Here is a 51,994-nt window from a genome sequence, read left to right on the forward strand (position 1 = left end):
GGCTGATGGACCAGCCAGTTCGCCCCCCGGACCTGTCCACGCGGCCACACGAGCTCACGGTCGAGCGCGTGATGAAAGCCCAGCCCAGCCTGCTCTACGCGGCCTGGACCCAAGGCTTGGATTTATGGCTGGCCGTTCCCGGATCGGTGCTGATGCGCCCCGCCGTCAACGAGCCCCTCTACTTCGACACCGGCTCGCCCGAAAAGCGCAACCCCCATTACGGCCGCATTCTGCTGCTCGAGCCGAATCGGCGGATCGAATTCACCTGGGTCACCGCCGCCACCGACGGCGTGGAAACAGTGGTCGCCGCCGAGTTCCTCAAACAACCACGCGGTATCCGCCTGCGTCTGCGCCACTCCGGTTTCCCCACCGCGGCGATCCGGGACCTACACCAGCAGGTCTGGCCGGACAAACTCGAGCGTCTCGACGAAATCACCAGCGCCACCGTCTGAGTACCCGAGTAGGTTCGTCATCGCCACGCAACACAACTCGAACCGAAAGGATTGCGATGCCGACTCGCAGCGCACGCACACTCTGGTCAGGCGGACTGCAGGACGGGTCCGGGCAGGTCGAACTGGCCAGCTCGGGTGTGGGCAAGTTCGATGTGAGCTTTCCCCGCCGGGCGGCCGACACGGCCGAGGGCACCAGCCCGGAGGAGCTGATCGCGGCGGCGCATTCGTCGTGCTATTCGATGGCGCTCTCGGCGGAGATCGCCAATGCCGGCGGGACGCCGGAAAGCCTCGACGTCGATGCCGATGTCACCCTCGCGCCCGACCCGGCCGGTGGCTTCCGGATCAGCAAGATCAAACTCACGGTGCGCGGGCGTGCCGCGGGGCTGGATGCCGACGGGTTCGCCGCGGCTGCCCTCGCGGCCAAGAACGGTTGCCCGGTCAGCAAGGCCCTCACCGGGGTGGCCGAGATCGAGCTGGACGCGGCACTGGCCTGAGCGGCGCTCGCCGTCACCGCTGGGTGAACCAGCGGTGCGCGGCGGGGGTGTACATGGCCGGGATCGCGATGACGACGGCCAGGATGTGCACGGTCCGGCAGCCTGCCAGCACGGTCGAGCTGGGGGACATGCCGTCGAACAGGGTCGCGTAGTCGTCGGTCGACAACACCACGGCCAGCGGCTCGATGATCAGCGAGACCAGGCCCACCACGCCGATGCCGACGGTCAGCAGCGCACGGGCCACCCGGCTGCCGTTCAGCATGTACAGGGCCACCCCGGCGACGGCCAGGTAGACGGCGAGCCGGGGTAGCAGACCCGTTGCGGTGGCGCCGAATTCATCGCCACCACGCACGGCGCGCAACAGGCCCTCGGCGGCCCCGGCGGCGAGCGCGGTGACGAGCCCGCCGAAGGCGACATTCACGGCGCGAGGGCGAGTGCTGGAAACAAGAAAGGCAGTGCCGGTCATGACACCGACACTGCCGTTCTCAGCTGCTCGCGAGGATCACCCTGCGGTAGGAACCTTGTCCACTACCGGAGTGCTACGCCGCGAGGCGAATTCCGTGAGTGCGGCGAACGCCAGCCCCAAACTCACCCACAGCGTGGTGGTTTCGGCCAGCGAAGCCACCCGGAAGTTCCACAGGAGGGTGGCGGGGAAGTCGTCGGCCACCTCGTTCACGCCGGGCAGCAGCACGTAACCGACCGTGGTGACCACGACGAACGCGCCCACCCCGGCGATGAGTCGCAGCGTGTCCGACGCGGCGAGCGCACGGTAGGCCGCGACAGCGGCCGCGACGGCCAGCAGGCCGAGCACGACGGCCGCGACCCACAGCCAGGTGCGCTCGTTGATGGTGTCCGGATCGCCCACCGCGGGCGGGTTGGCCGGATACTTGAAGAACGGCACCGCGACGATCGCCGCCCACGCGAGAACCGCCGAGGTCAGCGACAATTGGGGCCCCGACAGGTTCGTGAACCGGCGAGCCACGTTCACCGCCGACGCGAACAACGCGCCGAACGCCATGCCGGCCAAGCCCAGCGCGAGGAACTGTCCCGCCTTCTGACCCGGCCGGCTGACCAGCGGTTCTTCCTCGTCGCCGTGGGAGTGGCCCTGCGGCTCCGCGGCTTCGTGGCCGTGCTCGGCCGGAGCGGCCGCGGCCTCTTCGATAGCGATCGCGGCGTCCACCTGGGGCTCGCCGACGAAGTAGCCCACTGTCGAGGCCAGCAGGCCGGCGATCAAGCCGGCCAGCAGGCCACGCAACAGCAGGGTCTTGAGTGATCCGATCAGTGGCACGGAACACCCAGCAGGTGACGTCCGTCGTGCATCAGCTCGTGCAGGAACATCCCGCTACGCGAGACGGCCCCCTGGTCGAAACCGACCAGGTACAGGGCGAGCAGTGCAAGCAGGACGACACCGACCGTGACGAGCACGGTTGCGAGGGTGTCGAGACCGGTAGACCGGCTGGGTGAATGCGCGATAGCCATTCGGGTCCTCCTCTAGGGATACGCGTCCCACGGTTGAAGTGTGGTGCGAAGGTGCCGGTGTCTGGCTCTCCGGCACCGGGGACCCGGTACTTGGATACAGTGGCGCGACCGCTCCGGATTCACACCGGAATTACCGCGCACCCTCGCGGATGTTCCCTCGAACTGTGACAGCCGCGAGCCACCCACGTCAATACACGCAACCGCATGTCCAGCGGAAACGCCGCTGTCAGCCCTTCGCCGGCACGTCGAGGACGACCTCGAACTCGAGCAGCGAGGCGCCCGTCGACACCGGCTTGGGACGCTCGCCGTCGCCACCGTTTCCGGCGTGCGCGGCACGGGCCGGACCGTCACGCCACGCGGCGAACGAATCCTCCGAATCCCATTGCGTCACTACGAAATACCGGTTGTCACCGGCCACGGGACGCAGCAACTGGAACCCGAGGAAACCGGGGGAGTTCTCCACCGCTCCCGCACGCGCGGCGAACCGCTTCTCCAGCTCGGGGCCCGCGCCCTCGGGAACTTCGATCGCATTGATCTTCACAACAGCCATGCGGACAGTATCGCTGCCGACCGGCGCCGGGTGTTCGCGGCCCTGGCGGGCCTCGCCTCGGCGCGAGGACGGAGCTGGGGCAGTATCGGCGGTGTGTTGTACGACGAAGGCGGGTCCGGGGTTCCGATTCTGCTGTTGCACGGGTTGATGGGGAGCGCGCGGACGTGGGCCGATCAGGTGCCGTGGTTGCGGGAGTTCGGGCATGTCTACGCGGTGGACGCCGCCGGGCACGGCCGGCCGACGCCCGCCGAGCTCACGACGGAGGCGTTCGTGGCCGATCTGGCCGAGCGCACCGCCGCGATCACCGAGCCGATGGTGATCGTCGGGCACTCGATGGGCGCGATCCACGGGTGGGTCTTCGCGGCAACCTGGCCCGAACGGGTGCGCGCGATCGTCGTCGAGGACATCGCTCCCGATTTCACCGGCCGCACCGCCGCCCACTGGGCCGAGCTGATCCACTCCTGGCCGCAACCGTTCGCCGACGAGCAGGCGGTGCTCGACTATTTCGGCCCGGTCGCGGGCACGTATTTCCTGCGCGCATTCACCGCCGCGTCCGACGGCTACCGGCTACACGGCGAGGTGGACACCTTCCGCGCGATTTCCGAGGAGTGGGGCACGCGCGACTTCTGGACCGAATGGAAGTCGCTGCGGGTGCCCACACTGCTCATCGAAGGTGAGCACACCATCACCCCGCCGGGGCAGATGCGGACGATGGCGCAGGTGCATCCCGATGCGGAGTATGTGCGCATCGCCGAGGCGGGCCACCTCGTGCACGACGAACAACCCGAGGCATACCGCGAACACGTCGGCCGGTTCCTGGAGCGCGTCACGAGGTGAGTCGGCAGGTGGTGGTCCCGATCCGCCGGCAGGTGCCGAGATCCGGCATCACCCGGTGGGGCTTCCTTCGCCCGCGAGTGCGAACAGCCCATCGTCGGTCTGCTCGATCAGCCCGTCTACCAGCAGCGAGTCCAACGCTCGCGCACGCTGACCCGGATCGCGGGTCCATGCCAGGTCGAGGCGAATCCGCTCGACCGGACCTGACGCGTCGCGCAGCACGTCGAGCAGCCGCCCACGGGCCTGACGGTCGGTGCCCTCGTACTTCTGCACCTTCCGCACCACGTCGGCGGCCGGTTTGCCCGCCGTGACCCAGGCGCAGCTCGGCAGCGGGCAGCGGGCGCAGTCCGGATTGCGGGCCGTGCACACCAGCGCGCCCAGTTCCATCAGGGCGGCCGAGAACCTCGCGGCCCGCGGCACCGGAACCGGGAGCAGCGCCTCGGTTTCGGCGAGATCGCGCGAGGACGGGTTGCCGGGCTCCCTGCCGTGGACCGCCCGAGCCACCACGCGTCGAACGTTCGTGTCCACCACGGGAACTCGCTGCCCGTAGGCGAAACAGGCCACCGCGCGAGCGGTGTACGCGCCGATGCCGGGCAGGCTCAGCAGCACGTCGACGTCGGTGGGGACCACGTCACCGTGTTCGGTCGCCAGCACCCGCGCGCACTCGTGCAGCCGCAACGCCCGCCGCGGATATCCCAACTTGCCCCACGCCCGCAGCACCTCCGCTTGCGAGGACGCCGCCATCGCCGACGGCACCGGCCAGCGTGCCACCCATTCGCGCCAGATCGGCTCCACCCGCACCACCGGCGTCTGCTGGAGCATGATCTCGCTCATCAGGATGTGCCATGCGGTCGCGTCCGGTTCGCGCCACGGCAGCGGGCGCGCCGTGTCGTCGAACCAGTCGAGCAGGGCCTGCGCGTCGATGCTCACTGTTCCCGTTTCCTCTGAGCCAGTCTCTCTTTGCCGACGCGTAACGTGGCGGACTCGCTGGTAACCAAGGGTCTGTGCACAATGGTCGGTATGCCTGGTTCCAATCCGATAAGCGCCTGGAAGTCGTTGCGCGAAGGCAATGAGCGCTTCGTCAACGACACCCTGCAGCATCCTAGCCAGGGTGCCGCGGACCGAGCCAAACTCGTCAAGGGCCAAAACCCCCACGCGATCCTGTTCGGCTGCGGTGATTCCCGCGTCGCCGCCGAGCTGATCTTCGACCAGGGGCTCGGCGACATGTTCGTGGTGCGCACAGCGGGCCACGTCGTGGACAGTTCGGTGCTCGGCTCGATCGAATACGGCGTCGAGGTGCTCAACGTGCCACTGATCGTCGTCCTCGGGCACGACAGCTGCGGCGCCGTGAAGGCCACCATCGACGCGCTCGACGGCGGCGAGGTGCCCGGTGGGTTCATTCGCAGCGTGGTCGAGCGGGTGACCCCGTCGATCCTGGTCGGGCGACGCGAAGGGCTCACCTCGCTCGACGATCTCGAAGCGCGTCACGTGGTGGAGACCAGCAAGCTGCTCATGCAGCGCTCGATGATCATCTCCCAGCGTGTTGCCACTGGTCAGTGCGCTATCGCGAGCGTCACCTACAAGCTCGAAGACGGTCGCGTGCACCTGCGGCGCACTGTCGGCAATATCGGCGAGGTGGTCTGAACCGCCGGCTTCTCCCCGGTTCGGCCCCCGACACGCCGAGGTCATCGAGCGCGCCCCTGCGCGCTGCGCTTACCGTTGAGGCGTGCTGGAACCGAATGGACCGCTGTCACCGGAGATCTACTGGCGCCGCCGTGCACTCGCGATCGGCGTCATCGTCGTCGCGCTCGCGATCGTGATCTGGCTCGTCACCATGGTCGCGCGCGGTGGGGACTCGTCCGGCGCCGACAACGCGGCCGCGAGCACGACCACGTCGGCGGAGTCGAGCGCGTCCGAGACGAGCTCGGCGTCGAGTAGTGCGTCGTCGAGTAGTGCGTCGGCCACGCCCATCAGTGGGTCGGTCACGCCCAGCGCGACGACGACCGCCGCCGATCAGCCCGCGGCACAGCCGTGCCCGGATCAGTCGCTGGCGCTGAAGGTGACGGTCGGCCAGCCGACCTATCGGGTCGGCGACCAGCCCGCGTTCGGCACAGTGATCACCAACATCTCGTCCGCGGCCTGCTCGCGTGACCTCGGCGCGGGCCCACAGTTCCTCGTCTACACCCTCGACGGCCAGCGCAGGCTCTGGGCGAGCAACGACTGCAACCAGGACGATCCGGCGGAGATGAAGACGCTCAAGGCCGGTGAACAACTCTCGTACAAGGGCACCTGGTTCGGCACCACCTCGCAGCCGCAGTGCGCGGGTGACCGCCTCCAGGTGCCCGCGGGTGCGTACATGGTCGTAGCCCAGCTCGGTGCCGTTCGCAGCGCCGCGGAGCCGTTCAACCTCGCCTCTTGACGCCGCGCTCCCGCATGCCGGGGGCATTGTGCGGGTGCGCCATAGGTCACATGTTCAAGATGGGTTGATTTGCAGCGTTCGCAAGATCGGCGGTGCCGTCAATGGATATTGGCGCGGCATTGGCGAACCGGCGTTGAATCAGGTGATTGCCGCAGTTATTCCACCGCCACCACTTCGCGGGGTGCGCGGGATTTGCGGAGTTCGGCCAATCGCAGTGCCGATCGGAGATCCCCGACCTCGTGGATACGCATCGTGCCGGTCTTGGTTTTCTCCGAACCGGGCGGAACGAGCGCGGTGGTGAACCCCAGCCGTTCGGCTTCGGCCAGGCGTCTGCCGAGCCCGGTGACCTTGCGAACCTCACCCGCCAGCCCGACCTCGCCGAGGATCACCCACCCCGCGGGCAGGGCGATGTCGGCCTCGGCGGAGGCGATGGCCAAGGCGATGGCCAGGTCGGCGGTCGGCTCGAGCAGGCGCATCCCGCCGACGGTCGCCGCGTACACATCGTGCTTGCCGAGAAATACCCGGCCTCGGCTCTGCAATACCGCCAGCACCATGGCGACGCGGTTGTAGTCCAGCCCGCTCACCGCCCGGCGTGGCTGCGGGATCTCGGTCTTGACGGTCAGCCCCTGCACCTCGGCCACCAGCGGCCGTTTGCCGTCCATCGCGACGGTCACCGCCGTACCGGGGACGGTGTCGGTGCGATGGTGCAGGAACAACCCGGACGGATCGTCGACGCAGGCGATGCCGTCGTCGTGCAGTTCGAAGCAGCCCACCTCGTCGGCGCTGCCGAACCGGTTCTTGATGCCGCGAACCATGCGCAGCGACGAATTCTTGTCGCCCTCGAACTGCAGCACCACGTCCACCAGGTGTTCGAGCGTGCGCGGGCCGGCCACGTTGCCGTCCTTGGTGACGTGGCCGACCAGCAGCACCGCGATTCCGGTCGCCTTGGCCAGCGAGGTCAGCGCCGCGGTGACCGCGCGCACCTGGGTGACACCGCCGATCACCCCGTCCACCTCCGGTGCCAGCATGGTCTGCACGGAGTCGACGACCAGCAGCGACGGCCGCACCTGCTCCACATGCCCGAGCACGATCGACAGATCCGATTCGGCCGCCAGGTACACCCGGTCGTGCACCGCGCCCGTGCGATCGGCCCGCAGCCGCACCTGCCCGGCGGACTCCTCGGCGGTCACGTACAGCGCGGTCTCTTCGCGCGCCGCCGCCCACCGGAACGCGACCTCGAGCAGCAGCGTCGACTTGCCGACTCCCGGCTCGCCGGACAGCAGCACCACCGACCCCGGCACCACCCCGCCCCCGAGGACCCGATCGAGCTCGCTCACCCCCGTCGACCGCGCCTGCGTGACCTTGGCGTCGATCTGCGACAGCGGCGCCGCCGCGGTACTCGGCAGCATCGCTCGCCGCCCTGGAGCAGCGGTGGACGCCGAAACGGCCACCTCGTTCACCGTTCCCCAGGCACCGCAATCAGGGCACTTACCCACCCACTTGGACACCTCGTGCGTGCACGCGGAGCACCGGAAGACTGCTTTGGTCTTGGCCACACGCGCACCCTACGGACCCCGACCGACACAAAAAGGAAGAGCCGCCGCGAAGTTCGCGACGGCTCTTCCTCACGGCTGGTGTCAGTGACCGCCCGCGCCCTCGGGCGCCGGGCCGGACTTCTCGTTCTCGATGCGCGGGACGGCCGCGGCATCGACCGGGACCGACACCTGCACGGTGCCCGCGTCCTTGAAGTTGAAGGTGACGTTGTAGGTCAGGCCGGGGACGATGTCCTTGGACAGGCCCGTGATCTCGATCGTGGCCGGGGTCTTCACCGGGTCGTTCGAGGGGATGTCGATACCCGCGGCGCCGGTCGGCGCGGCCCCGGTGGTGGTCGGCGCCGCCGAGGTGGTGCCGTGGTGATCGTCGGCCGCGGCGGGCTTGGTCTCACCCGGTCCCACGACCACGGTCTGCTGCGGCTTCAGCACGAACTTGGGGTCGCCCGCGGCTCCGGTGATCTTGACCTGGCCCAGGTCGGTGCTCACGCTGGTCAGCTCGTCGGTGACGGTCTCGCTGTTGTTGATGATCGACAGCGCGATCACCGCCTTGCCGCCCTTGTCGTGCTCGGCGGCGGCCTCCGGATACACGATGTGCACGTTGCGCAGGGCGATGGCGCCGACGTTGGCGTGGTTGCCGTTGATCGCGGCGGCCTGCGTCGAGGTCTGGGTGTGCTGGCCGGCACTGCAGCCGGTCAGGGCGATGCCCGCGGCAGCGGCGAGCGCGGCAACCGTCACCATGCGACGTCGCGCCGAGTGGGCGGTCACAGCTTTCAGGGCAGTCACGGTTTGTCCTCCATGTCGACCGGGCTCACTCCGTCCACACGGGGATCGGAGGGTAGTAACTAGGCAGCGTAGTAGTTCACTTCGCGCGGGTGACGTTCGGGCTCGCGACGCGCGGGTGCGGAAGTAACAGTTCGGTGTCTCGAGGGGGTTTGCCGGATCGATGCCGGGATCGCGCTGTGCGATAACCTGTCGCTGTGCTGGTGGTTAACCCGTTCTGCCACAACACAATGCACAACAATTCTGTATTGTCAACCCCTGCGATGGCCTCGTTGTGGCCCTGACCTGCACAGTTGATCGCGCCGTTATCGAGTCGCATGTTAAACTGTGAACATCGAAAGGGGCACGGGACACATGATTTTTAAGGTCGGAGACACCGTCGTTTACCCCCACCACGGAGCGGCGCTGATCGAAGCAATCGAGACCCGCACCATCAAGGGTGTGCAGAAAGAGTATCTGGTCCTGAAGGTTGCGCAAGGCGACCTGACCGTTCGGGTTCCCGCAGAGAACGCTGAATACGTCGGCGTCCGTGACGTCGTCGGCCAAGAAGGTCTCGACCGCGTCTTCCAGGTGCTGCGCGCGCCACACACGGAGGAGCCGACCAACTGGTCCCGCCGTTACAAGGCCAACCTCGAGAAACTCGCCTCCGGCGATGTGAACAAGGTGGCCGAAGTGGTGCGTGACCTGTGGCGTCGTGAGCAGGACCGCGGCCTGTCCGCCGGTGAGAAGCGGATGCTCGCCAAGGCCCGTCAGATCCTCGTCGGTGAGCTCGCGCTCGCCGAGGGCACCGACGACGGCAAGGCCGAATCGCTGCTCGACGAGGTTCTCGCCGCGGCTTCCTAGAAACAAACAAACAAGTGCGACCTGTCGTAGCACTGGTCCCTGCCGCCGGTCGTGGCGTGCGCCTGGGTGAACCCACCCCGAAGGCGTTCGTCGCGGTCGGCGGCACACCTATGGTCCGGTTGGCCGTCGACGGTCTGATCGCGTCCGGTGCGGTGCACCGGGTTGTCGTGGTCGTGCCCGCCGAGCTGGTCGAGGCCGCATCCGCGCTGCTGTCCACCACCACCTCGCTGACCGGCGGTTCGATGCCCCCTGTGCCGGTGCAGGTGGTGGTGGGCGGCGCCGAGCGCACCGATTCGGTGCGCGCGGGCATCGCCGCCGCGCCCGACGCCGCGTGCTATCTCGTGCACGATGCCGCACGAGCGCTCACACCACCGGAACTGATCGCACGGGTGGCCGCCGAGCTCCAGGCGGGCAGCCAGGCCGTGGTACCCGCGTTGCCCGTCGTGGACACCGTGAAGTCGGTCGACGACGCGGGCATCGTCACCGGGACCCCCGATCGCGCCCACCTGCGCGCCATCCAAACCCCCCAGGGCTTCGCCGCCGACCTGCTCCGCCGCGCCTACGCCACCGACGATGGCGCCACCGACGACGCCGGCCTGGTCGAACGCCTCGGTGTCGCCGTGCACACGGTCCCCGGTGACCCATTGGCATTCAAGATCACCACCCCCCTCGACCTACGCCTGGCCGAGGCGCTGCTGGCTGACGGCGGTCGTTCGCCTGCCGTCGGGCGTCCCGGCGTCGAGCAGGCGGTTGCCCGATGAGAGTCGGTATCGGCAGCGACGTGCACCCCATCGAGCCGGGACGGCCCTGCTGGATGGCCGGTCTGCTGTTCCCGGATGCCGACGGCTGCGCGGGCCACTCCGACGGTGACGTCGCCGCCCACGCGCTCTGCGATGCCCTGCTCTCCGCCGCCGGCCTCGGCGACGTGGGCGCTGTCTTCGGCGTAGGCCGCCCCGAATGGGCCGGTGTCACCGGGGCCGCCATGCTCACCGAGGTCCGCAGGCTGCTGGCCGACGAAGGCTTCGAGATCGTGAACGCCGCGGTGCAGGTCATCGGTAATCGCCCGAAGATCGGCCCCCGCCGCGCCGAAGCGCAGAAAGTGCTCGGCGAACTCCTCGACGCCCCCGTGTCGGTGTCGGGCACCACGACGGACGGTCTCGGTCTGACCGGTCGCGGCGAGGGTATCGCCGCTATCGCCACCTGTCTGATCGCGGCGTGTTCGTAGCCCCTACGGGCCACTGAACCTTTCTTTCCGCGCATTGCTTTTCGCCGATTCGATCAGCCGTTCCGTTCACTACGGCGCCACGAACCGGCCGGTCAACCCCACCCCAATCCCACCGACTAGGATCGAATGCCGTGACCTTGCGCCTTTTTGACACCGACACGCGGACCATGCGGGAATTCACCCCGCTGGTCCCCGGCCGTGCCTCGGTGTATCTGTGTGGGGCCACTGTGCAGGGGCAACCCCATATCGGTCATGTGCGCAGTGGCGTCGCCTTCGACGTGCTGCGCCGCTGGTTGCTCGCGCACGACTACGACGTGCAGTTCATCCGCAATGTCACCGATATCGACGACAAGATCCTGAACAAGGCCGCCGAAGCGGGCAGGCCGTGGTGGGAATGGGCGGCGACCCACGAGCGCGCGTTCGACAAGGCCTACGAGACCCTCGGCGTGCTGCCGCCGTCGGCCGAACCGCGCGCCACCGGTCACATCACCCAGATGATCGATCTGATGCAGCGCCTGATCGAGCGCGGCCACGCCTATGCCGCCGACGGCGATGTCTATTTCGATGTGGTGAGTTGGCCGAATTACGGTGAGCTGTCGGGCCACAAACTCGACGACGTGCACCAGGGCGAGACCCCGACCCGCGGCAAGCGCGACCCCCGCGACTTCACGCTGTGGAAGGCCGCCAAGCCCGGCGAGCCGAGCTGGCCGTCGCCGTGGGGTCCCGGTCGCCCCGGCTGGCACCTGGAATGCTCCGCGATGGCCGAGTTCTATCTCGGCGCGGAATTCGATATCCACTGCGGTGGAATGGATTTGATTTTCCCGCACCACGAGAACGAGATCGCCCAGTCCAAAGCCGCGGGCGACGGTTTCGCGCGTTACTGGCTGCACAACGGCTGGGTGACGATGGGCGGGGAGAAAATGTCGAAGTCACTCGGCAACGTGCTCTCGGTGCCGAATGTCCTCACCCGGGTGCGCCCGGTAGAATTACGTTTCTACTTGGGCAGCGCGCATTACCGCTCGATGCTCGAATACTCCGACAAGGCACTCGACGACGCGGTCGCCTCCTATCAGCGCATCGAAGCCTTCGTGCAGCGAGTGCTGGACCGAGCGGGCGAAGTGCCCGTCGGTAAATGGACCGACGGATTCGCCGCCGCGATCGACGACGATCTGGCAGTCCCGAAGGCGCTGGCCGAAATTCACCACGTGGTGCACGAAGGCAATCGCGCGCTGGAAGCGGGTGCGGTGGAGACCGCGGTCGAACTGGCCGGTCAGGTGCGGGCGATGCTGGGAATTCTCGGCGTCGACCCGCTCGACGAACAGTGGTACACCCCCGCCGACAATTCGGCGGCGATCGACGCGCTCGACGTGCTCGTCCGCACGGAGCTGGATCGCCGCGCGAACGCGCGGGCCGACAAGAACTGGGCAGAAGCCGATGCCGCACGGGATCGGCTCATCGCCGCGGGTATCGAGGTAACCGATACCCCGCAGGGGCCGGAATGGTCGCTGGGCGCATCGAGCGGAAAGGCGAACTGATGGCAGGCAATTCACAGCGACGCGGAGCAGTCAGGAAGAGCGGCACCAAGAAGGGCGCCGTCGCCGGTTCCGGCGGGAAGCATCGCCGCGGTCTCGAGGGGAGGGGCGCGACCCCGCCCGCGTCCGAGCGCACCAAGCACCCCGCCGCCAAGCGGGCCAGAGCGGCGGCCAAAGCCAATGCGGCACAGGCTCGTCCGACCGGAAAGTCCGGCGTCCCGCGCGCGGGACGCAAGTCCGACGAGGGTCCCGAGTTGGTGCTCGGCCGCAACCCCGTGCTCGAGTGTCTGCGCGCCGACGTGCCGGCGACCGCCCTGTACGTGGCGGTCGGCACCGAGAACGACGACCGGCTCTCGGAGAGCGTGCAGCGCGCCGCCGACATGGGCATCTCCATTCTCGAGGTGCCCCGCACCGATCTGGACCGGCTGAGCGCCAACGGAATGCACCAGGGCGTGGCTCTGCAGGTGCCGCCCTACCGCTACGCCCATCCCGACGATCTGATGGACCGGGTGAAGTCCACCGCCGAGCCCGCCCTGCTGGTCGCGCTCGACAACATCACCGACCCGCGCAACCTCGGTGCCGTCATTCGCTCGGTGGCCGCGTTCGGCGGTCAGGGCGTGGTGATCCCGCAGCGTCGCAGTGCCAGCGTCACCGCCGTGGCGTGGCGTACCAGTGCGGGTGCGGCTGCCCGCCTTCCCGTCGCCAGGGCCACCAATCTGACTCGCACACTGAAGGATTGGGCCTCGCAGGGCATCCAGGTCATCGGCCTCGACGCCGACGGCGACACCACCCTCGACAACTTCGACGGCAGTGTCCCTACGGTCGTGGTCGTGGGTTCGGAGGGCAAGGGCCTGTCGCGTCTGGTGCGCGAGAACTGCGACTCGATCCTGAGCATCCCGATGGCGGGCCCGGTCGAGTCGCTCAACGCCTCGGTTGCCGCGGGCGTCGTCCTCGCCGACATCGCCAGGCAGCGCCGTCTGGGCTGAGTCCGCGCGGTTGACGGGCAAAACTGCTCTGTCACCGTACAATTCGTGCTGTGGCGATCCCTAATCAGCCGATCGGCGAAACGGTCGAGCACCCGCAGGCCAACCTGATCCTTGTGCTCGGGCTGCTCAGCCCGTTCTGCTGTGGGATCTTCGGGCCGATCGCGTGGGTGCTCGGCAAGCGGGCACTCAACGACATCGACGCGTCCTACGGTGCGCTCAGCGGCCGGTCTCAGGTGTTGATCGGCTATATCGCGGGTATCTTCGGCACCATCTGCATGCTGCTGTTCGCGATGCTGTACCTGGCCGGGTCCTGCAACGGGAACTTCTGAGGCTCAGTCCAGGCTCGGGCGCACGCCGGGCGCGTCCCAGGCGGGCCATTCGCCGCTGACGCTGCCGGTCCAGTTCGGCGGGCGGCGCTCCTTGAACGCCACCATCGCCTCGCCACCGTCGACACTCTTGGCAACCTGCGCGTTGAGCTCGGATTCGAGCTGCCCGACCACCGCGGGCGTCATGCCGAGGCTTTCCCAGATGAGCCGCTTGGTGAGCGCGACCGGCAGGGGAGCGGTCCCGGTGGCGATGTCGTGGGCCACCGCCATCGCGGTCATCAGCACCTCGTCGGCGGGCAGTGCGGCATTGGCCAGTCCGAGTGACTTGGCTTCGTCACCGTCGAAGGTGCGCCCGGTGAGCATGATGTCGGCGGCGTTGGCCAGGCCGGCCAGGCGCGGCACCGTCCAGTGCGCGAACCCGTCGGCGAGCACCCCGCGACGCACCTGGTTCAGCCCGTACACCGCGTCGCGAGCGAAATAGCGCAGGTCGCACTGCAGCGCCAGCGCCAGCCCGATACCGACCGCATGCCCGTTCACCGCGGCGATCACCGGTTTACGGACCTGCCAGGGGGGCGGATCGAGCGTGGCGCTCACGTCTCCTCCGCGTGCGGCCAGGTCGGCGCCGGCGCAGAACGCCGGCGGGGTGCCGGTGATCACGACGGCGCGGATCGCGTCCTCGGTATCGCACCGGCGAAGGGCGGCGCTCAGCTCGGCCGCCATCGTCGGGGTGACGGCGTTCTGCTTGGCTGGCCGGTTGAGCGTCAGTAGCGCGACGCCGCCTTCGACATCGACGAGCAATTCCGAACTCATGGGATGGAATCGTACTAGCGACCGGCCAGCAAGTGTCTGCCGATCGCGTACTTGTGCACTTCCGTCGGGCCATCGTAAAGACGGAACGCGCGCATGTCCCGGAACAACATCTCCACCACCGTCTCGTCGCTGATCCCGATCCCGCCGAGCACCTGCACACAGCGATCGGTGACCTTGAACAGCTCCTCGGACACATACGACTTGGCCATCGACGATTCGTGTCTGGCCTGCTGTCCCTGATCCATCAGCCAGCAGGCGTGCCAAATCGTCAGCCTGCACTGGTGCAGCGCCACCTCGTTGTCGGCGAGCATGAACGACACGCCCTCGTGTTCGCCGATCGGCTTGCCGAACGCGGTGCGCGTACGCGCGTAGTCCAGCGCGATGGACTGGGCGCGGGCCGCCGCGCCGAGCCAGCGCATGCAGTGTGTGAGCCGAGCGGGGGCGAGCCGTAATTGCGCGTACCGCAGGGCTTGTCCGGTGCGACCGAGCACGGCCGTCGGCGGCAGCGTGAGATTGTCGAACCGGACGACCGCGTGCCCGCCGACGTAGTTGCGGTCCATCGTGTTCATGATCCGCTCGATCACGATGCCCGGCGCGTCACCGTCGGCGAGGAACAGGGTCGGCCCGGCGGGCAGGTGGGGGTTCTCGGCGAGCAGGGCCATGATGATCCAGGTCTTGGCGCCGTCGGCGCCGGTGATCAGCCACTTGAGGCCGTTGATCACGAAATTCTCGCCGTCGAACACCGCCTCCGTGCTGAGCTGCCCGGGATCCGACCCGGCCCCGCCGGGCTCGGTCATCGCGAACACCGAGCGCTGTTCACCACGAATCACCGGCATCAGATACTGGTCGACCTGCTCCGGGTCGGCGACTTTGCCGAGCAGGAACATGTTCCCCTCGTCGGGCGCGGCGCAGTTCATGGCGACCGGTCCGAGCGTGGACCACCCCGCCGCCTCGTACACCAGCGCCTGCTCGACGTGGCTGAGTCCGAGCCCGCCGTGTTCCACCGGCGCCTGCACGGTCAGCAGCTTCTCGGCGCGGGCCAGTTCGACGAGTTCGGCCCGCAGGTCGTCGTTGGGGCCGTGCGCGGTGAGCCGGGGATCGCGCTCGAACGGCACGATCTGCTCGACGACGAAGGCGCGAACCCGATCTCGCAGTGCGGCCAGATCATCCGGAACGGTGAAGTCGATCATGCTGGCCATTCTGCGCGCCGACCTCCGTGGTTCGCGGCCGTTCGGGCATCGGAGCGGGATCCGGCGCGGGTTCAGCGCGCGTGCGCGAGTTGCCGATTGCGATGTCCGACGACCCGGCACACCAGGTAGATGCCGAACGAGATCGCGGTGACGAAGGTCGACACCGGAACACCGGGGGCGAGCGACAGCAGCAGCCCGCCGACCGCGGCGACCTCGGCGAAGATCACCGACAGCACGGTCGCCCGCATCGGGCTCGAGGTCACCTGCGCGGCCGCGGCGGCCGGGGTGATCAGCAAGGCGAGCACCAGCAGCGCGCCGACGATCTGCACGCCGAACGCGGCGGTGATGCCGAGCAGTACCGCGAACACCACCGACAGCGCCCGCACCGGCACCCCGCGCGCGATCGCGACCTCGGGATCGGAGCTGGCGAACAACAGCGGCCGATACACCACGGCCAGCACGGCGAGCACGCCCGCGGTGCAGGTGACCAGCAGTGCGAGCCCGTCGTAGCCGACCCCGGCGACCTGCCCGGTGAGCAGGGAGAACTTCGACCCGGCCCGCTCCGGCGCGAGCCACAGGAACAGCACCGACAACCCGAGCCCGAACGACAGCACCACCGCGATCACCGAATCACGTTCGCGCGCACGAGAACCCAGCCACCCGAACAGCACGGCCGCGACCACCGAACCGGCGATCGCCCCGAATCCGACCCCGACCCCGACGAGCAGCGCCGCCGACGCGCCGGTGAGCGAGAGCTCGCTGGTGCCGTGCACGGCGAACGACATCTGCCGGGCGACGATCAGCGGTCCGATCAACCCGGCCAGCAACCCGAGCAGGGCACTCGCCAACAGCGCCTGCTGCACGAAGTCGTAACCCAGCAGGTTCGCGGTGGTGGTGAAGTCGAACATCTGCTGGAACACCTTGGTGAGCTTTTCCATCAGGCGGTACCGCCGAGGGCGTCCATATCGTCGCCGGTTCCGACGACCACCAGGCGGCCGCGTACCCGCAGCACCTCGACCTCGGTGCGGTAGAGCTCCGACAGCGTCTGCGAGGTCATCACCTCATCGGGCGTACCGATCCGGAAGCCACCGTCCACCAGGTACAGCACCCGGTCCACCAGCGGCAGGATCGGGTTGATCTCGTGGGTCACGAACAGCACCGCGGTGTCGTGTTCGCGGCGGCGCCGGTCGACCAGCTCGGCGACCAGGCGCTGGTTCGCCATATCCAGGCTCAGCAGCGGTTCGTCGCACAGCAGTACCGACGGGTCGCCGACCAGGGCCTGCGCGACCCGCAACCGCTGCTGCTCCCCACCGGACATCGTCTCCAGCGACGCGTGCGCGAACGACCCGGCGCCCACCGCGGCGATGGCCCGCTCGACCTTCGCTGCCCGGCTGCGACGACCGCGCCACCCGAGCCCCCACCGATGCCCGTCCACGCCGAGGCCGACCAGGTCGACGCCGCGCAGTTGCACACCGGCGTCGATGGTCTTCTGCTGCGGGATGTAGCCGATGCCCGGATTGCCCACCCCGGCTCGCCTGCCGGCGATCTCCGCGCTGCCCGAGCTCAGGTCGAGGGTGCCGAGCAGGGCGCGCAGCAGCGAGGTCTTGCCCGAGCCGTTGGGTCCGAGGACGGCGATGAACTCACCCGGCCGCACGTCGAGGTCGAGGTCGCGCCAGAGGGTGCGGTCGCCGAAGGCCATGGTGGCCCCGCGCAGCCGGATCGCCGCGTCGGCGGTCTCGATGTCCGGTGCGGCGGTGGTGTCCGACAGTGCGGTTGCCTCGGTCATGGGGCTCCTCAGCGCAGGGCCGCGGCGAGCGCCTTGGCGTTGGCGGTCTGCCACTGGATGTAATCCATTCCGGCAGGCAGGGTTTCGGTGACCTCGACCACGGCGATGCCCGCGGACTGCGCGGTGGCCCGCAGGTCCTGGGTGATCTTGTCCTCGGTCTGAGTGTTGTAGATCAGTGCCTTGACCTGCTTGCCGGTGATCAGGTCGCGGGTGGCGGCGACGGCGGCCGGGGCCGGGTCGGTCTCCTGCTCGATCGCTTCCTGGAACTCGTGCGGGGTCTTGTCCTGCGCGGTCGCGGCCGTGAGCAGGTAGTGCGCGAGCGGCTCGGACTGGGCGACCGGCGCGTTCGGTGTCTGGGTGGCGATGGTGCCGGTGATGGTGCTGACGCCGATCAGCTGATTCTTGAAGGCGACCGCGCGCTCGGTGTAGGCGTCGGCGTGCGCGGCGTCGACCTGGCCGAGCTCGGCCGCGATCCGATCGGCGACGGCGGCGACGGTGCTCACGTCGTACCAGACGTGCTCGTTGTCGTCGTTCTTGTCCGCGCGCTGCTCGAACGCCTCGACGGTCCGCTTGTCCTTGCCCGAGATGGCCTTCTCGATGAACTCGTCGTAGTGCCCACCGTTGAACACGACGAGATCCGCGTCACTGATCTTGGCGGTGTCGGTGGCCGAGGTCTCGAACGAATGCGGATCGGCGGCGGGGTCGCTGATGATCGAGGTCACCTGGGCATCCGGCCCGGCAACGGCAGACGCCACCGAACCCCACACATTGGTGGAGGCGACGATCTGGGGGGTATCGGAATCGCTGGAGCTGGTACCGCAGGCGCTGAGGACGACCACGGCCGCCACCCCCGCCGTGAGACCGGCGAACAAGCGGGCGAATCGAGGGTTCACGCGGCACTCCTGGCGAGCAAGCTCTAGATCGTAATGGAAATCGTTACCGTTTTAGATTAGCAGCTACGAATACCCAGTACGAACCGCATCGAAAAGCCGGGCTCGAAATTCGAACCCGGCTTTGTCGAGCGTTGTCAGACCAGGGCGTTGACCGGCTGGCTGAGCAGTTGGGCGCAGCGCAGTAGCCCCAGGTGGCTGTACGCCTGGGGGTGGTTACCGAGGGAACGCTCGGCGACCGGGTCGTATTCCTCGCTGAGCAGGCCGGTGGGTCCCGCGGCGGCGACCAGCTGGGCGAACAGTGCCTCGGCGTCGGAGCGCCTGCCGATCAGCAGGTACGCCTCTACCAGCCAGGCGGCACACAGGTGGAAGCCACCCTCGCCGCCGGGCAGCCCGTCGTCGTGGTGGTACCGGTACACCGTGGCGCCGCTGCGCAGTTCGGCCTCGGTGGCCACCACCGTCGCGGCGAAGCGCGGGTCGGCGGGATCGATCAGGCCGCTCAGGCCGATGTGCAGGGTGGCCGCGTCCAGGTCGGTGCCGTCGTAGGCGGCGGTGTAGGACTGGACCTCGTCGTTCCAGCCCTTCGCCTTCACCTCGTCGGCGATCGTGTCGCGCAAGCTCACCCAGTCGGGATCGGCGGGGCGGTCGAAGCGGTCCGCCAGGGTCAGGGCGCGGTCGATGGTGAGCCAGCCCATCACCTTCGAGTACACGTGGTGGCGCGGGTTGCCGCGGATCTCCCAGATGCCGTGGTCGGGTTCGGTCCAGCGGCGCTGCACCGCCGACACCATCGCGTGCACCAGTTCCCAGTCGGCATCCGGCAGGGCCTTGGCCGGTGCGGTGATGCCCTGGCGCTCGCGTTCGTGTGACATCGAGGTGATCAGGTCGACGATCGGCCCGAACACGTCGAGCTGCACCTGCATGTTGGCCGCGTTGCCCACTCGCACCGGCCGCGATCCGGCATAACCGGGCAGCGCGTCGATCACGGCCTCGGGCGGCAGGGTCTCGCCGTAGATCGTGTACAGCGGGTGCAGGCGCTCCGGTCCCGGCAGGGTGTCGAGCACCTTGTGTACCCAGCCGAGGAACTCCTCGGCCTCGGTCAGCGAGCCCAGGGTCACCAGTGCCTGCGCGGTCAGCGACGCGTCACGCAGCCAGCAGTAGCGGTAGTCCCAGTTGCGCACGCCGCCGATGTCCTCGGGCAGCGAGGTGGTGGCCGCGGCCAGGATCGAGCCCGACGGGCGATGGACCAGCCCGCGCAGGGTGAGCGCCGAACGCTTCATCAGATCCGGCTTGAGCGGCGGCAGCAGCAATTCCGAGGCCCACTGCGACCAGTACTGCTCGGCGAGCTGGCGGCGCTGCGGCTCGGGCGTCATCGAAGGCGCGAGATCCGCGGTTCCGCACCGCAATTCGAGCACGACCGGCCCGAGCGACGGGTCGACCACCGCGCGCGCCTGCTCGTTTGTGCCGTCGGACAGGATCTCCCACTCCACACCGGGGGAGCGAAGCACCATCGGATCATTGGTGCCGCTGACCTGGATTCCGCTGCGTACGACCTGCATTCGCACCGGCACCTGGCCGAACTCCGGTTGTGGCGCGAAGGTGACCACGGCCTTCGCGGCGCCGGTGATCACCCTGGTCAGATCGGTGCGATCGGGAGCCACGTCGTGCGGCAGGTAGTCGGCCACTTGCAAACTGGCCCACCGGGTTTCGACCGTCATCGTGCCGTCCACATACCGCTGCGACAGCGGCAGGCTCGGCCGCTCCGGCGCCACCGTGAAGTGTCCGGCCGCCGCGCCGCCGAGCAGATGCGCGAACACCGCCGCCGAATCCGGTTCGGGGTGGCAGAGCCAGGTGACCGTCGCGTCGGGGGTGAGCAGCGCGACCGAGCGCGGGCTGGCCAGCATGCTCAGCCGCTCGATCCGGGGGGCGCTCGCCCCGGCCAGCCAGGTGCGCCGCTCCTCGACGAGGAACGCCAGCGCGCGCGCCACCTCCTCGGTGGAGTTCACATGCAACTTGGCGATGCTCTCGCCCTCGCCGACCTTGATCCCGACATCCGGTCCCGAGAGCACCCGGAACGCCTTCTCGTCGGTCACGTCGTCGCCGAAGAACACTGCGGCGGAAGCGCTTTCCTGATGGCGGATGGTGTCGAGCGCGGTGCCCTTGTCGGTGGGGATCACCGCGAGCTCGATCACCGCCTTGCCTTCGGTCACCTGCACGCCCACCCAGCAGGCCGGGCCTTGGCGAACGGAAGTCAGTGCGCGCCTGCCGATTTCGGGGCTGGCGTTGCGCACGTGCAGCGCGGCGCTGGCCGGCTTCATCTCGACGGTCACGCCCGGGTTCTCGGCGGAGATCTTCGAGAACGCGGAATTGATCTCTGTCAGTAGCTGTTTGGCGTCGTTGTCGATCGCGTGCACGAAGCCGACGTCGAACTCCGAGCCGTGACTACCGATCAGCTGCACCTCGACCGGCAGGCGCGACAGTGCCGCCAGGTCTCGGAGCGCTCTACCGGAAATCACTGCCGCAGTAGTGTTCGACAACCCCGCCAGCGCGCGTAGCGCGCTCACCGATTCCCGCTGGGGAAACGCTTTCGACGGGTCGGACACGATCGGGGCGATGGTCCCGTCGTAGTCCGAGGCAACCAAGAGCCGTGGCACGCGCGCAACCGACGCCAGTGCACGGCGGACATCCAAGGGCAGTTCCTGTGCGCTCACGCATCCAACCTAGTGATGGGAGGAGTTGATCAGGGGGCGCGAAAAACAATACTGCGTCAATTTTGCCGCGCGAGCGGCGCGGCGGGTTGTGCGCACGACCCCCGGTCGTTTGCTCGCGACCTTACGGCAAATTTCGTACCGGCGGCCCACCACCGTCTGCCGGATTCGTCGAGCTCACCGGGCACATGAGGGCGCGGCGAGGCACGCGCTCCCGGTAGATGCGCTGTTTCGCATATGCGGTGTCGGCTATGCATCTTCCTACTGGAAGGCGCACAGCCGACGGGTGTCAACAGCGATGGGCGATTTGTGATGTTGCGGTAGTGAGCTTTGCCGGGTTGCTGGGTTATCCGCGATCGCCCAGCAACAGGTCGACCGTGAGCTCGAGCCGTTCCGTGACATCGGTCGCGGACGCGCGCCGGGTGAGCCAGGCCACCAGGTTCGACAGCCACACATCGGAGATGACGCGGGCGATGGCGAGCTGACGGTCATCGGGTTCGCCGTCGCTCATCGCGCGGGCGAAGACCCGGTCCATCACCTTGCCCACCCGATCCACTTCCGCGGCGGCCGAGGCGTCGGCGAACATGAACGCGCGCGTCATCGCCTCGGTGAGTAGCGGGTCGCGCTGCATCATCCGGGTGATCTGGGTGAGCAGGGTGTGCATGCGCTCGGACGGGCCGTCGCCGTCGGGTAGTGGTTTGCGCTTGCCTTCGAACATCTCGAATTCCCTGGCCAGCGCCGAAACGAGCAGGTGAACCTTGGACGGGAAGTAGCGGTACAGCGTGCCGACGGCCACGTCGGCGCGCTCGGCGACCGCGCGCATCTGCACGGCGTCGTAGCCGCCCTTGGAGGCGAGCGCGAGGGTCGCGTCGAGGATGCGCTTGCGCCGGTCGCGCTGTGCGCTGGAGCTGAGCTCGTCCTCGGACAGCGTCGTCACGGTGGGCGTTGGTGCGGGACTGTCCATCGTGGAAACCCTTTCGCTTCAGTGGCAATTCATCGGCCGAGCCGTGCCCGGAGCTTAGTGCGAGTGTAGGTCTCTTGACTTATACCCGGCTTAGATATTAGAACATGTTCTAGAAGTGTGAACCACGCCGGAAGGGCGGATCTTCTTGTGACCATCGCCACCACTGACGAGCACAAAGCCGTCGCGGCGTCGCTGCGGGGCTGGGCGAGCACGGTCGCGCCGATTGAAACAATGCGGACCGGCGGCTCGGCCGCCTGGCGCGGGTACTGGACCGGGCTGAGCGAGTTCGGGCTGTTCGAGGTCGCGCTGCCCGAGGACAATGGCGGTCTCGGCGGCACGGTCGCCGACCTGGCGGTCATGCTCGAGCAGACCGGCGACGACCTGGTCGGCGGTCCGGTGCTGGCCACCGCGCTGGCCGGGCTGATCACCGAGGGAGCGTTCGCCGACGGCACACCGTGCGCGGTCGCGGTGCCCGGCGACGAGCAGTCCGCGAAGGCGGTCGCCACCGATACCGGCTGGAGTGTCTCCGGCACTTGGGATTTCGTCTACGGCGCCGATGAGCTGACCCGAGTTCTCGTGCCCGCCAACACCATCGACGGCACCCTATGGCTGCTGCTGCCCGCTGAAGCGGTGACGGTGACGTCGCTGGCACACGGCGACCACACCGTGCCGCTGGCGCGGGTCAGCGCCGCCGAGGTGGCCGTACCGGCCGATCACGGCTTCGCGCCGACGGCTGATGTCACCGACCTCTTCGTAGCGCTCGTGGTAGCGGAACTGGCGGGCATCGCCGGTTGGACCCTGCGTACCGCGGTCGAATATGCCCGTGTGCGTGAACAATTCGGTAAACCGATCGGCAGCTTCCAGGCGATCAAGCACCTGTGCGCCTGGATGCTGTGCCGCACCGAGCTGATCCGCGCGGTCGCCGCCGACGCCGCCGCCGCGATCGACGAGGGCGGCGACGAGCTTCCGATCGCCGCGGCCGTGGCCGCCTCGGTGGCCCTCGATGCCGCCGTCGACAACGCCAAGGACGCCATCCAGGTGCTCGGCGGTATCGGCTTCACCTGGGAACACGACGCGCACTTCTACCTGCGCCGGGCGAGCTCGCTGCGCCAGCTCCTCGGTGGTTCGGCGCGCTGGCGCGCCCGGGTCGCCGAGCTCACCAGGGCCGGTCGGCGCCGCACCACCGGCGCCGAGCGGGTGCTCGGTGACGCCGCCGTCGACACCGCGCTGGCGGACGAGGTCGCCGCGATCGCCGCGCTCGAGCCCGCCGACCAGACGCGCGCGCTGGTGGAAGCGGGCATGGTGATGCCGCATTGGCCGCGGCCCTACGGCCGTGCCGCCGACCCGATGACCTGCCTGCAGATCGCCGAACAGCTCCGTCGCGCCGAGCTGACGACCCCCGACCTCGCCGTCGCGGGTTGGGCCGTGCCGACGCTGTTGCGCTTCGGCACCGAGGAGCAGATCGAACGCTACGTCTGGCCGACCCTGCACGGCGAGGTCATCTGGTGCCAGCTGTTCAGCGAGCCGGGTGCGGGTTCCGATCTGGCCGCCCTGCGCACCACCGCCGAGAAGGTCGACGGCGGCTGGGTGCTGCGCGGCCAGAAGGTGTGGACCTCGCTCGGCTCCACCGCGAACTGGGGCATCTGCCTGGCCCGCACCGATCCGGCCGCGGCCAAGCATCGCGGCATCAGCTACTTCCTCGTCGATATGCGCGCCGCGGGCGTGCAGGTGCGGCCGCTGGTGCAGATCACCGGCGAGGAGAAGTTCAGCGAGGTCTTCCTCGACGACGTGTTCGTGCCCGACGACTGCCTGGTCGGCGCGCTGAACAACGGCTGGAAGATCGCGCGCACCACGCTGTCGGCCGAACGGGTCGCCATGGGCGGCGGCGGTATCGGTGGCGCGCTCGAAGCCCTGCTCGACCGTTTCCCGGTCGGTGGATGGGGAACGGAACTGCGTGAGGACCGCTTCGGCGCGCTGATCACGTCTTCGGTTGCTGGATCATTGCTGGAACAGCGGATCGCGGTAGCGACAATGGCGGGCGTCGACGCGGGCGCCCAAGCCGGTGTTCGCAAACTGGTCGGTGTCCGGCATCGGCAGGAGCTGGCGGAATACGCGCTGGAACTTGTCGGCCAAGAAGGTTCCCTGGACAGTGATGCTCTGAAAGAATTCCTGCTTACGCGGTGTCTCTCGATTGCGGGCGGTACCGAGCAGATCCTGTTGACCGTGGCCGCCGAACGGATTCTCGGCCTGCCGCGCGATGCGGACAGTTAGCTCGATGAGGGAGGACGCCGTGGATTTCACCCGCGACGAAAGCGCCGACGCCGTAGCCGAGGTAGTGGTAAGCCTGCTCGAACGTGAGCCGGCCAGGGATATGGCCCTGTGGCCGAGCCTGGTCGACTCCGGTCTGCTGGCCGTGCCGGTGCCGGAACGGTTCGGCGGCGACGGTATGGGACTGCTCGAGGTATCGGCCCTGCTCATGGAGCTGGCCACCGACGCCGCGGCGGTCCCGGCGCTGCCGACCTTCGGGTTCGGTGTGCTGCCGCTGCTCGGTGTGCTGTCGGACGAACTGGCCGAACGGGTACTCGCAGAGGTCGGCAAGGGCACCGTGCTCACCGCCGCGCTCAACGAACCGGGCGCGCCGTTCACCACCGCGCCCACCACCAAGGCCGTGCGCGCGGGCGACACGGTGCGGATCACCGGGCGCAAGTCCGGCGTGATCTACGCCGAGCAGGCACGGTGGATTCTGGTGCCCACCGATGCCGGGGTGGCACTGGTCGATTCGGTCGCGCCGGGGCTCGAGATCATCCCGGTGGCGGGGTCGGCGGGTATCCCGGAGGCGACGCTGGTCCTCGACGACGTCGAGATCCCGGCCGACCAACTGCTGGCCGATGACGCGCTGCCCGTCCTGCACCGCCACGCACTGGCCTGTATCGGCGCGGTCGCCGACGGCCTGCTGAAGGGCGCGATCACGCTCACCGCCGAGCACGTGCGCACCAGGGAGCAGTTCGGCAGGCCGCTGGCCGAATTCCAGGCCGTGGCGCAGCAGATCGCGGACCTGTACGTGGTCTCGCGCACGCTGCACGTGGCCGCGGAGTCGGCGTGCTGGGCACTGGCGCAGCCGGACCTCTCGCCCCAGCACCAGTACCGCATCGACGAGGACCTCGACGTGCTCGCCTACTGGGCCGCGGCCGAAGTTCCGCGCGCCATGCAGAAATGTCACCACCTGCACGGTGGACTGGGTGTGGATATCACCCACCCGATGCACCGCTACTACTCGCAGGCCAAAGACCTCGCCCGGCTCCTCGGCGGTGCGGGTCTGCGGCTCGACCTTCTGGGAGCAAGATGTTCATCGATCTGACCGCCGAACAGCGGCGGTTGCGCGAAGAATTGCGTTCCTATTTCGCCGATCTCATCAGCCCGGCCGAGGCCGCGGCGATGGCGGTGGACCGGCACGGCGACACCTACCGCGAGGTGGTGCGCCGGATGGGCCGCGACGGCTGGCTCGGTGTCGGCTGGCCCAAGGAGTTCGGCGGCCAGGGTTTCGGCCCGATGGAACAGCAGATCTTCTTCAACGAGGCTGTCCGCGCGGATGTCCCGCTGCCACTGGTCACCCTGCTGACCGTGGGGCCGACCTTGCAGAAGTACGGCACCGACGCGCAGAAGAAGAAGTTCCTGCCCGGAATCCTGTCCGGCGACATCCATTTCGCCATCGGTTACTCCGAGCCGTCGGCGGGCACCGACCTCGCCGCGCTGCGCACCACCGCGGTCCGCGACAGCGACGGTGACTGGATCGTCAACGGGCAGAAGATCTTCACCACCGGCGCCCACGAGGCCGACTACGTCTGGACGGCGTGCCGCACCGGCACGGTCGAGTCCCGCCACCGCGGCATCACGATCCTGATCGTCGATACCAAGGACCCCGGCTACTCCTGGACTCCGATCATCACCTGCGACGGCGCCCACCACACCAACGCCACGTACTTCGACGACGTGCGGGTGCCCGCGGAGATGCTGGTCGGCGAGGAGAACCGCGGCTGGCGGCTGATCACCACCCAGCTCAACCACGAGCGCGTCAGCCTCGGCCCGTCCGGCAAGATCGAACAGCTCTACGACCGCCTGCACGACTGGTCGGCGGAGCACGGTCTGCTCGGCGAGCCGGAAGTGCGTCGCGCACTCGGCCGGGTGCGCACCATGGTGCGGCTCAACGAGTTGCTGAACTGGCAGGTCGCCGCCGCCGACACCTCCGCGGCACAGAACGCGGTGATCGCCGACGCCTCGGCGACCAAGATCTTCTCCACCGAATCGCTGCAGGAAGCGGGTCGCGTGGTCGAGGAGATCATCGGCCGCTACGGCGACCCCGCCGAGCCCGGCACCGCCGAACTGCTCGGCTGGCTGGACCGGCGTACCAAGCAGAACCTCGTCGTCACCTTCGGTGGCGGCGTCAACGAGATCATGCGCGAACTGGTCGCCACCGCGGGCCTCGATCTGCCGCGCGTCCCCCGATGAACAAGGAGCGGCGCGTGCCGGACAGCATCACCCCCGAGGACATTCCCGAAGCACTGGCGAAATTGTCGGCGGCGGGTGAGTCCGCGCCGCGTGCCGGTCGTGACCCGGTGAACCAGCCGATGATCCACAACTGGGTCGAGGCACTGGGGGACACCAACCCGATCTACGTCGACGCCGAGGCAGCGAAGGCGGCAGGTCATCCCGGCATCGTCGCCCCGCCCGCCATGGCGCAGGTGTGGACGATGAACGGCCTGCGCGGGGTGCGCACCGCCGACGACCCACTCGGCCTGGCGACCCAGCTGCTCGACGACGCGGGTTACACCTCCGTTGTCGGCACCAACTGCGAGCAGACCTACCACCGCTACCTGACGCCGGGGGAGGAGGTGACGGTCAGCAGCAGGCTCTCGGAGTTCAAGGGACCCAAGCGAACCGGGCTCGGCGACGGCTGGTTCCTGACCTTCACCACCACCTGGTCGGTCGGCGACGAGGTCGTCACCGAAATGCTGTTCCGCATCCTGAAATTCGTGCCGGCTGCCGCCGCTGCGACAGCGGAGCAGACGTCGGCATCGCCCAGCATCGCACCCGCTGGTCGCGTCAGCCCGGTCATCTCGCGCGATACCGAGTTCTTCTGGGCGGGAACCGAAATCGGTGAGCTGCGCCTTCAGCGTCTGCCCGACGGCACGCTGCGCCACCCACCCGTCCCCGCGCTGTGGCAGGACAAAGCGGAGACCACCGACTACGTGGTCGCCGCGGGCACCGGCACGGTGTTCAGCTTCGTCGTGCACCACGCGCCCAAGGTGCCCGGTCGCGATCTGCCCTTCGTGGTCGCCCTGGTCGAACTCGACGAGGGTGTGCGCATGCTCGGTGAACTGCGTGGCATCGACCCCGCCGAGGTCGCCATCGACCAGCCTGTCCGCGTCGCGTTCGAAAAGCTCCCCGACGGCACCGTGCTGCCGTACTGGCAGGCCGTGTGATGACCACAAAGGACGCCCCGATGACTCCCACCGTCGAACTCACCACCCTCGCGGTGGGAACCACCCTGCCGCAGTTGGTGATCCACGCCGACCCCACGTTCGTGATCAGCACCGCCCTGGCCACCAGGGACTTCCAGGATGTGCACCACGACCGCGACAAGGCGGTCGAGCGCGGGTCGAGCGACATCTTCGTCAACATCCTCACCGACACCGGTCTGGTGCAGCGCTTCGTCACCGACTGGGCCGGTCCGCGTGCGCTGGTCAAGCGCATCGCTCTTCGTCTCGGCGTGCCGCTGTACTCCGGTGACACCCTGACCCTTTCCGGCACGGTCACCGAGATCGACGGCACCCAGGTCACCATCGACGTGCACGGCACAGACAGCCTCGGCGAGCACATCACCGCCACGGCCGTCATCGCCCTTCCCGATCTGGAGCCGAAATGAGCACCACCTCCGCCGAATCCGCCGGCCTTTCCGGACGCGCCGCCATCGTCGGCATCGGTGCCACCGACTTCTCCAAGGACTCCGGACGCAGCGAATTGCGGTTGGCCGCGGAGGCGGTCGGCGCGGCGCTGGCCGACGCGGGTCTCACGCCCGCCGACGTCGACGGCCTCACCACCTTCACCATGGACACCAACACCCAGGCCGCGGTGGCCAGGGCGGTCGGCATTCCGAGCCTGAAGTTCTTCAGCCACATCGGATACGGCGGCGGCGCGGCCTGCGCGACCGTGCAGCAGGCCGCGATGGCCGTGGCCACCGGGGTAGCCGATGTCGTGGTGGCCTATCGCGCGTTCAACGAACGATCCGGCGCCCGATTCGGTCAGTTCTCGCCCGCGCTGGCCGCCGCGCCCACGTCGTCGGGGATCGACGCGGGCTGGGCCTACCCGCAGGGGCTCGGCACGCCCGCCGCGCAGGTCGCGATGGTCGCCCGCCGGTACATGCACGTCACCGGCGCGACCAGTGCCGATTTCGGCGCGGTGGCGGTGGCCGACCGCAAGCACGCCGCGGTGAACCCCAACGCTTTCTTCTACGGCAAGCCGATCACCCTGGAACAGCACCAGGATTCGCGCTGGATCGCCGAACCGCTGCACCTGCTCGACTGCTGCCAGGAATCCGACGGTGGTGTCGCCATCGTGGTCACGAGCGCCGAACGCGCCCGCGACCTCCCGCAGCGTCCGGCGATCATCGCGGCCGCCGCGCAGGGCAGCGGCGCGGACCAGTACGTGATGACCAGCTACTACCGCGACGCCATGACCGGGCTGCCGGAAATGGGGCTCGTCGGCGACCAGCTGTGGGCGCAGAGCGGCCTGACCGCCGCCGACATGCAGGCCGCGATCCTCTACGACCACTTCACCCCGTTCGTCCTCATGCAGCTCGAGGAGCTCGGCTTCTGCCCCCGTGGCGAAGCCAAGAACTTCATCGCCGACGGCGCCATCGAGCTCGGCGGACGCCTTCCGCTCAACACCCACGGCGGCCAGCTCGGCGAGGCCTATATCCACGGCATGAACGGCATCGCCGAAGCGGTTCGCCAGATCCGCGGCACCTCGGTCAACCAGGTCGACGCCCTGGAACGCATCCTGGTCACCGCGGGTACCGGCGTCCCCACCTCCGGACTCGTCCTGACGTCGTAGCCTCGGCTCTCGTACGCTCGACCGGGTGACTCCCCGCCACCTGGTCGACGTGCACGTCCTGCTGATCCGCGGTGACGAGGTTCTGCTGAGCCTGCGCCGCAGCGGCGACGAGTTCGATCACCGCTGGCACCTGCCGTCGGGAAAGGTCGAAGCCGGCGAATCGGTGGCGGCGGCCGCGGTCCGTGAGGCCGCGGAGGAGGTCGGGGTCGACATCGATCCCACCGCCCTGCGGTTGTTCCACGTCGCCCACGTCACCGCCCCCGGTCGCGACGCCCGGCTCGGCCTGTTCTTCCGCGTCGAGTCGTGGCGCGGTGAGCCTTTCAATCGGGAACCCGATAAATGCTATGCATTGCAATGGTTTCCGCTGACCGAGTTGCCCGCCGACCTGATCGAGTATTCCGCGCTCGGATTGGCCGCGCTGAATTCGACCGCCACCTATTCCGAATTCGGCTGGCGGGACTGACTACTCGTCAGGAAATCGGCCAGCGGTCGGGCGAGCTGGTCGACGGTGCCCGCTGTTCCTGCGCGCAGTCCCGCGAACCGATCGAAGACGAGTCCTTCCAGCAGTGCCAGGAAGTCGTGCGCCCACTCGCGTGGTTCGGCGGCGCCGAGGGCGCTGAACAGGTCTGTCGCGCGGTCCAGGGAGAACAGGCTGCCCGCCAGGCGGCCGTGCAGTTCTGGGTCGGACAGGACCTCGATGATCAGGGCGTGCCGCGCGATCAGCTCGTTACGGCGATGGACGAGTAGCTGATCGAGCCAGGTCGCGATGTCGTGCGCGACCTGCACGGGATCCATCGGCCGACTTGCTGATTCCGCCCGCGCGACCCGCGTCAGGTCTTCCGGGCCGGTCGATGATTCGTCCTGCGCGGCCACGAAATCCGCGCGTGAGCGGGTGGTGATCCCGTCGGCCACCGCCTCGATCAGGGCTCGTCGCGTGCGGAAGTAGTACGAAGTCGAACCCGCGGGCAGGGCCAGCTGGGTGTCCAGCGCGCGGTGGGTGAGCGCGCGGATGCCCCGGGTCGCGATGAGTTCGATGGCGCCCGCCACGATCTGTGCCCGCCGGTCTGTGGACATCGTCACCTCTCCTGGCCGTCGGCGACGCCCGTCCTCTACAACTGTAGAGGAACGAGGAGGTTCGCATGAAACCCGACACCGTGGTGCTCGACCCCGCACAGCAAGCGGCCCTACACGCGCTCGAATCACTGCTCGATCCGGTCGACGGGCACCTCGCACACGGTGGGCCCCTTGCTCGACGCACTGGTCGGTTCGGCCTCCCGCGCCTCGCTGAAAGCGGCGGTCGGCGATCGGGCGCTTTCGCCGCCCTGCGCGGGCGCCCGGCCGCACTCGGCAACCAGCAGGCAGATCGCCCCGGGGGCTCCGGCGATCCGAGGGCCGATCGCGGCGGCATCTACCTGCACGGCCGACCGGGCCGCGGCAAGACCATGGTGATGGACCGGTTCTTCGGCGCGGTCGAGACACGGCGCAAGCGCCGCTTCCACTTCCACAGTTTCTTCGCCGCCCTCCATACCGCCACGCACACGCTGGGTTCGATCGAACGGGCCATCGACGAACTCCTCGGCGACGCCGACCTGGTCTGCTTCGACGAATTCCACGTCACCGATATCGGCGATGCCATGCTCGTCGCCCGCATGCTCGAAGCCCTCTTCGCCGACCACCGCACCCTCGTGGTCACCTCGAACTACCGGCCCGAGGAGCTCCTGCCCAACCCGCTGTTCCACGACGCGTTCCTGCCCACCATCGAGTTGATCCTCGCCCACCTCCACCCGGTCGCCCTCGATGGACCACTCGACTACCGCACCCGCACGTCACACCGCGACACCGGCTTCCTCGCGGGTCGCTACGTGCTCACAGTGGGTGCCGGACCCCTGACGGGTGCCGGCCCCGTCGAGGTGTCCCTCGGCAACGGCCGGAGCATCCGCGCCCACGCCGCCACCGATGCCATCACCCTCGATTTCCACGACATCTGCGCCGCCCCCACCAGTGCCGCCGACTACCTCCGCCTCACCGAGCGCTACCGCCACTGGACCCTGCGCGAGGTCCCGCCGCTGCGCGAGGTCCCGCCGGACTGGTCGATGCGCCTGGTGAATCTCGTCGATGTCCTCTACGACGCCGATCTCCCGTTCACGATCCACGCTCCGGAGCCCGCGCACGACCTGACGGCGGGCGTCCCGGCGATCCCCGATCTGGCTCGCACCGCCAGCCGCCTCGGTGAGTTGCCATTAACTGGCGTGTCGGACGTTCGCACTGCTTAGCAAGCCCTTGATCGCGGGGGGACAATAAGAGGGGAGGGGTCCAAAAGCATCGATTTCCTCTCGAGCGGACCACTCGGCATGTAACTATGTGGCTGTTTTGTGCAGTCTCTGGGGTTTGGTGGTACAGCTGTGATCGGGGTGAATCAGCCCATTACGCGGGCGATCGTCGTGATCGCACTGGTCGTCGCTTCGACGATCGCGTTGCAGGGCACGCTGCCCGGCTCCGGCGCGACCTCGACCGGAGCCCCTTCCGCGCTGCTCGTCGCCGTGATGCCGGTACTGCTGCTGGTCTCGATCGTCATCCTGGTCGCGGGCGTGATCGCCAGTCAGCACCGCCTGCCGCTGGCGATGCCGGAAGCCGAACGCGACGCCATGCCGCGCATCCAGTGGCGCAGGATGGCGCTGCTGGTCCCGGTCGCCGTCGCCGCGGTGGCGCTGATCTTCGCAGGCGGGGTCACCGCACTGTTCCTGCTGCCCGGCGCCCGCCCGATGCGCCCGGCCTCCGAGACGCTGACCGAGGGCTCCGGCCCCGTCCCCACGACCGACACCCATGCCGCGGATCCCACCACCGGACCCACCGAACTCACCGGCACCGCCCTGGTGATCGCGGCGATCCTGGCCATCGTGCTGATCGTGGTCGCGCTGGTCGGCCTGGTCGTCGTGGCTGTCGCCGCGCGTCGTGAACCGGCCCCCGTCGCGCCCGTCGAGGACGAACCGACCTCGAGCGAAGTCGATTCCCTCACGCGCGCCGCCGAAATGGGCCTCGCGGCGATGAACGCCCCGGGTCAGGACCCGCGCACCGCCATCATCGCCTGCTATGTGGCGATGGAGCGCGGTCTGTCCAGCGACCGCGCCGCCCGCCCGCTGGCCTCGGACACCCCGATGGAGGTGCTGGCCAGAGCCTTCGAAAGCGGTGTGCTGCACGATGCTTCGGCCCGCGAGCTGGTCGCGCTGTTCGAGGAGGCGCGGTTCAGCCCGCACTCGATGCTCGAATGGCAGCGCATGCGCGCCGAACAACTGCTGCGCATCGTCCTCACAGACCTGCAGCGCAGGCTGGTGACGGCATGAGCGGACCGGAGGCGGTAGCTCGCGTCACCGCGCAGGTCACCGGAGCATGCCAGGAGGGCTCAGCGTGAACCGGACTTCGGTGATTGTGACGGCCGTGCTCGCGGTCGCGGTGATCGAAGTGACGCTGGTGCGTCTTGATCGTGACTCGGTGCTGCTCGCGGTCGCCGTGCCGGTGGCCGCGGCGCTCGCGATGCTGGTCCGGTCGCTGCGGCACCGCGTGATCCGTGAGGAACCGCTCACCGAGTACATCGACAACGGTCCGGCGGAGATGCTCGGTCGCTGGCACGCGCGCGCCGAGATGCTCACCGCCCGTGCCGACGGCACCCGCGCCGACTGGGACCGCCACCTGCGGCCACTGCTCGCCAAGGAATTCGAGCTGTCCACCGGGTTGAGGGTTTCCAAGAATCGCCGGGCCACCGAGGCCGCCGGTCAGCTGCAGTTCGGACCTGAACTGTGGCGCTGGGTGGATCCGGCGAACTCCGCGCTGCGCGATCACACCGGTCGCGCACCGGGTAGAGAGGCGCTGGATGAGATCCTGCGCCGTTTGCAGACGATGTGAGGGGTTAGAGGCCACCGATGACAATGCCGTTGAACGTGACCGTCCAGCGCTCCGATGCCGTACTGCGTGAGCTGGGCCGTGTCGTGGTCGGCAAGCGAGATGAGTTGCAGCTCATCATGATTGCCGTGCTGGCCGGAGGCCACGTACTCATCGAGGACCTGCCGGGCCTCGGAAAGACCCTGATCGCGCGGTCTTTCGCGGCCGCGCTCGGCCTGGACTTCACCCGCGTGCAGTTCACGCCCGATCTACTGCCCGCCGACCTGCTGGGTTCGACGATCTATGACATGGCGTCGGGCCGGTTCAACTTCCGTCGCGGTCCGGTGTTCACCAATGTGCTGCTCGCCGACGAGATCAACCGCACGCCGCCCAAGACCCAGGCCGCGCTGCTGGAGGCGATGGCCGAGGGCCAGGTGAGCATCGACGGCGAAACCTTCCTGCTCCCACAGCCGTTCGTGGTGCTGGCCACCGACAACCCGATCGAGTACGAGGGCACCTACCCGCTGCCCGAGGCCCAGCTCGACCGCTTCGCCATCCAGCTGCGCCTCGGTTACCTCTCCGAGGCCGACGAGACGCAGATGATCCGGCGCAGGCTCGAACGGGGTTCCACCGCACCGCAAGTGGGCCAGGTGGTCGACGCGCAGGGGCTGATGGAGATGCGTCAGTCGGTCGAGTTCGTCACGGTGCACCCCGACGTCGTGAGCTACGTCGTCGCGCTGGCCTCGGCCACCCGCAGTCATCCGCAGGTGGAAGTCGGCGCCAGCCCACGTGCCGAACTCGACCTGGTGCAGATGTCGCGGGCGAGGGCGCTGCTCCTCGGGCGCGACTATGTGATTCCCGAAGACGTGAAAGCCCTCGCGGTGGCGGCGATGTCGCATCGCATCACGTTGCGCCCCGAAATGTGGGTGCGTCGTATCCGCGGCGAGGACGTCATCACCGAACTACTCCGCCGGCTACCGGTGCCCCGCGCCACGAGCACATGAAGCATCGCGACGAATCCAGAACGGTCGAGGTCGACCTCCGGTGGCGGCCCGCGCCACTGGTGTTCATCCTGGCCGGTTGCGCGGCAGCGGCACTGGTCGTCGCGGTGCTGCTGGGGCAGTGGCAGCTGGTCGTCTTCGCGGCGCCGATGCTCGGTGTGCTCGCCACCGCGCCGTGGCAGCAGGCGCCGACCAGGGTCCAGGTCGACGGCAGCGGCACCGTGCGCTGTTTCGAGAACGAGGTGATCGGTTGCAGCGCGGTCGCTTTCGTCGAGAGCGGGCACGCGCTGCTGCGGATGACCGCCCTGCCGATGCCCGGCCTGGAACTCGAGGTCGAGGAAGCCCACGATTCCGGTGGTGCGCCCGCGGGTATGCGGCTCGGGCTCTCGGCCACCCGCTGGGGCCGGTATCCGGTGCAGGTGAAGGTGTCCGCGCTGAGCCCGGCCGGTCTCGCGGTCGCGACCACCGAGCTGCCCGCGGCCAAGCTCTACGTGTATCCCATCGCCGATCCGCAGCGAATGCGCATGCCGCGCACCGAACTTCCCGACCGCATCGGCACCCACCTGACCCGCAGGCACGGCCCCGGTGTCGAATACGCCGACATCCGCGCCTACACGCCGGGCGATCAATTGCGCGCCGTCAACTGGCCGGTGAGCGCGCGGCGCGGCAGGCTCTACGTCACCCAGCGGTTCACCAACCGCTCCGCCGACGTGGTCGTCATGGTCGACACATCTCTGCAGGCGCCCGGCCCCGCCAGCGCTTCGCTGGAACTGTCGGTGCGCGGCGCCGCCCAGGTGGTGCAGTCGACTCTGCAATCCGGCGACCGCACCGCCGTGGTCTGCCTCGGTGAATCGCCCCGCTGGCTGCGCCCCGACATCGGCCGCAGACAGTTCTACCGCATCGTCGACACCGTTCTGGGCGTCGGCGACGAACACGTCGAGACCACCGGCACCCTGGCGCCGCACGCCGCCGTGCCGATCGGCGCGATCGTGGTGGCCTTCTCCACCCTGCTCGACACCCAGTTCGCGCTGGCCCTGATCGACCTGCGCAAACGCGGCCACGTGGTGGTCGCGGTCGACGTCCTGCGCGGTACACCCTTCGAGGACGGCCTCGACCCGACCATGGCCAAGATGTGGCAGCTCGAACGGGCCTCGATGTATCGGGACATGGGCACCGTCGGCGTCGACATCATCGCCTGGCCCGAAGACACCCGCCTGGACCAGGCCATGCGCCTGCTCCCCGAACACCGCCGAGCAGTACGGGTACGCCGATGACGAGATTCCTTGCTCTGCTGGCCGGTCTGCTCCTGGTCGCCGCGGTCGCGCTGATCAATCCCCTCGCCGGGGTGCCCGCGCTGGCGCTGGTGATCGCGAGCTGGTGGTGGCGCCCGGCCTCGGTCGGCGCGGTGCTGATCACCGTCGCCGCTCTTGCTTTCGCCGACGTCGGCGTAATAGCCGCAGCGGCAACAGGTTTGGTTGCCACCACCTACCTGCTCAACGCGGCCGTCCTGCACGCCCCCGAGGGCGTGGTCCCCACCACCATCCCCTCGGTGGGCGGCGCGGTCCTGTTCACCATCGCCGCCGCCACCGCGGCCTGGGTCCCCGTCCAGCTGATCTGGGCGCCTCTGGCCGCGCCCATCCTCATCGTCGCGATCTACGCGCTCCTGGTGAGCGGCCTCTCGGCCAAGGGTCCCACCGTCGAAGAGATCCGCACCGAGTAGGTCGTGGTCAGGCGGGATCTTTGACCAGCACCGCGCGGGTGTAGAGCAAGGCGAAGCCTTGGGCTTGGGAGTTCTGCTGGGATTTCGATCCGGGCTGGGTGGTGACGACCGCGAGGTCGCAGTCGGCCGCGGCCGCCGCGTTGAGCCGGGTGGAGAGCAGCGCTGTCTGGACGCCTTGTCGACGATGCTCGGGGAGCGTCGCCGCCCCGGCGAGAGCGGCGATGCCGCCGGCCAGGCGAAGGCTCGCGCCGCCTGCGGGCTCGCCTGCGCGGTAGGCCACATAGCGATGGGTGTTGTTGGTGGCAGCCAGGTCTCGGACGGCGGAGGCGAGGATGTCGCGAGGGAAGTCCTCGGTGGCGGGTAGGCCGTCGTCGTCGGGGTGGGCGAAGCCGTCGACGACGATATCGAGCCAGGTATCCATGTCGTCGTCATCGCGGCGCACCTCGACCGACTGCGGAATCTGCCACGCACGGCCGCGCAGGCGCAGGCCGAGCACGTTCTCGAACGATGTCAGCCGATACCCGCGCGCGGTCAGTTCGGCGCCGATCCGCGGGTCGGCGAGATGGGCCAGCTCGACCTGGACCGGCGCCCCCACCTCGGCATAAGCCTGTTCGACCGCCTCCCACTGCGCCGTCGAGGGCACCCCGGTGAAGCCGACGCCGACCACCTTGTTCAACGGCGAGTTCGGGCCGGCGAAACACGCTGCGCCACCGGCGATCTCCTGTGCAAACCCGCCGGTCGTCGTGGTCGCCCTGCGGAGTCCCGCGTTCACCCCACCGGCAATGGCCTCGGTCTCCATCCGCTCGATTCGACCGGTCATGCCGGTATCGCAGAACAACGCCGCCGCATCCTCGCTCATCAGCCAGTTATATCGCCCCTGTCCAGCGAGTTTCCGAGGGTCGGCGGACTAGCGGTCGGGCCGCCAGGGGATTCGCCCGTCGCCGTCGCCGGTGGGGGTCCGGTTCTCGGACCAGTCCCACAGGGGCTGGAGAGACTCGGCGAGGAGGGCGCCTTCGGTGGTGAGCTCGTAGGCGCCGCGCTGGCCGTTCTTGCGGATCAGCGCCGCGGACTGGAGCTGCTGGAGGCGGTCCGAGAGCATGCTCGACGAGCAGTTGCCCATGCGCCGGCGCAGGTCGAGGAAGCCTAGGGGGCCTGGCTCGAGTTCCCAGATCACGCGCAGCATCCAGCGCTGGCCGAGCAGATCGATCGCGGCCAGGATCGCTTGCGAGGGTTCGTCGCCGGTTGCGCTTCTCATTCAGAAGCACGATAGTTGCTTCTGAATCAGAAGCGTTATGACCGGTCGGGGATGTGGCGAGGAGATCGACGATGGATTCGACAATTCAGCGAATCGTGCTGGTGACCGGGGCCTCGCGGGGCATCGGGGCGGAGGCGGCCGCGCAGTTCGGGGCTGCGGGGGCGCATGTCGTCGTGAACTTCCGCGAGAAGCGCAAGCGGGCCCAGGATGTCGTGGACGGGATCGTGACGGCGGGCGGCAGCGCCTCGGTGCTCGGCGCCGATGTCTCCGATCCGGCGGCTGTCGAGGCAATGGTCGAGGAGGTCGGCCGGACGTTCGGCCGGCTGGATACCTTGGTGCTCAACGCGTCCGGCGGACTCGAGCGGGACGCCGATGCCGGGTACGCGCTCCGACTCAACCGGGATGCGCAGGTGAACCTGGCGACGGCGATGCTGCCGCTGATGCCCGAGGGCGGCCGGATCGTGTTCGTCACCAGCCATCAGGCGCACTTCATCCACGAAAACGACAACGTGCCACAGGGTTACACGCCGATCGCACGGAGCAAGCGGGCCGGCGAGGATGCGCTGCGAGCGCTGATCCCCGAATTCCGTGAGCGCGGAGTCGGTTTCACGGTGGTGTCCGGCGACATGATCGACGGGACGATCATCGTCCGCCTGCTGGAACGGCGCGACCCGGGCAGTGTCGAATCCCGCCGCGCGGCCGGCCCGTTGCCCACGGTCGAGGACTTCGCGCGCGTGATCGTTCAGGCCGGCACCGACGCGGTCGTTGACGGCCACACGTTCTACGTCGGCGGTCACGACTACCAGGCTGCATCGCGGCGGTGACGGACTAGATCCAATTGGATCGAGTCGAACCCGCAGCAGTTAGTCCTTGGGATCGCTGTGCACAAAGAAGCTGTGTGCAGAGAAACAGCACCGGGCCGGCAGGATATCTGCCGGCCCGGTGCTGGGTGAGGAACTATCAGGCGGTGACCGAAGCTTCGCGCTGGAGTTCCAGGGCGATGTCGATGAGCTGGTCTTCCTGGCCGCCGACGAGCTTGCGCTTGCCGGCGCGGACGAGCATTTCGGCGGCGGAGACGCCGTAGCGTTCGGCCTGGCGTTCGGCGTGGCGCAGGAAGCTGGAGTAGACGCCCGCGTAGCCCATCATCAGGGCCTGACGGTCGAGCAGGCATTCCGACGGCATGGCCGGGCGGACCACGTCCTCGGCGGCGTCGGTGACGGCGAAGAAGTCCACGCCGGTCTTGACACCGAGCTTGTCGCAGACGCCGATGAAGGCTTCGACCGGCAGATTGCCCGCGCCCGCGCCGAAGCGGCGAGCCGAGCCGTCGATCTGGGTGGCGCCCGCGCGCACGGCGTAGACCGAGTTCGCCACGGCGAGGCCGAGGTTCTCGTGGCCGTGGAAGCCGACCTGGGCGTCGTCGCCGAGTTCGGCCACCAGCGCCGAGACGCGGTCCGAAACCTGTTCCAGCACAAGCGCGCCCGCCGAGTCGACGACGTACACGCACTGGCAGCCCGCGTCGGCCATGATGCGCGCCTGCTTGGCCAGCAGTTCCGGGGTGGTGCTGTGCGCCATCATCAGGAAGCCGACGGTCTCCAGGCCCAGATCCCGCGCGTAGCCGAAGTGCTGAATGGACACATCGGCTTCGGTGCAGTGGGTGGCGATGCGGCAGATGGACGCGCCGTTGTCCTGCGAGATCTTGATGTCCTCCTTGATGCCCACACCGGGCAGCATCAGGAAGGCGATCTTGGCCTGCTTGGCGGTCTCCGCGGCGGCCTTGATCAGTTCCTGCTCCGGGGTCTTGGAGAACCCGTAGTTGAACGAGGACCCGGCCAGGCCGTCACCGTGGGTGACCTCGATGACCGGGACGCCGGACGCGTCGAGCGCGCCGACGATGTCGCGAACCTCGGTCACGGTGAACTGGTGACGCTTGTGATGCGAGCCGTCACGCAGCGAGGTATCGGTAACGCGCACATCGAGTTCGCCCGAGTAGGGCTTGCGCACATTGCTCATGATTGAGTTCTCCCTTACACCCGAGCCGAGATGATTTGATCGGCCAGCACATCGCCGACCTTGGTGGCCGCGGCCGTCATGATGTCGAGGTTGCCCGCGTACGGCGGCAGGAAGTCGCCCGCGCCCTCGACCTCGACGAAGATCGACACCTTCGCCAAGCCGCCGGATACCAGCGACGGGTCGTCGAACTGCGGTTCGTTGAGCAGCCGGTAGCCGGGCACGTACTCCTGAATGGACTTCTCCATCCGGAAGATCGACTCGGAGATCGCGTCGCGATCGGCGTCCTCGGGGATGGCGCAGAAGATGGTGTCGCGCATGATCATCGGCGGCTCGGCCGGGTTCAGGATGATGATGGCCTTGCCGCGTTCGGCGCCACCGATGGTCTCCACACCCTTGGAGGTGGTCTTGGTGAACTCGTCGATGTTCGCGCGGGTACCCGGACCGGCCGACACCGAGGACACCGAGGCCACGATCTCGGCGTAGGACACCGGGACAACCCGCGAGACCGCGTTGACCATCGGAATCGTGGCCTGGCCACCGCAGGTGATCATGTTGACGTTCGCCGCGTCCCGCAGCGAATCCAGGTTCACCGGGGGGATCACGGCCGGGCCGACGGCGGCCGGGGTGAGGTCGACGGCACGGATACCCGCGGCCTCGTATTTCGGCGCGTACGCGCGGTGCACGTAGGCGGAGGTGGCCTCGAACAGCAGATCCGGCTTCTCGTCGAGGGCGAGCAGCCAGTCCGCGCCCTCGGCGGAGGTTTCCAGACCCAGCCCGCGTGCCCGCTTCAGCCCCTCCGAATCCGGGTCGATGCCGATCATCCAGCGCGGCTCGATCTTGTCCGAGCGCAGCAGCTTGTAGAGCAGATCGGTGCTGATGTTGCCGGACCCCACGATCGCGGCGGTGACTTTGCTGGTCACGGTGTACTCCTTGGGAAGTCTGGTTCAGCGGAAACGCAAACGGACGGAACCGAGTCCGGTGAACTCGGCGAGGAAGTCGTCACCGGGGCGGGCGTCGATGGCGCGGGTGCAGGAACCGGGGAGCACGATGTCGCCCTTCTTCAACCGCACCCCGAAGGTCGCGACCTTGCGCGCCAGCCACGCGACGGCGATCACCGGATCGCCCAGCACCGCGTCGCTGCGGCCCTCGGCGATGACCTCGCCGTTGCGGGTGAGTACGGCGTCGATGGCCTTGATGTCGATGTCGCCGGGTGCGACGCGTTCTTTGCCGAGCACCCACCCGGCCGAGGAGGCGTTGTCGGCGATGGTGTCGGTCAGGCCGATCTTCCAGTCGTTGATGCGCGAGTCGATGAGTTCGATCGAGGGCGCGTACGCGACGGTCGCGGCCAGCACGTCGGCCTCGGTGCAGTCCTCGCCGGGCAGATCGGCGCCGAGCACGAACCCGACCTCGACCTCCACGCGCGGCAGCAGGAACTTCGAGGTGTCGACGGGGACGTCTTCGTAGACCTCCATGTCGGCGAGCAGGTGACCGTAGTCGGGCTCGTCGACGCCCATCATCTCCTGCATCGCCTTCGACGACAGCCCCACCTTGTGCCCGACGACCTTCGCGCCGGACCGGAGCCTGCGCTGGATGTTGAGCAGCTGGATCTCGTAGGCGTCGACCACATCGATATCGGGGAACCGGTCGACGAGCGGCGGCACGGCGACCCGGTCGTCTTCGGCGCGGGCGAGTTCGTCGGCGAGTTGAGTTCGTACCGCGTCAGGCAGCACGCGGACCTCCTTGGCAGCACGGTCGGAAGGATCTGGATGCCAAAACTGTAACCGGTTTTCCAGTTCAGCATCAGCCGTTCACCTGACAATACAACGCTACATCTGGTGATTTCTGCAACATGTTCTACTGAGTTCTACTTTTATCTGTCCAACGACCGGACCCTTCTATAACGTGTTCTACATGAGTGATCGGGAATACGATGTCGTGGTCGTCGGTAGCGGCGCCGCCGGGATGACCGCCGCCCTCGCGGCGGCGCACAAGGGACTGAGCGTTGTGCTGCTGGAGAAGGCCGCGCACTACGGTGGGTCGACGGCCCGATCCGGCGGTGGCGTCTGGATTCCGGGCAACAAGGCGTTGCTCGCCGCGGGCCGCCCCGACGACCGCGAGGACGCGCGCACCTACCTGCACAGCATCATCGGCGACGTGGTGCCCGCCGAGAAGATCGACACCTACCTCGATCGCGGCGCCGAGGCGTTCGACTTCGTCCTCGACCACACCCCGCTGAAGATGAAGTGGGTTCCCGGCTACTCCGACTACTACCCCGAGGCCCCGGGCGGGCTCGGCCAGGGACGTTCGTGCGAGCCCACGCCGTTCAACGGCAAGGTGCTCGGCGCGGAACTGGCCAATCTGGAACCGCCCTACGCCAAGGCGCCGCTGAACGTGGTCGTCATGCAGGCCGACTTCGTACGGCTCAACCTGATCCGCCGTCATCCCAAGGGCGCGATGCGGGCGCTGCGCGTCGGCGCGCGCACCTACCTGGCCAAGTGGACCGGCAAGCATCTGCTCGGCATGGGGCAGGCCATCATCGCCGCCATGCGCAAGGGCCTGCTCGACGCGGGCGTGCCGGTGCTGCTCAACACCCCACTCACCGACCTGGTGGTCACCGACGGCAAGGTCACCGGGGTCAAGGCCACCGTCGACGGCGAACCGGTCACCTTCACCGCGCGCTACGGCGTGGTCCTCGGCGCGGGCGGGTTCGAGCACAATGCCGACATGCGGGCCAAGTACCAGCGTCAGCCGATAACCACTGAGTGGACAACCGGTGCCGCGGCCAACACCGGCGATGGCATCGTCGCGGGTATGGCAGCGGGTGCGACGGTCGGATTCATGGAGGACGCCTGGTGGGGTCCGACGATCTTCAAGGGTGGCAAGCCCTGGTTCGCGCTGGCCGAGCGCAACCTGCCCGGCACCATCATGGTCAACGACCGGGGCGAGCGGTTCGGCAACGAGTCCGCCCCCTACGTCGAGGCGGTGCACACCATGTACGGCGGTGAGTACGGGCAGGGTGCGGGCCCCGGCGAGAACGTGCCGTCCTGGCTGGTGTTCGACCAGCGCTACCGCAACCGCTACATCTTCGCGGGCCTGCAACCGGGACAGCGCTTTCCGTCGCGCTGGATGGAGAACGACTACATCGTCAAGGCCGACACGATCGGGGAGCTCGCCGAGCGCATCGGCGTGCCCGTCGACAACCTGACCTCGACGATCGAGCGGTTCAACGGCTTCGCCGCCGCGGGCGAGGACGAGGACTTCGGCCGCGGCAACAGCCACTACGACCGCTACTACGGCGACCCGACCGTGAAGCCGAATCCGTGCCTGGCCGAACTGTCGCAGGGCCCGTTCTACGCGGCGAAGATGGTGCCCGGCGACCTCGGCACCAAGGGCGGCCTCGTCACCGATACGGCCGCACGTGTGCTGCGCGAGGACGATTCCGTCATCGACGGCCTCTACGCCGCGGGCAACACCAGCTCGCCGGTGATGGGCCACACCTACGCGGGCCCCGGCGCCACCATCGGCCCCGCGATCACCTTCGCCTACCTGGCGGTCCTCGACATCGTCGCCAAGAAGGCGACCGACTCGACGAAGGCGACAGCATGAGGGTCAGCCCGACGATCACGATCGGCTACCTGGCGGTCATCGACGTCTCGACGACCGGGTCGGCGGACGAGGTCGACGGATGAACGAGCCATTCGTACTGTTCAGCAGACATGCAGGAGTAACCCATGCCCATTGATCTGGCGACCGCGCTCGGCGCGACTCTGCCCTCGCGCGAGTTCAGCTGGACGCCCACCGACGTGCAGCTCTACCACCTTGGCCTCGGCGCGGGCGCCCGCCCGACCGACCCGGCCGAGCTGGCCTACCTCGACGATCGCGCACCCCAGGTGCTGCCGACGTTCGCGACGGTGGCGCCGACCCTCGGCGAAACCGAGCCGCCGCGAGTGAGCTTCCCCGGCATCGAGATCGACCTGGCCAAGGTGGTGCACGGGCACCAGGAAGTAGTGGCGCACAAGCCGATTCCGGCTGCGGGTAAAGCACTCTGGGCAGGTCGGATCGTCGAGATCTGGGACAAAGGCGCCAACGCGGTGATCGTGCAGGAGCACACCATCACCGGATCCGACGGTGAACCGCTGTGGACCGCGCGGTCCTCCATTTTCGCCAGGGGTGAAGGTGGTTTCGGCGGCGAGCGTGGTCCGAGTGCCCGCGTCGAACTGCCCGATCGCGCCCCCGACGCGGAGCTGCTCACCCCCACGTTGCCGCAGCAGGCCCTGCTGTACCGCCTCTCCGGCGATCGCAACCCGCTGCACTCGGACCCCGAATTCGCCCGTGGCGCAGGTTTTCCCGCCCCGATCCTGCACGGGCTGTGCACCTACGGCACGGTATGCAAGGCCATCACCGACGCTCTGCTCGACAGTGACGCGGGCCGGGTCGGCGGGTTCCGGGCCAAGTTCGCCGGCGTGCTCTACCCGGGCGAGACCTTGCGCACCAAGGTGTGGCGCGAGGGCGACCAGTTGATCGCGGTCGTCACCGTGGTCGAACGAGACGATGCCCCCGTCCTCAGCGATGTCGCCCTGCGTATCGCCTGATCCGAAGCACTGATCACCAGGTCGCCGGAGCGTGAGAACGCCGGTGGCCTGGTGATCATTTTTCGAGCGCGGTGATCGCTTGGGCGATGCGGCCGTCGGCGCACGCCGATTCGATGGCCGCGAACCCGGCCGGGCGCATCCGCCCCGCGGCGATGAGGGCCTCGGCCTTGGCGACGTTGATCTGCGACCAGGGGCTCCGTGCTCGACGTGGCGAGTATCGCTGCAGGTAGTGGTGGGTGTCGAGGCCGCGGCGATGGCTGTCGATCCAGCCGTAGCAGAGTGCGCCGTCCAGGGTTTCGCTGATCGTCACCGATCTCTCGGGGGCCTTCTTCTTTGCGATCAGCACCCACACCTCGCGGGCGTCGGCGTGGTTCGCCGCCAGCCACGTGTCCCAGGCTTCGGCGTCGGGGCAGGTGATGAATTCGATGTCCATGCCACCTATCCTCCGATTCAAAGTTCTCACCGAATGAGCACTTTGAATTCACGCCGGTTCGAGTGTCGCCAGTAGGGCGCCGGCGGCTCGGGTGGCCTGTTCGGTCCGTCGGGAATCGACGACTCCTTGCAGGTGAAACGCCCAGTGCGCCTCGAACAGGCACGCGAGCCCGTAGGCGCTGGTCGCGACGCGATCCGCCGGGGCGGCCGGGTACGCGGCGGCGAGCTGTCGCTCCAGTTCGGGTAGCCACCGCTCGGTCCACAACTCCCGCAGGCTGTGCCGGACCACCTCATCGCGCGCCGCGAGATTCACCAGTTCGCTCCACACCACCAGGTCGTCGCGGTTTCCGTAAGCGCCCGGTGCGAACATCCGTGCCACTCGATCCTCGATCGTCCCCTCGGCGCCCAGCCGCAGTTGCGCGTCACCGTACGCGGCGACGGCTTCGGTGACGAAGGCCCGCATCAGCCCGTCTCTACTGCCGAAATAGTGCAGCACCAGCGTGCGCTGCACCCCGGCCGCCGCGGCCACCCGCGACAGCGTCGTATCGGCGAAACCGTCGGTCGCCACGACGGAATGAGCGGCCCGCAGGATCTGACCGATCCGCTCCTTGGCCTTGCTCGGCCGCCCGACTTTATTTACTGTCATGTTAGTCAATATATTCGACGGGGAGGCAGTCATGCGAGTTCTGGCACTGGGTGGGGCAGGGGAGATGGGCAGGGTCACCGCCCGCATCATGCACGGCGACGACAGCGTGACGGCACTGACGATCGCCGACCGGGACGAGGCCGCGGCGCGCGCGCTCGCCACCGAACTCGGCGCCACCGCTTGTCGACTGGACGCCACCGACGGTCCGGCGCTGACTTCGGCGATGCGGGATTTCGACCTGGTGGTGAATACCGTCGGCCCATATTTCCGCTTCGGCCCACCGATCCTGGCGGCGGCGATCGCCGCGCGCTGCGACTACATCGACATCTGCGACGATCCCCAACCGACCATCGACATGCTGGAACTGGACGCGGCGGCGCGCGCGGCGGGGGTGACAGCGCTGGTCGGCATGGGCGCCAGCCCCGGTATCGCCAATCTGCTCGCCGTGCTGGCGGGCCGGGAACTCGACCGGGTCGACTCCGTGGTCACCGGCTGGAACATTCACTCCGCGCACACCGAACCGGCCGGTCCGGGGGCGACCGCGGCCGTGGTGCACGGCATGCGACAGATCGCCGGTGACATTCCGGTCATCCGCGACGGCGTGCGCGCCCAGCGCCCGGCCCTGGAGCGGATGCGCATCGACTACCCGGGCCTGCGCACCGGCGAAGGCCGCAGCTTCGGTCACCCGGAGGCGATCACCGTGGCGCGAGCCTTCCCCGAACTCCGCGACGCGACCACCGTGGTCGTCGGCGACCGCTCGACCTCGGCGGCGCTGCTGGCCCTGCGCTGGGTAATGGGCGCTCGCCTGTTGACGCTGGATCAGGCGGCCGGGGTGGCAGCCCGCGTGGAACGACTCCTGCCCGCCGATCCGGCGAAACTGATCACCGCAGGTGGCCTGCCACCGCTGTTCGCCGTCGCGACGGGCCTGCGGGCTGGAGTCGCCGCGACCGCCGCCACGGCGCTGTGTCAGGTCCCCGGTCTCACGATGGCCGACAACACCGGCGTGCCGTTGGCGGTCGCGGCACTGCTGCGGGCGAAGAGCCCCGGCGTCCACACGCCGGAGACCCTGCTCGATCCGCGCGAATTCTTCACCGCGTTCGCCCCGCACTGTCTCGGCACACCACGCCCGGCCGCGATGACGGTCACCACGCGCAGCTGGGACACCGAGGAGGACAACGCCGCGGCACTGTCGTCCGCGCTGCTGACCGCACTGCTCACCGCGAGATGAGCAGTGCATGCCACGCTGCCGACCGAGGCCGTGACCGCCTGCTCAGGCCGGTCGATTCACAGCCAGGTGTCGAGGCTGGTGGTGGTGAGGAAGTGGTCCAGGTCCGCGCGCCAGGGGGCGGGGGTGGTCTTGTCCGGCTCGATGCCGGTGTACTGGCCGCGGTAGAACAGCAGCGGACGACCACCGGTGGTGGCCGACTCCGCGAGCGCGTGGACCCGGCCGATGACGATGTAGTGGTCACCGCCGTCGACGACGGAGTCGACGGTGCATTCGATGGTGGCCAGGGAATCGTCGAGCACGGGGACGCCCAATGCGGATGTCCGCCAGCCGACTCCGGCGAACTTGTCGGTCTCGCGTGAGCCGAAGCGCGCGCACGTCGGCTGCTGTTCCTCGGAGAGCACGTTCACGCAGAACTTGCCCGCAGCCTCGATCGCCGCCCACGACCGCGACCCCTTGGTGGGGCAGAACAGCACGAGGGGCGGGTCGAGGGAGAGCGCGGCGAAGGACTGGCAGGCGAACCCGATGGGCTCACCGTCCGGATCGAGCGCGGTGATCACGGTGATGCCGGTGCAGAACTGCCCCAGCACGGTGCGGAACTGCCGGCCGTCGATCGCCGGTATCTGTTCAGTCATGTCCTTCGCCGCCCGTTCCTATTGCTGTTTGAATCCGACAGTGAAGTCGTGACCCCACAGGCTCACCGCGGTCGATTCGCGGGCGATCCAGTCGTGGTCGTCGACTTCCAGTCCTTCACAGCCGAATTCGATGTCGAATCCGCCGGGAGTCTTCATGTAGAAGGACAGCATCTTGTCGTTGATGTGGCGGCCGAGAGTGGCCGACATCTTCACCTTCTTGCGATAGGCGCGGTCCAGGCAGAGACCGACGTCGTCGGAGTTCTCCACCTCGACCATCAGGTGCACGATGCCGGTGGGGTTCGGCAGCGGCAGGAACGCCAGCGCGTGGTGGCGCGGGTTGCAGCCGTAGAAGCGCAGCCAGGCCGGGTCGCCGTCGGCGGGACGGCCGACCATCTGCGGCGGCAGCCGCATGGAGTCGCGCAGCCGGAAGCCCAGGATGTCCTGGTAGAACGCCTGTGCCGCGGCATCGTCGGTGCAGGTGAGAACCACGTGGCCCAATCCCTGCTCGGCGGTGACGAACTTGTGGCCGTAGGGACTCACGAAGCGGCGGCCCAGGTACTGCGCGCCGTAGAACGCCTCGAGGGTGTTCCCGGACGGATCCTGGAACCGGATCATGCCCTCGACGCGTCGCTCACCCAGCTCTTCCTTGGTGCCCTCGGTGAAGGCGACCCCGGCCTTGCTCAGGGTTTCCCGCAGCTGTTGCAGGCCGGGCCCGTCGGTGACCTCCCAGCCCGAGACCAGCAGCCGGTCCTGCTCGCCGGGAACGATCACCAGTCGGGCGGCGAAATCGTCCATGCGCAGGTAGAGCGCGTCGGGGTTCAGCCCGGTGCCCTCCATCATGCCGAGAACCTTGAGGCCGTACTCGCGCCAGGCCGCCATGTCGGTGGCCTCGATGCGCATGTAGCCCAGGGCGCGAATGCTCATTACTTCTCCCCGAGGAAATCGACGGTGAGCCGGTTGAACTCGTCGAACTTCTCCAGCTGTGCCCAGTGCCCGCAGCCACCGAACACGTGCAGCTGGACGCGCGGGATCACCTTGGTGGCCACGAGCGCGCCGTCGAGGGGGTTCACCCGATCTTCGCGACCCCAGATCAACAGCACCGGCTGACGCAGCTTGTACGCGTCACGCCACAGCATGCCCTTCTCGAAGTCCGCGCCGGCGAAGGACTTGCCCATCGCCTTCATCGCGGCCAGCGACTCGGGGGTACTCGCGAAGGCGAACCGCTCGTCGATGAGTTCCTCGGTCACCAGGGACTGGTCGAAGACCATGATCCGCAGGAACTTCTCCAGGTTGTCCCTGGTCGGTTCGTAGGTGAACTTCGAGAGCAGCTTCACGCCCTCGGTGGGGTCGGGCGCGAACAGGTTGGTGCTCAGCCCGCCCGGACCCATCAGCACGAGTTTGCCCGCGCGCGTGGGGTGGTCGAGTGCGAACCGCACCGAGGCGCCGCCGCCGAGAGAGTTGCCGAGCAGGTGCACCCGGTCGGTGATCTCGAGGTGATCGAGCAGCGCGAGCAGTGCGTTCGAGCTGTGCACGAAGTACTGCGGGTGGTCGATCGGCTTGTCGGACTTGCCGTAACCCGGCTGATCGGGCGCGATCACGTGATAGCGCTCGGCCAGCACGGGGATGTTGCGGGCGAAGTTCGACCACGCCGAGGCACCGGGTCCACCACCGTGCAGCAGCACGATCGTCGGCCCGTTGCCCACTCCGGCTTCGTGGTAGTGCAGCTTCAGATCGGGGGTGACCTGCGCGAAGCGTGAGGTCGATGCGTAGGTCAGTTCAGCGGTTCGGGTCATCGGCTACACCATGGCGTCGGTGACGGGCAGGCCGAACTCGTGCGTGCCGTACATCACGTAGGCGCGCTCGGGATCGTTGGCCGCGTGGACCCGCCCGGCATGCGCGTCACGCCAGAAGCGTTGCAGTGGCGTGCCGTTGGCCAGGGCGGTGGCGCCCGAGGACTCGAAGAGCTTGTCGATCGAGGCGATCACGCGACCGGTCGAACGCACCTGGTCGCGACGGGCGCGCACGCGCAGATCGAACGGCACCTCTTCGCCCGCCAGCAGCAGGGCGTACTCCTCGGCGACATTGCCCGAGAGCTGACGCCACGCGGCGTCGATATCGCTGGCCGCCTCGGCCACGCGCACCTTGGCGAACGGATCGTCCTTGGCGTTCTCGCCGGCGTAGGCGGCGCGCACGCGCTTGCCCTGGTGCTCGACGTGCGCCTCGTAGGCGCCGTAGCCCATGCCGACGATCGGCGCGGAGATGGTGGTGGGGTGGATGGTGCCCCACGGCATCTTGTAGACGGGGTCGGTGTTCTGCTCGAGGCCGGGCGCGCGGCCCTCGCTCATCGCGCGGAAGCTCAGGAACCGGTGCGACGGGACGAAGATGTCCTCGACGACGACGGTGTTGGAGCCGGTGCCGCGCAGACCGACGACGTTCCAGACGTCATCGATGCGGTAGTCCGAGCGCGGGATCAGGAAGCTGCCGAAGTCGACCGGCTTGCCGTTCTTGATCACCGGACCGCCCAGCACCGCCCAGGTGGCGTGATCGGAACCCGAGGACCAAGCCCACGAGCCGCGCACGATGTAACCACCGTCGACGGCCTGTCCCGCTCCCATCGGCGCGTACGAGGACGAGATGCGCACATCGGTGTCCTCGCCCCACACGTCCTGCTGGGCCTGCTGATCGAACAGCGCGAGGTGCCAGTTGTGCACCCCGATGATGCCCGACACCCAGCCGGTGGAACCACACGCGCTGGCGATCTTGCGCACGGTGTCGTAGAAGACCACCGGGTCGGCCGCGTGGCCGCCCCACTGCTTGGGCTGGAGCAGCCGGAAGAAACCGGTCTCCTGCAGCGCCTTCATGGATTCTTCGGGAATGCGGCGCAGGTCTTCGGCCTCCTGCGCACGCTCACGCAGCGTCGGCAGCAGTGCCTCGACCCGTTCGGTCACTTCTTGCGTCATTTCGGAGCCCGCTCCTGCCCTTGTCGGATCGACAACCGGTTCTTTTCGTCTCTGAGATTAGAACAGGTTCTCGTTTCTGTCGAGAAGATCGCCCTACCTCGGATATAACAGGAGTCAACAAGGAAGTTCGCTGGACAACTGGCGTGAAGTGGCTCAGTTTTGTAACGTGTTCTAGTGAACGAGGAGGGTTCGGGATGGCGATCAACCCCAAGGTGAGGGAACTCGATGTCGGTGCACCGCCGACGAGGTTCGCGCGTGGCTGGCACTGTGTCGGCCTCGCGTCGACGTTCCGCGACGGTAAACCGCACGCGGTCGAGGTCTTCGGTACCAAGCTCGTCGTGTGGACCGATACCGACGACCAGATCCGCGTGCTCGACGCCTACTGCAGGCATATGGGCGGCGACCTGAGCATGGGAACGGTGAAGGGCGACGACATCGCCTGCCCGTTCCACGACTGGCGCTGGGGTGCCAGCGGAAAGTGCACCGCGATTCCGTACGCGCGCCGCGTTCCGCCGCTGGCCCGCACCCGGAAGTGGACCACGCTCGAGCGCAACGGTCAGCTGTACGTCTGGCACGATCACGAGGGCAACGAACCGCCCGCCGAGGTCACGATCCCGTACATCGAGGGTCCCTACACCGACGAACAGGGCAATCCGACCGAGGCCCACAACAGCGGCTGGACCGACTGGACCTGGGACTCGTTGCTGATCCAGGGCGCCAACTGCCGCGAGATCATCGACAACGTCGTGGACATGGCGCACTTCTTCTACATCCACTACGCCTTCCCGACGTTCTTCAAGAACGTCTTCGAAGGGCATGTGGCGACGCAGTTCCTGGAGACCAAGGGCCGCCCCGACGTCGGTATGGCCGCCAAGCACGGCGGTGACACGCTGCTGAAGTCGGAGGCGTCCTACTTCGGGCCGTCCTACATGATCAATCCGCTGGTGAACATCTACAGCGGGTACGAGATCAAGGTTCAGCTGATCAACTGCCACTACCCGGTCGACCAGGATTCGTTCGTGCTGCAGTGGGGTCTGTCGGTCGAGAAGCCCAAGGGCCTGCCCGACGAGGCCGCGAAGAAACTGGCCGACACGATGGCCAAGTTCTTCGGCGACGGCTTCCTGCAGGACGTGGAGATCTGGAAGCACAAGTCCAAGGTCGAGAACCCGCTGCTCTGCGAGGAAGACGGGCCGGTCTACCAGCTGCGTCGCTGGTACGAGCAGTTCTACGTCGACGTCGCCGAGGTGACCGAGAAGATGACCCAGCGCTTCGAGTTCGAGGTCGATACGACCAAGGCGAATCAGGCGTGGGAGGCCGAGGTGGCGGAGAACCTGCGCCGCAAGGCCGAATCCGAGGAAGCAGGCGTCTGATATGAGCCAGAGCGAGCCGCAAAGGTCCGGCGATCCGTCGCAGCTCGCTTCGGCGGAGCCGGGGTCGGGCGAATCCTCGCCGCGTGCGGGGACTCGCCCGACCTGGGCCAAAGCGCCCGATTTCGCTGATCAACCCGCGCGGCAAGCCGCGGTGCGGGCGCAAACTGTGGTCGACAAACAGCATTACCTCGACACGGGTCTCACACCACTGCGGTGCCAGGCGTGCTCGGCACAGGTGCTGGTGCGCAAGGCGAGTCAGCACCAGACCTCGGTGCAGTGGACCGAGCGACCCGACGCGCACTGCCCGATCTTCGCGCAGCTGACCGCGCACGGTGCGCGGCCGGGTCGGCCGGAATCGTGTCCGTCACTGGAGAAGTCGATCAAGTGGGCGGTCGACGAAGGCGTGCTCGACGTCGGCGAATAGTCAGCCGAACGGGGTGTGCGGGCGATCCTGTCGCACCCCGTCGAGGTAGATGTCGACCTTCTCGTTGTAGAAGCACGCCAGCCCCGCCACCTTCTGGCTCTCCGGCAGCGGCGTGCGGTAGATCCAGACGAGGTCGGCGTGCTCGGTGTCGCCGACGCGCACGTTCCAGTAGTCGGCGGTGCCCTTGTACGGGCAGCTGGTATGGGTGTCCGACGCGGTCAGCAGGTCCATCCGGACATCGGTCAGCGGCAGGTAATACCGTGCGGGCAAGCCGGTTTCGAACAGGATTCGGGGCGAATGCGAGTCCGCGACGGTCACTCCGTCGATCTCCACCCGCACGTGCCGGGAACTGCCGAGAATGTCCACGCGCGAATACGGGTCGCGCGGATGGACGAAGACCTGCTCGTCTTCCTCGAACCAGTCGAACGCGGCGATGTCGAGCCGCACAGCGTCTTTCAGCTCCGACAGCGGTGAGTCGAGATAGCGCAGCGCCGCACCGTCGGCGCGCAGACCCTCGACCGTCACGTCGTAACCCGTCGCGTCGCCGCGGCTGGGGGAGTGCTCGGTGACCCCGTTTGGATCGAGGTCGGCGCGCACGTCGGTGAGCGGCACGTAGTAGGTCGGGTAGTACGGGATCTCCCAGACCAGCAACGGCCGGAGCGTGTCGGCCACCAGCTTCCCGCGCAAGTAGGCCCGTACTCGCTTCTGTCCGGTCTCAACCTTGACACGTCCACGTCGGTCCTCGGTCATGCACCAACGCTACCCGAATTCCGAACCCCGAACCCCGACCCTTAGGGAGGGGCCGGACGCGCAGCGGCCGGGTTCGCGGCCGTCCCGTCGATCAGGTGCCGTTGCGTAGGCGACGAAGGAGCAAGCAACGGCACCGCCACGACCACCTGTGTGCCGAGCTCGCGCGCCGT

At 68.2% G+C, this 51,994-nt stretch carries 57 protein-coding genes; 30 read left to right on the forward strand and 27 right to left on the reverse strand.

The genetic code is table 11. From position 1 onward, the window contains the following. The first annotated feature begins 5 nt into the window (after positions 1-5). Together ACWDXS_RS32170 and ACWDXS_RS32175 are read left to right on the forward strand one after the other, a co-directional pair. Positions 6-452 (forward strand): SRPBCC family protein, encoded by a 447-nt coding sequence (locus ACWDXS_RS32170; RefSeq protein WP_378990732.1) that lies wholly within the window; start codon positions 6-8, stop codon positions 450-452. A gap of 56 nt (positions 453-508) precedes the next feature. Continuing rightward, a complete protein-coding gene (locus ACWDXS_RS32175; RefSeq protein WP_449971556.1) occupies positions 509-946 on the forward strand; it encodes an OsmC family peroxiredoxin in 438 nt (145 codons plus the stop codon). Between the two features lie 13 nt (positions 947-959). Here the strand turns inward: ACWDXS_RS32175 and ACWDXS_RS32180 are convergent, their stop codons facing one another. The 4 genes from ACWDXS_RS32180 to ACWDXS_RS32195 all read right to left on the reverse strand — a co-directional run bounded on the left by ACWDXS_RS32180 (position 960) and on the right by ACWDXS_RS32195 (position 2,975). Beyond that, complete coding sequence (locus ACWDXS_RS32180; RefSeq protein WP_449971559.1) at positions 960-1,412, reverse strand: hypothetical protein; 453 nt, start codon at positions 1,410-1,412, stop codon at positions 960-962. 36 nt (positions 1,413-1,448) lie between these two features. Further along, positions 1,449-2,234, reverse strand: coding sequence for a CbtA family protein (locus ACWDXS_RS32185; protein WP_449971562.1), 786 nt, complete (start codon positions 2,232-2,234; stop codon positions 1,449-1,451). Continuing rightward, entirely contained in the window at positions 2,225-2,425 is a 201-nt protein-coding gene (locus ACWDXS_RS32190) for a CbtB domain-containing protein (RefSeq protein ID WP_019044677.1), read from the reverse strand. Before ACWDXS_RS32190 ends, ACWDXS_RS32185 begins: the two co-directional genes overlap by 10 nt. Positions 2,426-2,651: 226 nt before the next feature. Then, on the reverse strand, positions 2,652-2,975 hold the full coding sequence (locus tag ACWDXS_RS32195; protein ID WP_378990727.1) for an antibiotic biosynthesis monooxygenase family protein: 324 nt from the start codon (positions 2,973-2,975) through the stop codon (positions 2,652-2,654). 93 nt (positions 2,976-3,068) lie between these two features. Between ACWDXS_RS32195 and ACWDXS_RS32200 the strand changes: the two genes are divergently transcribed. Then, positions 3,069-3,812 (forward strand): alpha/beta fold hydrolase, encoded by a 744-nt coding sequence (locus ACWDXS_RS32200; RefSeq protein ID WP_379312583.1) that lies wholly within the window; start codon positions 3,069-3,071, stop codon positions 3,810-3,812. A gap of 48 nt (positions 3,813-3,860) precedes the next feature. Here ACWDXS_RS32200 and ACWDXS_RS32205 read toward each other — a convergent pair whose 3' ends face one another. Beyond that, complete coding sequence (locus ACWDXS_RS32205) at positions 3,861-4,739, reverse strand: HhH-GPD family protein (protein WP_378990723.1); 879 nt, start codon at positions 4,737-4,739, stop codon at positions 3,861-3,863. A gap of 90 nt (positions 4,740-4,829) precedes the next feature. On the opposite strand from ACWDXS_RS32205, the gene ACWDXS_RS32210 reads away from it, so the two are divergent. Next, positions 4,830-5,453 carry a carbonic anhydrase gene (locus ACWDXS_RS32210; protein WP_056819369.1) on the forward strand — a complete coding sequence of 208 codons (624 nt, stop codon included), beginning with the start codon at positions 4,830-4,832 and terminating at the stop codon, positions 5,451-5,453. 82 nt (positions 5,454-5,535) lie between these two features. After that, a complete protein-coding gene (locus tag ACWDXS_RS32215) occupies positions 5,536-6,228 on the forward strand; it encodes a hypothetical protein (protein WP_449971567.1) in 693 nt (230 codons plus the stop codon). A 155-nt stretch (positions 6,229-6,383) separates the two neighbouring features. Here ACWDXS_RS32215 and radA read toward each other — a convergent pair whose 3' ends face one another. Beyond that, on the reverse strand, positions 6,384-7,784 hold the full coding sequence (gene radA / locus ACWDXS_RS32220; RefSeq protein ID WP_378962695.1) for a DNA repair protein RadA: 1,401 nt from the start codon (positions 7,782-7,784) through the stop codon (positions 6,384-6,386). 81 nt (positions 7,785-7,865) lie between these two features. Continuing rightward, the gene (locus tag ACWDXS_RS32225; protein ID WP_378990719.1) at positions 7,866-8,564 is read right to left on the reverse strand and encodes a hypothetical protein; all 699 of its coding nucleotides are present in this window, start codon (positions 8,562-8,564) and stop codon (positions 7,866-7,868) included. Positions 8,565-8,915: 351 nt separating this feature from the next. Here ACWDXS_RS32225 and carD point away from each other — a divergent pair, with 351 nt between their 5' ends. The 6 genes from carD to ACWDXS_RS32255 all read left to right on the forward strand — a co-directional run bounded on the left by carD (position 8,916) and on the right by ACWDXS_RS32255 (position 13,476). Continuing rightward, positions 8,916-9,404, forward strand: a complete 489-nt coding sequence (gene carD / locus ACWDXS_RS32230; protein ID WP_019044685.1) for an RNA polymerase-binding transcription factor CarD — start codon at positions 8,916-8,918, stop codon at positions 9,402-9,404. Between the two features lie 14 nt (positions 9,405-9,418). Then, complete coding sequence (gene ispD / locus ACWDXS_RS32235; RefSeq protein ID WP_387446216.1) at positions 9,419-10,165, forward strand: 2-C-methyl-D-erythritol 4-phosphate cytidylyltransferase; 747 nt, start codon at positions 9,419-9,421, stop codon at positions 10,163-10,165. Next, positions 10,162-10,629, forward strand: coding sequence for a 2-C-methyl-D-erythritol 2,4-cyclodiphosphate synthase (gene ispF / locus ACWDXS_RS32240; protein ID WP_378990717.1), 468 nt, complete (start codon positions 10,162-10,164; stop codon positions 10,627-10,629). The genes ispD and ispF overlap by 4 nt, the downstream gene beginning before the upstream one ends. Before the next feature lie 131 nt (positions 10,630-10,760). Continuing rightward, entirely contained in the window at positions 10,761-12,164 is a 1,404-nt protein-coding gene (cysS, locus tag ACWDXS_RS32245) for a cysteine--tRNA ligase (protein WP_378990716.1), read from the forward strand. Next, on the forward strand, positions 12,164-13,147 hold the full coding sequence (gene rlmB, locus ACWDXS_RS32250; protein WP_449971574.1) for a 23S rRNA (guanosine(2251)-2'-O)-methyltransferase RlmB: 984 nt from the start codon (positions 12,164-12,166) through the stop codon (positions 13,145-13,147). Before cysS ends, rlmB begins: the two co-directional genes overlap by 1 nt. A gap of 50 nt (positions 13,148-13,197) precedes the next feature. Beyond that, a complete protein-coding gene (locus tag ACWDXS_RS32255; protein ID WP_378990714.1) occupies positions 13,198-13,476 on the forward strand; it encodes a DUF4190 domain-containing protein in 279 nt (92 codons plus the stop codon). Between the two features lie 3 nt (positions 13,477-13,479). Here the strand turns inward: ACWDXS_RS32255 and ACWDXS_RS32260 are convergent, their stop codons facing one another. From ACWDXS_RS32260 to kstR, 7 genes are all read right to left on the reverse strand, one after another. Then, positions 13,480-14,283, reverse strand: coding sequence for an enoyl-CoA hydratase/isomerase family protein (locus ACWDXS_RS32260; RefSeq protein WP_378631577.1), 804 nt, complete (start codon positions 14,281-14,283; stop codon positions 13,480-13,482). Between the two features lie 14 nt (positions 14,284-14,297). Then, complete coding sequence (locus tag ACWDXS_RS32265; RefSeq protein ID WP_379312237.1) at positions 14,298-15,473, reverse strand: acyl-CoA dehydrogenase family protein; 1,176 nt, start codon at positions 15,471-15,473, stop codon at positions 14,298-14,300. Positions 15,474-15,544: 71 nt separating this feature from the next. Then, positions 15,545-16,411 carry a metal ABC transporter permease gene (locus tag ACWDXS_RS32270; RefSeq protein WP_378990712.1) on the reverse strand — a complete coding sequence of 289 codons (867 nt, stop codon included), beginning with the start codon at positions 16,409-16,411 and terminating at the stop codon, positions 15,545-15,547. Next, a complete protein-coding gene (locus ACWDXS_RS32275; protein WP_378990808.1) occupies positions 16,411-17,172 on the reverse strand; it encodes a metal ABC transporter ATP-binding protein in 762 nt (253 codons plus the stop codon). The genes ACWDXS_RS32270 and ACWDXS_RS32275 overlap by 1 nt, the downstream gene beginning before the upstream one ends. A 95-nt stretch (positions 17,173-17,267) precedes the next feature. Then, positions 17,268-18,152 carry a metal ABC transporter solute-binding protein, Zn/Mn family gene (locus ACWDXS_RS32280; RefSeq protein ID WP_449971580.1) on the reverse strand — a complete coding sequence of 295 codons (885 nt, stop codon included), beginning with the start codon at positions 18,150-18,152 and terminating at the stop codon, positions 17,268-17,270. Positions 18,153-18,286: 134 nt separating this feature from the next. Then, entirely contained in the window at positions 18,287-20,857 is a 2,571-nt protein-coding gene (gene otsB / locus ACWDXS_RS32285; protein ID WP_378990709.1) for a trehalose-phosphatase, read from the reverse strand. Positions 20,858-21,200: 343 nt separating this feature from the next. After that, positions 21,201-21,818, reverse strand: a complete 618-nt coding sequence (gene kstR, locus ACWDXS_RS32290) for a cholesterol catabolism transcriptional regulator KstR (RefSeq protein WP_378631587.1) — start codon at positions 21,816-21,818, stop codon at positions 21,201-21,203. A 147-nt stretch (positions 21,819-21,965) separates the two neighbouring features. Between kstR and ACWDXS_RS32295 the strand changes: the two genes are divergently transcribed. From ACWDXS_RS32295 to ACWDXS_RS32325, 7 genes are read left to right on the forward strand one after another with little or no spacing between them, the layout of a single operon-like run. After that, positions 21,966-24,089 (forward strand): acyl-CoA dehydrogenase family protein, encoded by a 2,124-nt coding sequence (locus tag ACWDXS_RS32295; RefSeq protein ID WP_449971585.1) that lies wholly within the window; start codon positions 21,966-21,968, stop codon positions 24,087-24,089. 4 nt (positions 24,090-24,093) lie between these two features. Then, positions 24,094-25,176 (forward strand): acyl-CoA dehydrogenase family protein, encoded by a 1,083-nt coding sequence (locus ACWDXS_RS32300; protein WP_379312350.1) that lies wholly within the window; start codon positions 24,094-24,096, stop codon positions 25,174-25,176. Continuing rightward, positions 25,161-26,324, forward strand: coding sequence for an acyl-CoA dehydrogenase family protein (locus ACWDXS_RS32305; protein WP_378990706.1), 1,164 nt, complete (start codon positions 25,161-25,163; stop codon positions 26,322-26,324). The genes ACWDXS_RS32300 and ACWDXS_RS32305 overlap by 16 nt, the downstream gene beginning before the upstream one ends. 14 nt (positions 26,325-26,338) lie before the next feature. Then, positions 26,339-27,298, forward strand: a complete 960-nt coding sequence (locus ACWDXS_RS32310; RefSeq protein ID WP_449971590.1) for a bifunctional MaoC family dehydratase N-terminal/OB-fold nucleic acid binding domain-containing protein — start codon at positions 26,339-26,341, stop codon at positions 27,296-27,298. 20 nt (positions 27,299-27,318) lie between these two features. Further along, positions 27,319-27,741: a MaoC family dehydratase gene (locus ACWDXS_RS32315; protein ID WP_449971594.1), complete on the forward strand. Its 423-nt coding sequence runs from the start codon at positions 27,319-27,321 to the stop codon at positions 27,739-27,741. Continuing rightward, positions 27,738-28,928 (forward strand): lipid-transfer protein, encoded by a 1,191-nt coding sequence (locus ACWDXS_RS32320; protein ID WP_378990703.1) that lies wholly within the window; start codon positions 27,738-27,740, stop codon positions 28,926-28,928. Before ACWDXS_RS32315 ends, ACWDXS_RS32320 begins: the two co-directional genes overlap by 4 nt. 25 nt (positions 28,929-28,953) lie before the next feature. Further along, positions 28,954-29,391 carry an NUDIX hydrolase gene (locus ACWDXS_RS32325; protein WP_449971597.1) on the forward strand — a complete coding sequence of 146 codons (438 nt, stop codon included), beginning with the start codon at positions 28,954-28,956 and terminating at the stop codon, positions 29,389-29,391. On the opposite strand, the gene ACWDXS_RS32330 is transcribed toward ACWDXS_RS32325, so the two are convergent. Continuing rightward, positions 29,364-30,002 (reverse strand): TetR/AcrR family transcriptional regulator, encoded by a 639-nt coding sequence (locus tag ACWDXS_RS32330; RefSeq protein WP_449971600.1) that lies wholly within the window; start codon positions 30,000-30,002, stop codon positions 29,364-29,366. The two genes, ACWDXS_RS32325 and ACWDXS_RS32330, sit on opposite strands and share 28 nt — an antisense overlap. A gap of 65 nt (positions 30,003-30,067) precedes the next feature. On the opposite strand from ACWDXS_RS32330, the gene zapE reads away from it, so the two are divergent. From zapE to ACWDXS_RS32360, 6 genes are all read left to right on the forward strand, one after another. Then, positions 30,068-31,201 (forward strand): cell division protein ZapE, encoded by a 1,134-nt coding sequence (gene zapE / locus ACWDXS_RS32335; RefSeq protein ID WP_449971603.1) that lies wholly within the window; start codon positions 30,068-30,070, stop codon positions 31,199-31,201. Between the two features lie 138 nt (positions 31,202-31,339). Then, complete coding sequence (locus ACWDXS_RS32340) at positions 31,340-32,269, forward strand: DUF4129 domain-containing protein (protein WP_378990699.1); 930 nt, start codon at positions 31,340-31,342, stop codon at positions 32,267-32,269. Positions 32,270-32,333: 64 nt separating this feature from the next. Further along, positions 32,334-32,828 carry a hypothetical protein gene (locus ACWDXS_RS32345; protein ID WP_449971607.1) on the forward strand — a complete coding sequence of 165 codons (495 nt, stop codon included), beginning with the start codon at positions 32,334-32,336 and terminating at the stop codon, positions 32,826-32,828. A gap of 17 nt (positions 32,829-32,845) precedes the next feature. Beyond that, on the forward strand, positions 32,846-33,808 hold the full coding sequence (locus ACWDXS_RS32350) for an AAA family ATPase (protein ID WP_378970823.1): 963 nt from the start codon (positions 32,846-32,848) through the stop codon (positions 33,806-33,808). Further along, positions 33,805-35,079, forward strand: coding sequence for a DUF58 domain-containing protein (locus ACWDXS_RS32355; RefSeq protein WP_101464690.1), 1,275 nt, complete (start codon positions 33,805-33,807; stop codon positions 35,077-35,079). The genes ACWDXS_RS32350 and ACWDXS_RS32355 overlap by 4 nt, the downstream gene beginning before the upstream one ends. Next, entirely contained in the window at positions 35,076-35,525 is a 450-nt protein-coding gene (locus ACWDXS_RS32360; RefSeq protein ID WP_387446236.1) for a hypothetical protein, read from the forward strand. Before ACWDXS_RS32355 ends, ACWDXS_RS32360 begins: the two co-directional genes overlap by 4 nt. A gap of 7 nt (positions 35,526-35,532) precedes the next feature. Here ACWDXS_RS32360 and ACWDXS_RS32365 read toward each other — a convergent pair whose 3' ends face one another. After that, positions 35,533-36,363 (reverse strand): GNAT family N-acetyltransferase, encoded by an 831-nt coding sequence (locus ACWDXS_RS32365; RefSeq protein ID WP_449971642.1) that lies wholly within the window; start codon positions 36,361-36,363, stop codon positions 35,533-35,535. Positions 36,364-36,432: 69 nt separating this feature from the next. Further along, complete coding sequence (locus ACWDXS_RS32370; RefSeq protein ID WP_379312357.1) at positions 36,433-36,780, reverse strand: winged helix-turn-helix transcriptional regulator; 348 nt, start codon at positions 36,778-36,780, stop codon at positions 36,433-36,435. Positions 36,781-36,851: 71 nt separating this feature from the next. Here ACWDXS_RS32370 and ACWDXS_RS32375 point away from each other — a divergent pair, with 71 nt between their 5' ends. Further along, complete coding sequence (locus tag ACWDXS_RS32375) at positions 36,852-37,604, forward strand: SDR family oxidoreductase (RefSeq protein ID WP_449971612.1); 753 nt, start codon at positions 36,852-36,854, stop codon at positions 37,602-37,604. A gap of 136 nt (positions 37,605-37,740) precedes the next feature. On the opposite strand, the gene dmpG is transcribed toward ACWDXS_RS32375, so the two are convergent. The 3 genes from dmpG to ACWDXS_RS32390 are packed head-to-tail and all read right to left on the reverse strand — an operon-like array spanning position 37,741 to position 40,520. Then, positions 37,741-38,790, reverse strand: a complete 1,050-nt coding sequence (gene dmpG / locus ACWDXS_RS32380) for a 4-hydroxy-2-oxovalerate aldolase (RefSeq protein ID WP_387446239.1) — start codon at positions 38,788-38,790, stop codon at positions 37,741-37,743. A gap of 14 nt (positions 38,791-38,804) precedes the next feature. Further along, the gene (locus tag ACWDXS_RS32385; protein WP_378990693.1) at positions 38,805-39,710 is read right to left on the reverse strand and encodes an acetaldehyde dehydrogenase (acetylating); all 906 of its coding nucleotides are present in this window, start codon (positions 39,708-39,710) and stop codon (positions 38,805-38,807) included. A 24-nt stretch (positions 39,711-39,734) separates the two neighbouring features. Further along, a complete protein-coding gene (locus ACWDXS_RS32390) occupies positions 39,735-40,520 on the reverse strand; it encodes a 2-keto-4-pentenoate hydratase (RefSeq protein ID WP_449971615.1) in 786 nt (261 codons plus the stop codon). Positions 40,521-40,692: 172 nt separating this feature from the next. On the opposite strand from ACWDXS_RS32390, the gene kstD reads away from it, so the two are divergent. Then, a complete protein-coding gene (gene kstD, locus ACWDXS_RS32395) occupies positions 40,693-42,396 on the forward strand; it encodes a 3-oxosteroid 1-dehydrogenase (RefSeq protein WP_449971618.1) in 1,704 nt (567 codons plus the stop codon). A 125-nt stretch (positions 42,397-42,521) separates the two neighbouring features. Next, on the forward strand, positions 42,522-43,382 hold the full coding sequence (locus tag ACWDXS_RS32400) for a MaoC/PaaZ C-terminal domain-containing protein (RefSeq protein WP_378990690.1): 861 nt from the start codon (positions 42,522-42,524) through the stop codon (positions 43,380-43,382). A 55-nt stretch (positions 43,383-43,437) separates the two neighbouring features. On the opposite strand, the gene ACWDXS_RS32405 is transcribed toward ACWDXS_RS32400, so the two are convergent. Next, positions 43,438-43,815 carry a YdeI/OmpD-associated family protein gene (locus ACWDXS_RS32405; protein WP_449971621.1) on the reverse strand — a complete coding sequence of 126 codons (378 nt, stop codon included), beginning with the start codon at positions 43,813-43,815 and terminating at the stop codon, positions 43,438-43,440. A 48-nt stretch (positions 43,816-43,863) separates the two neighbouring features. Continuing rightward, positions 43,864-44,460: a TetR/AcrR family transcriptional regulator gene (locus ACWDXS_RS32410; RefSeq protein ID WP_449971624.1), complete on the reverse strand. Its 597-nt coding sequence runs from the start codon at positions 44,458-44,460 to the stop codon at positions 43,864-43,866. Positions 44,461-44,491: 31 nt separating this feature from the next. Between ACWDXS_RS32410 and ACWDXS_RS32415 the strand changes: the two genes are divergently transcribed. Next, positions 44,492-45,688, forward strand: a complete 1,197-nt coding sequence (locus ACWDXS_RS32415; protein ID WP_449971627.1) for a saccharopine dehydrogenase family protein — start codon at positions 44,492-44,494, stop codon at positions 45,686-45,688. 56 nt (positions 45,689-45,744) lie between these two features. Here ACWDXS_RS32415 and hsaB read toward each other — a convergent pair whose 3' ends face one another. The 4 genes from hsaB to hsaA are packed head-to-tail and all read right to left on the reverse strand — an operon-like array spanning position 45,745 to position 49,280. After that, a complete protein-coding gene (gene hsaB / locus ACWDXS_RS32420) occupies positions 45,745-46,320 on the reverse strand; it encodes a 3-hydroxy-9,10-secoandrosta-1,3,5(10)-triene-9,17-dione monooxygenase reductase subunit (RefSeq protein ID WP_378990686.1) in 576 nt (191 codons plus the stop codon). An 18-nt stretch (positions 46,321-46,338) separates the two neighbouring features. Then, positions 46,339-47,244 (reverse strand): iron-dependent extradiol dioxygenase HsaC, encoded by a 906-nt coding sequence (hsaC, locus tag ACWDXS_RS32425; RefSeq protein ID WP_378990685.1) that lies wholly within the window; start codon positions 47,242-47,244, stop codon positions 46,339-46,341. Further along, complete coding sequence (gene hsaD / locus ACWDXS_RS32430) at positions 47,244-48,113, reverse strand: 4,5:9,10-diseco-3-hydroxy-5,9,17-trioxoandrosta-1(10),2-diene-4-oate hydrolase (RefSeq protein WP_378990684.1); 870 nt, start codon at positions 48,111-48,113, stop codon at positions 47,244-47,246. The genes hsaC and hsaD overlap by 1 nt, the downstream gene beginning before the upstream one ends. A gap of 3 nt (positions 48,114-48,116) precedes the next feature. Beyond that, the gene (gene hsaA, locus ACWDXS_RS32435) at positions 48,117-49,280 is read right to left on the reverse strand and encodes a 3-hydroxy-9,10-secoandrosta-1,3,5(10)-triene-9,17-dione monooxygenase oxygenase subunit (RefSeq protein ID WP_378990683.1); all 1,164 of its coding nucleotides are present in this window, start codon (positions 49,278-49,280) and stop codon (positions 48,117-48,119) included. 194 nt (positions 49,281-49,474) lie between these two features. On the opposite strand from hsaA, the gene ACWDXS_RS32440 reads away from it, so the two are divergent. Next, a complete protein-coding gene (locus ACWDXS_RS32440; protein WP_378990681.1) occupies positions 49,475-50,650 on the forward strand; it encodes a Rieske 2Fe-2S domain-containing protein in 1,176 nt (391 codons plus the stop codon). Position 50,651: 1 nt separating this feature from the next. Further along, positions 50,652-51,074 carry a hypothetical protein gene (locus ACWDXS_RS32445; RefSeq protein ID WP_387446251.1) on the forward strand — a complete coding sequence of 141 codons (423 nt, stop codon included), beginning with the start codon at positions 50,652-50,654 and terminating at the stop codon, positions 51,072-51,074. On the opposite strand, the gene ACWDXS_RS32450 is transcribed toward ACWDXS_RS32445, so the two are convergent. Then, positions 51,075-51,824 (reverse strand): DUF427 domain-containing protein, encoded by a 750-nt coding sequence (locus ACWDXS_RS32450; protein WP_378990679.1) that lies wholly within the window; start codon positions 51,822-51,824, stop codon positions 51,075-51,077. Between the last annotated feature and the right edge of the window lie 170 nt (positions 51,825-51,994).

This window comes from Nocardia sp. NPDC003183, from assembly GCF_053590715.1.

Bases quoted from the DNA above. Each gene is read 5' to 3' on its own strand.
- ACWDXS_RS32170 (WP_378990732.1), top strand. From the start codon at position 6: ATGGACCAGCCAGTTCGCCCCCCGGACCTGTCCACGCGGCCACACGAG.
- ACWDXS_RS32175 (WP_449971556.1), top strand. From the start codon at position 509: ATGCCGACTCGCAGCGCACGCACACTCTGGTCAGGCGGACTGCAGGAC.
- ACWDXS_RS32180 (WP_449971559.1), bottom strand. From the start codon at position 1,412: ATGACCGGCACTGCCTTTCTTGTTTCCAGCACTCGCCCTCGCGCCGTG.
- ACWDXS_RS32190 (WP_019044677.1), bottom strand. From the start codon at position 2,425: ATGGCTATCGCGCATTCACCCAGCCGGTCTACCGGTCTCGACACCCTC.
- ACWDXS_RS32195 (WP_378990727.1), bottom strand. From the start codon at position 2,975: ATGGCTGTTGTGAAGATCAATGCGATCGAAGTTCCCGAGGGCGCGGGC.
- ACWDXS_RS32210 (WP_056819369.1), top strand. From the start codon at position 4,830: ATGCCTGGTTCCAATCCGATAAGCGCCTGGAAGTCGTTGCGCGAAGGC.
- carD (WP_019044685.1), top strand. From the start codon at position 8,916: ATGATTTTTAAGGTCGGAGACACCGTCGTTTACCCCCACCACGGAGCG.
- ispF (WP_378990717.1), top strand. From the start codon at position 10,162: ATGAGAGTCGGTATCGGCAGCGACGTGCACCCCATCGAGCCGGGACGG.
- rlmB (WP_449971574.1), top strand. From the start codon at position 12,164: ATGGCAGGCAATTCACAGCGACGCGGAGCAGTCAGGAAGAGCGGCACC.
- ACWDXS_RS32260 (WP_378631577.1), bottom strand. From the start codon at position 14,283: ATGAGTTCGGAATTGCTCGTCGATGTCGAAGGCGGCGTCGCGCTACTG.
- ACWDXS_RS32265 (WP_379312237.1), bottom strand. From the start codon at position 15,473: ATGATCGACTTCACCGTTCCGGATGATCTGGCCGCACTGCGAGATCGG.
- ACWDXS_RS32270 (WP_378990712.1), bottom strand. From the start codon at position 16,411: ATGGAAAAGCTCACCAAGGTGTTCCAGCAGATGTTCGACTTCACCACC.
- ACWDXS_RS32275 (WP_378990808.1), bottom strand. From the start codon at position 17,172: ATGGCCTTCGGCGACCGCACCCTCTGGCGCGACCTCGACCTCGACGTG.
- kstR (WP_378631587.1), bottom strand. From the start codon at position 21,818: ATGGACAGTCCCGCACCAACGCCCACCGTGACGACGCTGTCCGAGGAC.
- ACWDXS_RS32300 (WP_379312350.1), top strand. From the start codon at position 24,094: ATGAGGGAGGACGCCGTGGATTTCACCCGCGACGAAAGCGCCGACGCC.
- ACWDXS_RS32305 (WP_378990706.1), top strand. From the start codon at position 25,161: ATGTTCATCGATCTGACCGCCGAACAGCGGCGGTTGCGCGAAGAATTG.
- ACWDXS_RS32315 (WP_449971594.1), top strand. From the start codon at position 27,319: ATGACTCCCACCGTCGAACTCACCACCCTCGCGGTGGGAACCACCCTG.
- ACWDXS_RS32320 (WP_378990703.1), top strand. From the start codon at position 27,738: ATGAGCACCACCTCCGCCGAATCCGCCGGCCTTTCCGGACGCGCCGCC.
- ACWDXS_RS32330 (WP_449971600.1), bottom strand. From the start codon at position 30,002: ATGTCCACAGACCGGCGGGCACAGATCGTGGCGGGCGCCATCGAACTC.
- zapE (WP_449971603.1), top strand. From the start codon at position 30,068: ATGAAACCCGACACCGTGGTGCTCGACCCCGCACAGCAAGCGGCCCTA.
- ACWDXS_RS32350 (WP_378970823.1), top strand. From the start codon at position 32,846: ATGACAATGCCGTTGAACGTGACCGTCCAGCGCTCCGATGCCGTACTG.
- ACWDXS_RS32355 (WP_101464690.1), top strand. From the start codon at position 33,805: ATGAAGCATCGCGACGAATCCAGAACGGTCGAGGTCGACCTCCGGTGG.
- ACWDXS_RS32360 (WP_387446236.1), top strand. From the start codon at position 35,076: ATGACGAGATTCCTTGCTCTGCTGGCCGGTCTGCTCCTGGTCGCCGCG.
- ACWDXS_RS32370 (WP_379312357.1), bottom strand. From the start codon at position 36,780: ATGAGAAGCGCAACCGGCGACGAACCCTCGCAAGCGATCCTGGCCGCG.
- ACWDXS_RS32375 (WP_449971612.1), top strand. From the start codon at position 36,852: ATGGATTCGACAATTCAGCGAATCGTGCTGGTGACCGGGGCCTCGCGG.
- dmpG (WP_387446239.1), bottom strand. From the start codon at position 38,790: ATGAGCAATGTGCGCAAGCCCTACTCGGGCGAACTCGATGTGCGCGTT.
- ACWDXS_RS32400 (WP_378990690.1), top strand. From the start codon at position 42,522: ATGCCCATTGATCTGGCGACCGCGCTCGGCGCGACTCTGCCCTCGCGC.
- ACWDXS_RS32405 (WP_449971621.1), bottom strand. From the start codon at position 43,815: ATGGACATCGAATTCATCACCTGCCCCGACGCCGAAGCCTGGGACACG.
- ACWDXS_RS32410 (WP_449971624.1), bottom strand. From the start codon at position 44,460: ATGACAGTAAATAAAGTCGGGCGGCCGAGCAAGGCCAAGGAGCGGATC.
- ACWDXS_RS32415 (WP_449971627.1), top strand. From the start codon at position 44,492: ATGCGAGTTCTGGCACTGGGTGGGGCAGGGGAGATGGGCAGGGTCACC.
- hsaB (WP_378990686.1), bottom strand. From the start codon at position 46,320: ATGACTGAACAGATACCGGCGATCGACGGCCGGCAGTTCCGCACCGTG.
- hsaC (WP_378990685.1), bottom strand. From the start codon at position 47,244: ATGAGCATTCGCGCCCTGGGCTACATGCGCATCGAGGCCACCGACATG.
- hsaD (WP_378990684.1), bottom strand. From the start codon at position 48,113: ATGACCCGAACCGCTGAACTGACCTACGCATCGACCTCACGCTTCGCG.
- hsaA (WP_378990683.1), bottom strand. From the start codon at position 49,280: ATGACGCAAGAAGTGACCGAACGGGTCGAGGCACTGCTGCCGACGCTG.
- ACWDXS_RS32440 (WP_378990681.1), top strand. From the start codon at position 49,475: ATGGCGATCAACCCCAAGGTGAGGGAACTCGATGTCGGTGCACCGCCG.
- ACWDXS_RS32445 (WP_387446251.1), top strand. From the start codon at position 50,652: ATGAGCCAGAGCGAGCCGCAAAGGTCCGGCGATCCGTCGCAGCTCGCT.
- ACWDXS_RS32450 (WP_378990679.1), bottom strand. From the start codon at position 51,824: ATGACCGAGGACCGACGTGGACGTGTCAAGGTTGAGACCGGACAGAAG.